This window comes from Haloferax litoreum, assembly GCF_009674605.1.
Lineage (GTDB): Archaea > Halobacteriota > Halobacteria > Halobacteriales > Haloferacaceae > Haloferax > Haloferax litoreum.
On record NZ_WKJO01000003.1, the window covers coordinates 173,015 to 229,384 of the forward strand.

Annotated in this window: 59 protein-coding genes (2 of these 59 only partly in view); 36 read left to right on the forward strand and 23 right to left on the reverse strand. The window is 61.3% G+C overall.

Going from position 1 to position 56,370, the window contains the following annotated elements:
• From GJR96_RS17570 to GJR96_RS17575, 3 genes are all read left to right on the forward strand, one after another.
• Positions 1-416: the 3' portion of a VOC family protein gene (locus GJR96_RS17570; RefSeq protein WP_151164817.1), read on the forward strand. Its footprint begins 4 nt before the window's first position; only the last 416 of its 420 coding nucleotides appear in the window; the start codon falls outside the window, past its left edge; it ends in the stop codon at positions 414-416.
• Between the two features lie 111 nt (positions 417-527).
• Positions 528-794 carry a hypothetical protein gene (locus GJR96_RS18355; protein ID WP_225317800.1) on the forward strand — a complete coding sequence of 89 codons (267 nt, stop codon included), beginning with the start codon at positions 528-530 and terminating at the stop codon, positions 792-794.
• A complete protein-coding gene (locus tag GJR96_RS17575) occupies positions 758-1,132 on the forward strand; it encodes a hypothetical protein (RefSeq protein WP_225317801.1) in 375 nt (124 codons plus the stop codon). The genes GJR96_RS18355 and GJR96_RS17575 overlap by 37 nt, the downstream gene beginning before the upstream one ends.
• Here GJR96_RS17575 and GJR96_RS17580 read toward each other — a convergent pair.
• The 4 genes from GJR96_RS17580 to GJR96_RS17595 all read right to left on the reverse strand — a co-directional run bounded on the left by GJR96_RS17580 (position 1,129) and on the right by GJR96_RS17595 (position 5,725).
• Positions 1,129-2,145 carry a DUF4037 domain-containing protein gene (locus tag GJR96_RS17580; RefSeq protein WP_151164818.1) on the reverse strand — a complete coding sequence of 339 codons (1,017 nt, stop codon included), beginning with the start codon at positions 2,143-2,145 and terminating at the stop codon, positions 1,129-1,131. The genes GJR96_RS17575 and GJR96_RS17580 overlap by 4 nt on opposite strands.
• Before the next feature lie 5 nt (positions 2,146-2,150).
• On the reverse strand, positions 2,151-3,026 hold the full coding sequence (locus GJR96_RS17585; protein WP_151164819.1) for a CPBP family intramembrane glutamic endopeptidase: 876 nt from the start codon (positions 3,024-3,026) through the stop codon (positions 2,151-2,153).
• Positions 3,027-3,108: 82 nt separating this feature from the next.
• Positions 3,109-3,984 (reverse strand): ArsR/SmtB family transcription factor, encoded by an 876-nt coding sequence (locus GJR96_RS17590; RefSeq protein WP_151164820.1) that lies wholly within the window; start codon positions 3,982-3,984, stop codon positions 3,109-3,111.
• An 88-nt stretch (positions 3,985-4,072) separates the two neighbouring features.
• Complete coding sequence (locus GJR96_RS17595; RefSeq protein ID WP_151164821.1) at positions 4,073-5,725, reverse strand: PAS domain S-box protein; 1,653 nt, start codon at positions 5,723-5,725, stop codon at positions 4,073-4,075.
• 168 nt (positions 5,726-5,893) lie between these two features.
• Here GJR96_RS17595 and GJR96_RS17600 point away from each other — a divergent pair, with 168 nt between their 5' ends.
• The 6 genes from GJR96_RS17600 to GJR96_RS17625 all read left to right on the forward strand — a co-directional run bounded on the left by GJR96_RS17600 (position 5,894) and on the right by GJR96_RS17625 (position 12,752).
• Positions 5,894-6,958, forward strand: a complete 1,065-nt coding sequence (locus tag GJR96_RS17600) for a DUF7350 domain-containing protein (RefSeq protein WP_151164822.1) — start codon at positions 5,894-5,896, stop codon at positions 6,956-6,958.
• Between the two features lie 85 nt (positions 6,959-7,043).
• Positions 7,044-7,301, forward strand: coding sequence for a DNA-binding protein (locus tag GJR96_RS17605; protein WP_151164823.1), 258 nt, complete (start codon positions 7,044-7,046; stop codon positions 7,299-7,301).
• Positions 7,298-8,695: a hypothetical protein gene (locus GJR96_RS17610; RefSeq protein WP_151164824.1), complete on the forward strand. Its 1,398-nt coding sequence runs from the start codon at positions 7,298-7,300 to the stop codon at positions 8,693-8,695. Before GJR96_RS17605 ends, GJR96_RS17610 begins: the two co-directional genes overlap by 4 nt.
• Before the next feature lie 98 nt (positions 8,696-8,793).
• Complete coding sequence (locus GJR96_RS17615) at positions 8,794-11,475, forward strand: heavy metal translocating P-type ATPase (protein ID WP_151164825.1); 2,682 nt, start codon at positions 8,794-8,796, stop codon at positions 11,473-11,475.
• Positions 11,476-11,560: 85 nt separating this feature from the next.
• Positions 11,561-12,223: a hypothetical protein gene (locus GJR96_RS17620; RefSeq protein ID WP_151164826.1), complete on the forward strand. Its 663-nt coding sequence runs from the start codon at positions 11,561-11,563 to the stop codon at positions 12,221-12,223.
• 136 nt (positions 12,224-12,359) lie between these two features.
• Positions 12,360-12,752, forward strand: coding sequence for a high-potential iron-sulfur protein (locus tag GJR96_RS17625; RefSeq protein ID WP_151164827.1), 393 nt, complete (start codon positions 12,360-12,362; stop codon positions 12,750-12,752).
• Between the two features lie 33 nt (positions 12,753-12,785).
• Here GJR96_RS17625 and GJR96_RS17630 read toward each other — a convergent pair whose 3' ends face one another.
• Together GJR96_RS17630 and GJR96_RS17635 are read right to left on the reverse strand one after the other, a co-directional pair.
• Positions 12,786-13,244, reverse strand: coding sequence for a hypothetical protein (locus GJR96_RS17630; RefSeq protein ID WP_151164828.1), 459 nt, complete (start codon positions 13,242-13,244; stop codon positions 12,786-12,788).
• Between the two features lie 38 nt (positions 13,245-13,282).
• On the reverse strand, positions 13,283-13,858 hold the full coding sequence (locus GJR96_RS17635; protein WP_151164829.1) for a hypothetical protein: 576 nt from the start codon (positions 13,856-13,858) through the stop codon (positions 13,283-13,285).
• 109 nt (positions 13,859-13,967) lie between these two features.
• Here GJR96_RS17635 and GJR96_RS17640 point away from each other — a divergent pair, with 109 nt between their 5' ends.
• The 11 genes from GJR96_RS17640 (at position 13,968) to GJR96_RS17690 (ending at position 24,667) form a co-directional block, all read left to right on the forward strand.
• Complete coding sequence (locus GJR96_RS17640) at positions 13,968-14,585, forward strand: hypothetical protein (RefSeq protein ID WP_151164830.1); 618 nt, start codon at positions 13,968-13,970, stop codon at positions 14,583-14,585.
• Between the two features lie 2 nt (positions 14,586-14,587).
• Positions 14,588-15,925 carry a hypothetical protein gene (locus GJR96_RS17645; protein ID WP_151164831.1) on the forward strand — a complete coding sequence of 446 codons (1,338 nt, stop codon included), beginning with the start codon at positions 14,588-14,590 and terminating at the stop codon, positions 15,923-15,925.
• A gap of 206 nt (positions 15,926-16,131) precedes the next feature.
• The gene (locus GJR96_RS17650; protein WP_151164832.1) at positions 16,132-17,049 is read left to right on the forward strand and encodes a DMT family transporter; all 918 of its coding nucleotides are present in this window, start codon (positions 16,132-16,134) and stop codon (positions 17,047-17,049) included.
• Positions 17,050-17,146: 97 nt separating this feature from the next.
• Positions 17,147-17,740 carry a TetR/AcrR family transcriptional regulator gene (locus GJR96_RS17655; protein WP_151164833.1) on the forward strand — a complete coding sequence of 198 codons (594 nt, stop codon included), beginning with the start codon at positions 17,147-17,149 and terminating at the stop codon, positions 17,738-17,740.
• A gap of 189 nt (positions 17,741-17,929) precedes the next feature.
• A complete protein-coding gene (locus GJR96_RS17660) occupies positions 17,930-18,604 on the forward strand; it encodes a DUF2306 domain-containing protein (protein WP_151164834.1) in 675 nt (224 codons plus the stop codon).
• A gap of 126 nt (positions 18,605-18,730) precedes the next feature.
• A complete protein-coding gene (locus GJR96_RS17665; RefSeq protein WP_151164835.1) occupies positions 18,731-19,792 on the forward strand; it encodes a metal ABC transporter substrate-binding protein in 1,062 nt (353 codons plus the stop codon).
• Positions 19,789-20,580: a metal ABC transporter ATP-binding protein gene (locus GJR96_RS17670; RefSeq protein WP_151164836.1), complete on the forward strand. Its 792-nt coding sequence runs from the start codon at positions 19,789-19,791 to the stop codon at positions 20,578-20,580. The genes GJR96_RS17665 and GJR96_RS17670 overlap by 4 nt, the downstream gene beginning before the upstream one ends.
• Positions 20,577-21,548, forward strand: coding sequence for a metal ABC transporter permease (locus tag GJR96_RS17675; protein ID WP_151164837.1), 972 nt, complete (start codon positions 20,577-20,579; stop codon positions 21,546-21,548). The genes GJR96_RS17670 and GJR96_RS17675 overlap by 4 nt, the downstream gene beginning before the upstream one ends.
• A 266-nt stretch (positions 21,549-21,814) precedes the next feature.
• Entirely contained in the window at positions 21,815-22,861 is a 1,047-nt protein-coding gene (locus GJR96_RS17680) for a methyl-accepting chemotaxis protein (RefSeq protein WP_151164838.1), read from the forward strand.
• The gene (locus GJR96_RS17685) at positions 22,862-23,311 is read left to right on the forward strand and encodes a chemotaxis protein CheW (protein WP_151164839.1); all 450 of its coding nucleotides are present in this window, start codon (positions 22,862-22,864) and stop codon (positions 23,309-23,311) included. It abuts the gene before it with no gap.
• 45 nt (positions 23,312-23,356) lie between these two features.
• Positions 23,357-24,667, forward strand: coding sequence for an MFS transporter (locus tag GJR96_RS17690; RefSeq protein ID WP_151164840.1), 1,311 nt, complete (start codon positions 23,357-23,359; stop codon positions 24,665-24,667).
• Between the two features lie 4 nt (positions 24,668-24,671).
• Here GJR96_RS17690 and GJR96_RS17695 read toward each other — a convergent pair whose 3' ends face one another.
• Positions 24,672-25,244 (reverse strand): hypothetical protein, encoded by a 573-nt coding sequence (locus tag GJR96_RS17695; RefSeq protein WP_225317802.1) that lies wholly within the window; start codon positions 25,242-25,244, stop codon positions 24,672-24,674.
• A 319-nt stretch (positions 25,245-25,563) separates the two neighbouring features.
• Between GJR96_RS17695 and GJR96_RS17700 the strand changes: the two genes are divergently transcribed.
• The 4 genes from GJR96_RS17700 to GJR96_RS17715 all read left to right on the forward strand — a co-directional run bounded on the left by GJR96_RS17700 (position 25,564) and on the right by GJR96_RS17715 (position 28,874).
• Complete coding sequence (locus GJR96_RS17700) at positions 25,564-26,202, forward strand: NADPH-dependent F420 reductase (RefSeq protein WP_151164842.1); 639 nt, start codon at positions 25,564-25,566, stop codon at positions 26,200-26,202.
• 159 nt (positions 26,203-26,361) lie between these two features.
• On the forward strand, positions 26,362-26,676 hold the full coding sequence (locus GJR96_RS17705; protein ID WP_151164843.1) for a HalOD1 output domain-containing protein: 315 nt from the start codon (positions 26,362-26,364) through the stop codon (positions 26,674-26,676).
• A gap of 133 nt (positions 26,677-26,809) precedes the next feature.
• Positions 26,810-28,153 (forward strand): phosphoglucosamine mutase, encoded by a 1,344-nt coding sequence (gene glmM / locus GJR96_RS17710; RefSeq protein WP_151164844.1) that lies wholly within the window; start codon positions 26,810-26,812, stop codon positions 28,151-28,153.
• Positions 28,154-28,268: 115 nt separating this feature from the next.
• Positions 28,269-28,874 (forward strand): nitrous oxide reductase accessory protein NosL, encoded by a 606-nt coding sequence (locus GJR96_RS17715; RefSeq protein WP_151164845.1) that lies wholly within the window; start codon positions 28,269-28,271, stop codon positions 28,872-28,874.
• Positions 28,875-29,041: 167 nt separating this feature from the next.
• Here GJR96_RS17715 and GJR96_RS17720 read toward each other — a convergent pair whose 3' ends face one another.
• Positions 29,042-29,464, reverse strand: coding sequence for a hypothetical protein (locus tag GJR96_RS17720; RefSeq protein ID WP_151164846.1), 423 nt, complete (start codon positions 29,462-29,464; stop codon positions 29,042-29,044).
• 900 nt (positions 29,465-30,364) lie between these two features.
• A complete protein-coding gene (locus GJR96_RS17725) occupies positions 30,365-30,640 on the reverse strand; it encodes a PadR family transcriptional regulator (RefSeq protein ID WP_151164847.1) in 276 nt (91 codons plus the stop codon).
• Between the two features lie 346 nt (positions 30,641-30,986).
• Here GJR96_RS17725 and GJR96_RS17730 point away from each other — a divergent pair, with 346 nt between their 5' ends.
• From GJR96_RS17730 to GJR96_RS17750, 5 genes are all read left to right on the forward strand, one after another.
• Positions 30,987-31,520: a DUF7344 domain-containing protein gene (locus GJR96_RS17730; RefSeq protein WP_151164848.1), complete on the forward strand. Its 534-nt coding sequence runs from the start codon at positions 30,987-30,989 to the stop codon at positions 31,518-31,520.
• A gap of 522 nt (positions 31,521-32,042) precedes the next feature.
• A complete protein-coding gene (locus GJR96_RS17735; protein WP_151164849.1) occupies positions 32,043-32,681 on the forward strand; it encodes a DUF7344 domain-containing protein in 639 nt (212 codons plus the stop codon).
• A 411-nt stretch (positions 32,682-33,092) separates the two neighbouring features.
• Positions 33,093-34,262 (forward strand): sugar phosphate nucleotidyltransferase, encoded by a 1,170-nt coding sequence (locus GJR96_RS17740; protein ID WP_151164850.1) that lies wholly within the window; start codon positions 33,093-33,095, stop codon positions 34,260-34,262.
• Positions 34,262-36,079 (forward strand): glutamine--fructose-6-phosphate transaminase (isomerizing), encoded by a 1,818-nt coding sequence (glmS, locus tag GJR96_RS17745; RefSeq protein WP_151164851.1) that lies wholly within the window; start codon positions 34,262-34,264, stop codon positions 36,077-36,079. The genes GJR96_RS17740 and glmS overlap by 1 nt, the downstream gene beginning before the upstream one ends.
• A gap of 237 nt (positions 36,080-36,316) precedes the next feature.
• On the forward strand, positions 36,317-36,877 hold the full coding sequence (locus GJR96_RS17750; protein ID WP_151164852.1) for an ArsR/SmtB family transcription factor: 561 nt from the start codon (positions 36,317-36,319) through the stop codon (positions 36,875-36,877).
• 66 nt (positions 36,878-36,943) lie between these two features.
• Here the strand turns inward: GJR96_RS17750 and GJR96_RS17755 are convergent, their stop codons facing one another.
• Positions 36,944-37,165, reverse strand: coding sequence for a harpin-binding protein (locus tag GJR96_RS17755; protein WP_151164853.1), 222 nt, complete (start codon positions 37,163-37,165; stop codon positions 36,944-36,946).
• 164 nt (positions 37,166-37,329) lie between these two features.
• Between GJR96_RS17755 and GJR96_RS17760 the strand changes: the two genes are divergently transcribed.
• Together GJR96_RS17760 and GJR96_RS17765 are read left to right on the forward strand one after the other, a co-directional pair.
• A complete protein-coding gene (locus tag GJR96_RS17760) occupies positions 37,330-38,094 on the forward strand; it encodes a DICT sensory domain-containing protein (RefSeq protein ID WP_151164854.1) in 765 nt (254 codons plus the stop codon).
• 137 nt (positions 38,095-38,231) lie between these two features.
• Entirely contained in the window at positions 38,232-38,588 is a 357-nt protein-coding gene (locus tag GJR96_RS17765) for a hypothetical protein (RefSeq protein ID WP_151164855.1), read from the forward strand.
• A 70-nt stretch (positions 38,589-38,658) separates the two neighbouring features.
• Here GJR96_RS17765 and GJR96_RS17770 read toward each other — a convergent pair whose 3' ends face one another.
• The gene (locus GJR96_RS17770; protein WP_151164856.1) at positions 38,659-39,081 is read right to left on the reverse strand and encodes a hypothetical protein; all 423 of its coding nucleotides are present in this window, start codon (positions 39,079-39,081) and stop codon (positions 38,659-38,661) included.
• A gap of 75 nt (positions 39,082-39,156) precedes the next feature.
• Positions 39,157-40,098, reverse strand: a complete 942-nt coding sequence (locus GJR96_RS17775; RefSeq protein WP_151164905.1) for a ring-cleaving dioxygenase — start codon at positions 40,096-40,098, stop codon at positions 39,157-39,159.
• A gap of 265 nt (positions 40,099-40,363) precedes the next feature.
• On the opposite strand from GJR96_RS17775, the gene GJR96_RS17780 reads away from it, so the two are divergent.
• Positions 40,364-40,723, forward strand: coding sequence for a winged helix-turn-helix transcriptional regulator (locus GJR96_RS17780; protein WP_151164857.1), 360 nt, complete (start codon positions 40,364-40,366; stop codon positions 40,721-40,723).
• Positions 40,724-40,728: 5 nt separating this feature from the next.
• Here GJR96_RS17780 and GJR96_RS17785 read toward each other — a convergent pair whose 3' ends face one another.
• Positions 40,729-41,172, reverse strand: coding sequence for an Rrf2 family transcriptional regulator (locus tag GJR96_RS17785; RefSeq protein ID WP_058572311.1), 444 nt, complete (start codon positions 41,170-41,172; stop codon positions 40,729-40,731).
• Positions 41,173-41,413: 241 nt separating this feature from the next.
• Complete coding sequence (gene glmU / locus GJR96_RS17790; RefSeq protein ID WP_151164858.1) at positions 41,414-42,634, reverse strand: bifunctional sugar-1-phosphate nucleotidylyltransferase/acetyltransferase; 1,221 nt, start codon at positions 42,632-42,634, stop codon at positions 41,414-41,416.
• 432 nt (positions 42,635-43,066) lie between these two features.
• Between glmU and GJR96_RS17795 the strand changes: the two genes are divergently transcribed.
• Entirely contained in the window at positions 43,067-44,161 is a 1,095-nt protein-coding gene (locus tag GJR96_RS17795) for a guanosine monophosphate reductase (RefSeq protein WP_151164859.1), read from the forward strand.
• A 650-nt stretch (positions 44,162-44,811) separates the two neighbouring features.
• Here the strand turns inward: GJR96_RS17795 and GJR96_RS17800 are convergent.
• From GJR96_RS17800 to GJR96_RS17835, 8 genes are all read right to left on the reverse strand, one after another.
• Positions 44,812-45,582 (reverse strand): IclR family transcriptional regulator, encoded by a 771-nt coding sequence (locus GJR96_RS17800; protein ID WP_151164860.1) that lies wholly within the window; start codon positions 45,580-45,582, stop codon positions 44,812-44,814.
• A gap of 70 nt (positions 45,583-45,652) precedes the next feature.
• Positions 45,653-47,023 carry an MmgE/PrpD family protein gene (locus tag GJR96_RS17805; protein WP_151164861.1) on the reverse strand — a complete coding sequence of 457 codons (1,371 nt, stop codon included), beginning with the start codon at positions 47,021-47,023 and terminating at the stop codon, positions 45,653-45,655.
• Positions 47,024-47,051: 28 nt separating this feature from the next.
• Positions 47,052-48,380 (reverse strand): MmgE/PrpD family protein, encoded by a 1,329-nt coding sequence (locus tag GJR96_RS17810; RefSeq protein WP_151164862.1) that lies wholly within the window; start codon positions 48,378-48,380, stop codon positions 47,052-47,054.
• A 1-nt stretch (position 48,381) separates the two neighbouring features.
• Positions 48,382-49,086: an ABC transporter ATP-binding protein gene (locus GJR96_RS17815; protein WP_151164863.1), complete on the reverse strand. Its 705-nt coding sequence runs from the start codon at positions 49,084-49,086 to the stop codon at positions 48,382-48,384.
• Positions 49,079-49,843 (reverse strand): ABC transporter ATP-binding protein, encoded by a 765-nt coding sequence (locus GJR96_RS17820; protein ID WP_151164864.1) that lies wholly within the window; start codon positions 49,841-49,843, stop codon positions 49,079-49,081. The genes GJR96_RS17815 and GJR96_RS17820 overlap by 8 nt, the downstream gene beginning before the upstream one ends.
• Positions 49,840-50,919 carry a branched-chain amino acid ABC transporter permease gene (locus GJR96_RS17825; RefSeq protein WP_151164865.1) on the reverse strand — a complete coding sequence of 360 codons (1,080 nt, stop codon included), beginning with the start codon at positions 50,917-50,919 and terminating at the stop codon, positions 49,840-49,842. The genes GJR96_RS17820 and GJR96_RS17825 overlap by 4 nt, the downstream gene beginning before the upstream one ends.
• On the reverse strand, positions 50,916-51,881 hold the full coding sequence (locus GJR96_RS17830) for a branched-chain amino acid ABC transporter permease (protein ID WP_151164866.1): 966 nt from the start codon (positions 51,879-51,881) through the stop codon (positions 50,916-50,918). Before GJR96_RS17830 ends, GJR96_RS17825 begins: the two co-directional genes overlap by 4 nt.
• Positions 51,882-51,966: 85 nt before the next feature.
• A complete protein-coding gene (locus GJR96_RS17835; RefSeq protein ID WP_151164867.1) occupies positions 51,967-53,289 on the reverse strand; it encodes an ABC transporter substrate-binding protein in 1,323 nt (440 codons plus the stop codon).
• A gap of 200 nt (positions 53,290-53,489) precedes the next feature.
• Here GJR96_RS17835 and GJR96_RS17840 point away from each other — a divergent pair, with 200 nt between their 5' ends.
• Positions 53,490-54,272, forward strand: a complete 783-nt coding sequence (locus GJR96_RS17840) for an SDR family NAD(P)-dependent oxidoreductase (RefSeq protein ID WP_151164868.1) — start codon at positions 53,490-53,492, stop codon at positions 54,270-54,272.
• 26 nt (positions 54,273-54,298) lie between these two features.
• Here GJR96_RS17840 and GJR96_RS17845 read toward each other — a convergent pair whose 3' ends face one another.
• Entirely contained in the window at positions 54,299-55,732 is a 1,434-nt protein-coding gene (locus tag GJR96_RS17845; RefSeq protein ID WP_151164869.1) for an FAD-dependent oxidoreductase, read from the reverse strand.
• A gap of 140 nt (positions 55,733-55,872) precedes the next feature.
• On the opposite strand from GJR96_RS17845, the gene GJR96_RS17850 reads away from it, so the two are divergent.
• Both GJR96_RS17850 and GJR96_RS17855 read left to right on the forward strand, forming a co-directional pair.
• Positions 55,873-56,295 carry a nuclear transport factor 2 family protein gene (locus GJR96_RS17850; RefSeq protein WP_151164870.1) on the forward strand — a complete coding sequence of 141 codons (423 nt, stop codon included), beginning with the start codon at positions 55,873-55,875 and terminating at the stop codon, positions 56,293-56,295.
• Positions 56,292-56,370, forward strand: partial view of an LLM class flavin-dependent oxidoreductase gene (locus GJR96_RS17855; protein WP_151164871.1) — the 5' portion only. 899 nt of this gene lie beyond the right edge of the window; only the first 79 of its 978 coding nucleotides appear in the window; the start codon lies at positions 56,292-56,294; the stop codon falls past the right edge of the window. The genes GJR96_RS17850 and GJR96_RS17855 overlap by 4 nt, the downstream gene beginning before the upstream one ends.

A 56,370-nucleotide genomic window follows, 5' to 3' on the forward strand; every position in this document is an offset into this window, starting at 1 on the left:
CGACGCCTACTGCACACCACGTCGGTCTCACCGTCGGTGACCTCGACTCGGCAGTGACGTTCTACCGGGACGTTCTCGGCTTGTCGGTCCTCGACCGCTTCGAGGTGGGTGGCGAGGCGTTTTCGACTGCCGTCGGCGTCGAGAACGCTACCGGTCGGTTCGCACATCTCGACGGCGGTGACGCCCGTATCGAACTCGTCGAGTACGACCCGGAGGGTGACTCCCGTGACGACGCGACTCTCGACCAACCCGGTGCGACGCACCTCGGACTCTCTGTCGACGACGTCGACGCCGTCGTCGAGGGCCTGCCTTCGCACGTCGAGACACTTAGCGACCCCCAGACGACCGAAAGTGGCACGCGAATCGTCTTCCTCCGCGACCCCGAGGGGAACCTCGTCGAACTGCTCGACGTCTGACCCACCGAGACGGCACCCGTCTCGTACGGTCTCCAGAGAGGAAGCCACAAGTCCCCGACAGTCGAACTGTGACTCAGATGATGGCACGACGACGCGACGGAGGTCCGGTTCGTGGGCCGTAGAGACACGCTCGAAGCTGACGTGTTCCAACCGCTGTGGGCCGCCGGGTGGCAGTGGGTGTGGATTGTCGCCGGTGGTCTGTTCCTCGGTGGGTACCTCATCCTCGAATTCGGTGACGTACTTCAGGGCGGTGGGATTATCGCCGGGGGTCTGCCCTCGCAGCACTCGGCATCTGGTACGTCAACACCAACGCCGACTCGGTTCTCCAGTCGGGTATCGAGATGGGACAGTCCGCCGTCCTCGACATCGCCGGTGTGAGCAACGGCGACGCAGTCTCGTCGATACCCACAGAAGGACGCGGACTCGCGTTGGTCGACCCAGCGCGGGAGTATCATCTGACGACGCTCGTCGTCGGCGACGAAGCGTTCGTCGTCCACGACGACACGACGGTCAGTCTCGCACACCGATACTACGCTGTCGGCGACGACACCCGAGTGTACGAGTACGAGACGCTCGACTCGGTCGCGTTCGACGACGGTGAACTCACCCTCGCACTCCGCGACGGTTCGACCGACTCCTACACGCTCGAACGCGAACCAACGGACGTGCTGTCCGCCCTTCGAACGCGACTACCGGCAGTCGAACACAGAGGTTAATCTCGCTGTCTCACTGCGTCGACGACCTGATAGTGCCAGTCGTACATCTCGTCGGCGGTCAGGTCGGCCAGTGCGTCCGCGTTCAGCGAGACGGCGTCGTCTTCGACCTGAGCGACTGCCGCAAACGGGTCCATCGCGAGTAATCGAGCGCCGAACGTCTCGTCCCACTCGTCGTACGGAACACGCTGTTCGTCGACGAGACGAGCGAGTGCCCGATAGAACGTCCGTTGCATCATCCGGACCGGAACGTCTTCGTCTGCTTTCCCGTGCGCGTACCGGTCGATATCGTCCCACAGCGACTCGATGACGGCACGGCGGTCGGTGACCGCATCCATCGACCCGGTACCGGACGCGAGCGCCGACTGTAGCCGTGTCTCCCACGCGTCTGGGTGCCACTCGAGCGAGCGACTGAGGTTGACCAGCCACTTGTCGTGCGGGAGGTACGCGTCGTTGACCGCGAACAGCGCCTTGATGAGCGGTTCGACTGCGGCGTCGAGAACGTAGTGCGCTTGCACCGCGTCGCCTCGGTGTATCCAACACCCTGCCGTGAGTTCGAAGTGCCACCAGCAGTCGAAGAGCAGTCCCTCGGCACGGTCTAGACCGGGTGGAGAACCGAGGTGCTGCTCGAAAGCATCGGCCAGTCTCTCGTCGGGGTCGAAGAGAACCTCCGCGTACGACCGGTCCCACCGTTCTGTCTCTGACCAGTCGCCAGATTCGAACGCTTCGATTCGCTCGATAGCGATGTCGTACAGATGTCCGTCGACGACGGTGATGCCGGTGGCGATGGGTGCGCGCCCGGCCATCCACGCATCGTGGTGGTCGTCGGTGAGATAGAGCGTCACGTCGATTTCCGACAGGTCGTCACCGTACCCGCGCGCGAGGCCACCGTTGAGCGTCACGCCAACGACGCCCGGTAGTGATTCGAACTGTGGAAGCGTGGTTTCGAGGTGGTCACGGAGGGCGTCGACCTGATTCGGACGGTCGATTGTCGGGGTTGGGCGGGCGTTCTTCACTGGCGTTAGTCCTCGAATTGGCCAGATGTGTGTTTGGGTTCGACTCGCCCCGAAGAGAGGTGGATTCCGACGACGGCGACGACGATGGCGACGACGGCCCACGTGATGACTGCGTGTGAGACGTACATCGACACGAGTGACTCCCAATTGACCACGTCGCCGACGATGACCAGGTCGACGTCGAGGGGAACGCGGCCCTGCGTCGAGTTGTCCGTCCCGTGCATGAGCATCGCGAGGAACGCACTCCCGCCCGAACCGTTGTATATCCACGCGAGGAGGATGGAGAACGCGACGATACCGACGAAGTACGAGACAGTCAACGCGAGGGGCCAGTCGGCGCGCATCCCTCCGGGGAAGACGAACTGCGGGAGGTGCCACCCGCCCCACAGGATGCCGAGTACGACCGCTGCTCGGAACGCACCGTAACGTTCCTGTAACTCCGGTTGTGCGAACCCACGCCACCCGAGTTCTTCTTGTCCGCCGCCGATGAGCGTACCGAGCACGATGCCGATGACGATAGAGATGGGGTCGAACTCGAACGACGCCCAGTCGACGGGTCCACCGAGTGCCCACGAGGCGATACCGGAGGCGTAGGTGATGACGAACGGGATGCCGATGGCAAGGGCGTACCACTTCGGATGGACGCGGAATTTCAGGATATCGCGCAGCCATCCCCGGACAGATTCGCCACTCGCGGAGAGGACGAGTGCGGCGGCGACGACGGGTGACAGCGGACTCAAGAACCCCTCGAAGAACCACGTCGTCCACGAGGGTTCCATCCCGGCGAGTTTCACTGCACCTTCGATACTCCACGAGATGGCGTAGGCGAGGAGGAAGAACGCGGCGATGCGGTGTCGCCGAATCCAGTCAGCGGAGACCATGCACGACGGTTCGCGCCCGGAGGTGAAATAACTTATCTAAATAATTACATTTTGTCAGAGGTATAACTCAAAATAGTTTGAGCTACGTCTCTGTCATCGTCTCGGCGTCGATGGCGAGTGCACCCTCCGTGACGGTCACGGTAAACACGTCGTCTCCCACGTCAGTCTCGACGGTGGCCTCGAACGGTTCTTCCGACACCACTTCGAGGTTCCACTCGCGCGTGTGGGTGTACACCTCCCACGGGCGGACCTGCGTCGCATCTCGCCCCCGTTCCCAGTACGCCGCGACGAGAGCAGGGTGATAGAACACGCAGAGTTCGACGGGGGCGTACACCTGATTGAAACACCGACGACAGGAGGCGACGACGGCGTACTCGTCCGAACGCGGTTCGTCTCTTGAGCGTGTCGAGGCGTCCATCACGCCGCCACACGTCGGGCACGTCCCTTCGAGCGCCATCCCGAGTTCGTGAAAGACGCGGCGGTCACAGGACCGGAGGATTTCGTGTGGCGACCGGTCCGCCGCCTGCGCAGGTGGGAGGTCGTATCGGGCGACGACCCCGTCGCACGCTCGACACGTGAGGGCCAAGAACGGGTCTTCGAACGCAGCGACCAACTCGGTGTCGTCGCAGTGTGGACACACACCGTCTACCCGCGTTGCCTCGAACGACGGACGGTCGGTGTACGTCCCTGCGTAGACGGTTCGGACGACACGTTCTCCCGTCTGTGTCAACCTGTAAGACCCGTCGAACTTGCGGACGAACGCGCCGTCGAGTTGCCCGAGGTGGTACGACAGTTGCGACGTGCTCTCGACGTCGATACGGTCGTAGAGTTCCGAAAATGTGAGTCCTCGCTCCGCCTCTCGTGCTTCGAGTTCCAGTGTCTGAAGGATCCTGAGACGGAGTTCACTCCCGAGTGCGCCGAACGCCACTTCGGGTTTTTGGTCCCGATTGCCGGTCATTCGTCTGGGGAATCGTCGGTAGTCACCCTAAGCGTTCGTTCTCGGTCCGCCGGGTGGTCCAGACACGTTCCTCACCCGCTGGTGGGTGTCAGGACTCGACGTGTAGTTCTGTGTCGTCGTCGGACTCCTCGCCTGACCCGTCGTCGATTGGCAGTTTGAGTGTCACTGCCGCACCTCCAAGCGGTGTCGTGTCCAGTTGTGTACTTCCACCGGCCTTCGTCACGACCCAGTGGACTAACCACAGTCCCATCCCTGTCCCGTGTTCGAGTGGTGTCTCTCCACCTCGTTCGATTGCGTCCCACTCGCCTCGTGGGAGGCCCGGTCCGTCGTCACTCACTCGGATAAGGAGTCTGGCGTCGTCGACGGGACTCCGGTACACGTCGACTTGAACCGTCTCACCACCGTGTTCGAGGGCGTTCGTCACGAGTTCGTCGACAGCGACGCCGACACGGTTGTCGACGAGGTGTGCGACGTCCGGTTCGATATCGACTCCGACCGTCGCCTCCGGGTGACACGAACGAGCGCGGTCGGCCACTTCGTCGACGAGGTCGGTGACGCATCGCGTCTTTCCGTCGGACTCGAGTAGGTCGGCGACCGTCTGTGCTTTCTCTGCGAGTGCGACGAGTTCGTTCGCGGCCGTGACGATGTTGTTCGCTCTGTGGAAGTTGTCCTCGTCTTCGGCGTCGTTCCGAATCATCTCGGCGTACCCGTCGATGACGTTCATCCGATTGCGGAGGTTGTGCCGGAACATCCGGTTCAGGACACCGAGTCGCTGTTGCGCCAGTTCGGCATCGGTGATGTCCGACTGGATGGCGACGTACCCGACGATTTCGTCGTCTCGTTGGATGGGTGCGATGGTCTGGACCGCCGTGTAGAGTTCACCACTCTTTCGTTGGTCGATGATGCGTTCTTGCCACGTCTCGCCGGACTCGATGGTGGCCCACAACTCGTCGTAGTACGAGTCGTCCATCTCACCGGATTTCAGGATGTGAGGCGTCTCGCCGACTGCCTCGCAGCGAGTGAATCCCGTGATGTCTTCGAACGCCGGGTTGACGTAGGTAATCGTCCCATCTGGGTCGGTGAGATATATCGCGTGGCCCGCCTGTTCGACGGCCATCTCGAACTCTCTCAGCCGACGCTCTCTGTGTTTTTGCTCTGTGGTGTCGACCAGGACGCCGACCAGTTCGACCACGTCCCCGTCCCGGTTGCGAATCAGTGCCGTCGAGAGCAGGAACTCACCGACCGTCCCATCGCGGCGCTCCAACTCGATTTCGACGTTCGAGAGACCGTCTTCTCGCGTCGTCTGTTCGAGAATCTCCTCGACGCCCACCTGACGGTCGCTCGCCACACTCGGGAGTTGTGCACCCAGAACCTCGTCTCGCGTCCAGCCGAACGTCTCGGTGGCCGCCTCGTTCCACCGAGTCACCCGCCTGTCGGGCGTGACCGAGACAATCGGAATCGGCGACGCTGACACGATGTTCTCCAACTTCTCTAACGACGTCCGGACAGACGCCTGTTGCTGTGCAATCCGCTCGTTCTTCCGGTTCACGAGGAACCCGACGAACAGACTGGAGACGACGACGAACAACAGTCCCTTTCCAATCGCCGACGGCGACGCCATCTGTGTCCCGAAGAGCGTCGAGAGGACGAGTTCACCACCCAATATTCCGATTGCACCGAACCCCAAGTACGCGGTTGCAATCGCACGCGCGTCGTATGTGTCGAGTGGGGTATCGTCCATTCACTAAGTGGTATACAACTGGATATTTAAAGTGAGGCGTGCGATGCCACCGATTGATAATCTGCATTCACGCCTCGAACGTCGGCGCTGAAGCGCAACCGACATTGCTGTCGGACCGTTACGAACGATGAATCGCTTCGTCACGACACCGACGAGGCAGTACACTACATGAGACGACGCGACGCCCTCAAGGCCCTCGGAATCGGTGCACTCACCGCGACGGCAGGTTGTCTCGGCGGGTTCGAACGGCAGTCTGCGTGGCGTGACCCGCCACTCGTGGAGAACCGCCCTGACGCAGTGTACCTCCCCGCCATCACGGAGGGCATGAAGATGTACGGGATGACGAAGACGGGGCCGTACGGGGTCGCACTCTCGTACTCCTACCCGCACCGCTTCTGGTCTGTCGCCGGGTCGGAACTACAGAAGACCGTCGTCGAGGCCGACGACTCACTTCACCTCATGGCGTCGGTGTGGGACCACGAGACGGGGGCGGTTCTCCCGTTCGACGCCGGCGTCTCGATAGAACTCCTCCGCGACGGAACCCTCGTGAGCGAAGAAGTCGCCTACCCCATGTTGTCCCAACAGATGGGGATGCACTACGGGTCGAACTACGTTCTCGACGGCGAGGGTGACTACGAGGCGCGCGTGAACGTCGGCGGCACGTCGCTCCACCGGACCGGTTCTTTCGCCGGTCGATTCGAGACGGCGGAGACGGCGACGTTCGAGTTCACCTTCGACACGGACGAACTCTACGACGTCGAACTCGAACGCCTTGGCGACGAGGCGGGCACTCCCGGTGCCGTCCCAGCGATGAAGATGATGAACATGCCCATGGGTGCCGCGCCCGGAATCGGCTCACTCCCCGGAACGCACCTCGGCCGACAGACGAGTGGCGACGCGTTCTTCGACGCCTTCGTCGTCGAGGATGGGACACAGTTCGACGCTGACGGGGCGTACCTCTACGTCTCCGCGCGGACGCCGTACAACGAGTTTATCCTCCCGATGATGGGCGTCCGTGGAACCGTCGAACGAGACGGGGCGGCCATCGCCGATGGCGAACGACTCCGCCGCACGCTCGACCCCGAACTTGGCTATCACTACGGCCTCCCAGTCGATTCGGTCGAGTCCGGCGACACGGTGACGCTCACCGTCGACGTTCCACCGCAAGTCGCCCGCCACGACGGATACGAGACGGCGTTCCTCTCGTTCGACTCGATGCAGTTCGAGGCGTGACACGTCGGTTCGAGAGGCCCGCATCCCCGACGCGTCCAACAGAAACGTTCAGAACCCGCCACCCCGACCTTCGAGTGACCAACGGATGACCACGGACATCGACGCGACACGTGACCGCCACGTCTGCGAGACGTGCGGTGAGGCGTATCCGGCCGAGCGACTGCTGGTCCTCCACCGAGGTGCGCGGCATCCCGATATCCTCGATGCCAGCGAAGTCGAAGCGTACCGTGAGGCGTACTACGAGGAAGAACGGCAACTGAAGTCGTTCCGTATTCGAGCCCTCGGCGTCCTCGTCGCACTGTACTTCGGATTCCTCATTCTCTTCATCCTCTTCGCGTCATGATACGACCGACACGCTTCAGGCGGATTGGCCTCGGCATCTTCCTCACGAGTCTCGCTGCGCTCCTTTCAGACCCAGTCGCCGCGAGCAACGCCGCCGTCGGCCTCGCGGGTGCGTCACAGGACAACCTCGCCGTTCCCCGATGGCTCTACCTCGCCACCGGCGGTGCGACAGTCGGCGCCTCCGCACTCCTCGCGAGTTTCGTGACCGACCGCCGATTCATCGAACAGGTCCATCGGTGGCGGCGGTCGGTCGCCGTGACCGATGGTCTTCGTCGTGGACTCGGTGTGCTTGGTCGCCTCCTCGGACTCGCACTCCTCGCGTTGCTCGTCTCTCTCGGTTACACGGGTCCGCAGGTTCCGACCGTCAGTTTCGCCGTCATCGTCGTCTTCGCTGGCCTCCGCGCGGGATACACGATGTTCACCTACCTCGTCACGGACACGTGGCGAGTGCTCAACCCGTGGCGTACGCTCTCGAGTGTGCTTCCCAGTGGCTTCGTCGAGTATCCCGACCGACTCGGCCGGTGGCCTGCGGTCGCCGGAATTCTCGCCCTCGTCTGGATAGAGACGGCCGCGGGTGTCACGCGTGACCCAGCACTCCTCGCTACCGCACTCGTCGGGTACTCGGTCGTCACGCTCGTCGGTGCATTCGCAGTCGGAACAGACACGTGGTTCGACCGGGCGGACCCCGTCTCTGTGTTCCTCCACTTCTACGGTCGGGTCGCCCCGATTCGCGTCGACGACGACGGCATCTCGCTTCGCCTTCCGGGCATGCGCCTCGTCACAGACGACGAGGTAACCGATATCGCCGCCGTCGCCGTCGCCGTCGTCCTCGTCTGGGAACTCACCTTCAGCGGGTTCGTCACGACGGAACAGGGTGCGTCGGTTATCCGTGCCATCGTCGACGTGGGGGTACCACCACTCCTCGTCTACGCACTCGTCTACCTCGGTGGGTATGCCGTCTTCCTCGGCCTCTACCTGCTCGCGGCGCGGGCGACAGTCCGCCGAATCGAGACGTTCGAGACGCCGCGAGCACTGGCCGTCAGATTCGCGCCTTCACTGCTCGCTATCGCCGCAGGGTACCACCTCGCGCACTACTTCGGGTTCTTCGTGTCGCTGTCGCCGATGCTCGTCGGCGCGCTCTCGTCACCGTTGTCGCCACCAGCGAACCCGGTCGTTCTCACGCTTCCTGCGTGGTTTGGCGGACTGAACGTCGCGTTCGTCCTGCTCGGGCACTTGCTCGCCGTCTGGGTGGCACACTCACAGGCGTACCGGACGTTCCCGAGTCGGATGCAAGCGGTCCGAAGTCAGTTCCCCTTCGTCGCCGTGATGATTCTCTACACGATACTCAGTTTGTGGCTCATCTCGTTGCCGACGGAAGCACCGCCGTTCCTCTGAGTGTTAATAACCACTCTCGATTTTATTGTTAAGATAGATTATTTTTGGGGCGTTTGATAACAGGTGGATTATTAACTGGTGGCTGGCTAGTGGCGGATATGAGCGAACACGACGGACGTGTCACGGACGACTCGGGCACGTCCACGAACCCACCGGACGACTGCGGGTGTGACGACGCCTGCGACGTCGACATCGAGGAGGGTCCGCAGTCGGTGGGTGCGACAGACCCAGACGCCGCTCGAAGTCGGGCGGAGTTCGGCGTCCCCGACATGGACTGTCCCTCCTGTGCCGGCAAAGTCGAGTCGAGCGTCCGTCGACTCGACGGTATCGGAGACATCGACCCGCAGGTGACGACGGGCCGACTCGTCGTGGATTACGACCCCGACCGGACGAGCATCGGCGACATCCGAACCAGCATCGAGGGCGCGGGGTACGCCGTCGAAGACGAACCAGCGGTACGAACGGTCACTCTCACGATTCCGGATATGGATTGTCCGTCCTGTGCGGGAAAAGTCAGAAACGCCCTCGGAACTGTCTCTGGCGTCCTCGAATACGACACACGCCCGACGACGGGCACCGCAATCGTCACCATCTCGGCCGACACGGACCCTGCAGACGTCGTCGAAGCGGTCGAAAACGCCGGGTACGAGGTCACCGGAACCGACGCCGACGAACTCGAAGACGCAGAGACAAACGCCGGGCCGCAGAGCGTCTGGCGGAGTACGCGCGCGGTGAAAACGTGGATTAGCGGCGGGTTCCTCGCGGCGGGTATCGCCGTGGAGTACCTCCTCGGCTTGGAACTCGTCGTGGCGTCGCTCCTCGGTGTCTCGTTCACGCTCGCAGAAGTCCTCTACATCGTCGGTGCCGGTGTCGGTGGGCAGGCTATCCTCCGAAACGGCTACTACTCCGCTCGGAACCGCAGTCTCGACATCGACTTCCTGATGTCGGCGGCGATTATCAGCGCCGTGACGGCGAGTCTCATCTCGCCGCCCACGAGTCTCTACTTCGAAGCGGCGACGCTCGCGTTCCTCTTTAGCGTCTCGGAACTCCTCGAACGGTACTCGATGGACCAAACGCGGAACTCGCTGCGCGAACTGATGGACCTCTCGCCGGACGAGGCGACAGTTCGACGCGACGGCGTCGAGACAGTCGTCCCAGTCGAAGACGTCGTCGTCGGTGACACCGTCGTCGTCAAACCCGGCGAGAAGATACCAGTCGATGGAACCGTCCTCGCTGGCGACACTGCCGTCAACCAAGCGCCAATCACCGGGGAATCGGTCCCCGTCGACAAGACCAGCGGCGACGAGGTGTACGCCGGCACCGTCAACGAGACGGGGTATCTGGAGGTCCGCGTCGACTCTGCCGCCGGCGACGACACACTCTCGCGTATCGTCTCGATGGTGGAAGACGCACAGGCGAACAAGACCGAACGCGAGCAGTTCGTCGAGCGTTTCTCGTCGTACTACACGCCGTTCATGGTCGTCGTCGCACTCTCTGTCGCCGCGATTCCACCGCTCGTGTTCGGCCTCGACTGGGTGACGTGGTTCGTCTACGGTATCACGATGCTCGTCCTCGCGTGCCCGTGTGCGTTCGTCATCTCGACGCCCGTCTCGGTCGTCTCCGGCATCACCTCGGCGGCACGAAACGGCGTCCTCATCAAAGGCGGGACGCACCTCGAAGCGATGGGGGCAGTCGAAGCCATCGCCATCGACAAGACGGGAACACTCACCAAGGGTGAACTCACCGTCACCGACGTGGTGCCGCTGAATGGGAACACCGAATCTGACGTGCTTCGGTGCGCCCGCGGCCTCGAATCGCGGAGCGAACACCCCATCGGTCAGGCAATCGTCTCGCACGCAGACGGGAACGACATCGACGGCAGGGACGTCTCCGGATTCGAGAGCATTACCGGGAAAGGCGTCCGCGCCGAACTCGACGGGGTCCCGCACTTCGCCGGCAAACCCGGTCTCTTCGAGGAACTCGACTTCCACCTCGACCACGTCCACGTCACCGACCCGGACGACACGCTCTCGGACGACGTTCGCGCACTCTGCGACAGACAGGGATGTCTCAACCTCGTCGAAGATACGATTCCCCGTCTGCAGGCGCAAGGGAAGACTGTCGTCCTCGTCGGCAGAGTCGGGCAAAGCCCGACAGGCAGCCGGACGCAGTCCGGCGATACCGAATACGAACTCGAAGGTATCGTCGCCGTCGCCGACGAAGTCCGCCCGGACGCGAAAGCGACTGTCGCCAAACTCCGCGAGTTCGGTCTCTCCGTGATTATGCTCACCGGTGACAACGAGGGGACGGCACGCGCCATCGCAGAACAGGTGGGCGTCGACGACTTCCGCGCTGGCCTCCTTCCGGAGGACAAGGTTGCCGCCGTAGAAGGACTCCTCGACGAGTACGACTCGGTTGCCATGGTCGGTGACGGCATCAACGACGCCCCCGCGTTGGCAACGTCGACGGTCGGTATCGCGATGGGTGCTGCGGGGACTGACACTGCACTGGAGACGGCAGATATCGCGCTCATGGCCGACGACCTGTCCAAACTCCCGTACCTCTACGAACTGTCGCATCAGGCGAACCACGTCATCCGCCAGAACATCTGGGCGTCGCTGGCTATCAAGGCCGTCCTCGCCGTCGGCGTTCCGTTCGGGTACGTCAGCGTCGCTCTCGCCGTCCTCGCCGGCGACGCCGGGATGACGCTCGGTGTGACGGGCAACGCGATGCGACTGGCGCGGATTCGTCCGGCCGACGGCAGCGAATCGGTCGAATAGCTGAGAGACTCGTCCACTCTCGGTCTGAACCGTGGGCGCTGTTTTGGGTATCAAACTACGTGTTCGCGTCGCGTGAGGTCTTCACATGGGACGGACAGACGAGACGAACTCGCTGGAGGTTCGATGGTTCGGCACTGGGTCACCACCGCAGGCCCTCAGTGAGTGGGTTTCTGGATTCGGGGACGTAGAACCGTCACAGCGGACTGACGTGTACCTCTCGCCACTCGACTCGGGGTTGAACCTCAAACTGCGCGGAGGGGGTGCCGACGCTGTCGAACTGAAGTATCGACTCGGAAGTGGGACGCACCACGTGTTCTCTCCCGAGGTGACAGGAACCGTCGAACAGTGGTACAAGTGGAGTTTCCCGCTGGAGTACACGCCGAGTCTCTGGAGTGCCGACCCGACTGGGTTGTGGGTGTCGGTGGAGAAGACACGGATGCTCTCCGCGTTCGAGACGGCTGAACTCCGGTCGTTCGACGACAGCATCTCGGCTACCGATGCGACTGCACACGTCGAGGTGACGGAGGTGACGGCACTGTCGAATACGGGGTGGACCTGTGGTGTCGAGGCCACTGGACCGCCTGACGCCCTCGAAGACGTACTCGTTGCGGTCGGAGCGCGGGTATTCGGTGAGTCGTTCCCAGTCGAACTCACCGCGACGCAGTCTCTCGGATACGCAGCGTGGTTACGAGGGGTTTCGGCTGACTCCACTCCGACCTCGTCGGTTCTCGTCCCTTCGAACCGATGAGGTGGTCTCGTCGTGCCAGTGCCTCTCACTCCGCGAAGTCAGAGACTAAGGTTCCGAGACAATATCAAACGAGTGGCAATTCTTGCCTCACGAGAAACGGCAACTTTCACTTATCTTTTCCCGACCCAGTCCGAGTATGGCAGACGGACAGCAGACGCGACGGCGATTCATCTGGCTGACCGGGACGGCGACCATGGCCGGCCTCGCCGGGTGTTCCGGCGGTAACGGGGGTAATGGCGGGGCAGAGACCGAGACGACGACTGAGAGCGGCGGGTCCGGTTCGACAGGTGGCGTCCCCGAAGAGTACGCGACTGCGACGTCCATCGGCGGGACGCAACGGAACCCGGACAGTCTCTCTTCGCAGGAGGCAGTGTCGTATCAAGAGGAACCGCGGGAAGGACAGCAGTGCTCGAACTGCCAGTTTTACATCGAAGACATAAACGGCGACGGCATCGGGGCGTGTGCAATCGTCGAAGGTGAAATCGCTCCTGAAGCATACTGCGTCTCGTACGTCGAGTACGAAGGATAGCGGGGCCGGTGGGACTCGGATTGGTGGCCGCGTTCAGGTGTCTGTCGCGGTTGGTTCGATGGCGCTTTGAATCCGACACCGGACCTTCTCTTCTTGCCCGTCTCGTTCGACCGGAATCACCCACTGTTCTCCGCACCCGAGGACGGTCACCATCTCACCGTCCTGTCGGTGTTTCACGGAGACGAACACTTCGGCACGGTCTCTGTCGTAGTCTACGAGTTCGACGAGAACGTCCTCGCCGGCGATGAGGAGGTTCTTCGAACCGTCTAGCTCGGTGACGTACGACTCCGTGTTTCCATCCGGGTCGGTGACGAACAGTTCGACGACAGGGATGCTCTCACCGTCCGGGTAACTCGCGTCGACTTCCAGTGCACCGTCTTCGATTCGTATCCCCTCGATGTCGACGAGTGACGCCGCCACACCGAGGGAGTCAGCGACCTGTTGTCGGAGGTCTCCGAGCGGGATTCGAACCGACTTCCGAGTCGTTCCCATGGGCACCACTAGGACCGGGGGGTGTATGAGCGTGTCCGCTAGATGGACGCTTTGTCCAGTGCGGCGGCGAGGCGAGAGTCCTCGGGGACAGCGTCGTCGAAATCCGCAGAACCGAGGGGAACCTTGCCGTTCACAGAGAGGAAGCCGAGTTCACCGTACTCCGCGTCTTCGAGGTTGGTCAGGAAGGCGACTTTCCGTGACGCGGGAACGTCCTCGACGACAGCGTCGGGGGCTACCGACTCGTAGAGCGCGTGGTGTTCGTGGACGTGTTCGACACATCGCTGTGTCGGTGCGAACAGTAACAGGACGTGGACGCCGGGGCCGTCACGGGCGAGTTTCGGCCGGATGTCGTGTTCGTCGTCTTTGTAGAAGTAGCGCTCCATGCGGCGGTACTGACGCAGAATCTCGTTCGCCCCTGTGGCGTGCCGAATCGCCGCGTCGGCTTTGAGTTCGATGAGGTAATCGACCGGTTCGGGCGTTCGAACGCGAACGTACACGTCGGCGACGCCACGGTTCCCGTAGTGGTCGTACGGTTCTTCGAGGTGGATGTCCACGTCGTCGAAAGCCTCCCGGAAGTGTTCGACGACCCGGGTCGCCAACTCGTCCTCACGCATTCGTTGGCCGAACTGACGTGACCATCGGGGAAAGGTTGCGCGATTCGACCGGCACACACCGACCGACCACAAGGGACTTCACCTCCCGAAAAAGTTGGTCGAACGACACATGTCTCCGCGAACCCGCAGACGGTTCCTCCACGGGTGCGGCGCGGCCCTCCTCATCGGTCTCGCCGGGTGTACTGGCAGCGACTCCAGCACTCGAGGGTCGCCGACGGCACACGGTCCCCGACGAGAGGACCTTGTCACCGACTACGACTACCTCGAACTCAGACACGAGTCTCCCGAGGCAATCTTCGGGGATGCAGACCGAGAGGACGAGTCGGCGCTCCCGTCCTTCCTCCTCGGGTCAGAAGACGAGCTACGGGACGTCGAATTCACAGCGATACCGGACGGAATCGAAGACGCTCGACGGTTCATCGACTCGACGAACTTCGACGAACAAGCACTCGTCATCATCCAGCATCGAACCGACGCATGTCACGGCGTCGACCTGTTGTACGTCGCGTCGCCCCCCGACCACTCCGTCGACGTGGATTTCTGTCGGACGCTCCGCGACGCCGACGTTGAATGTTCGACCGACGAGCGTCACGTCCTCGCCTCTCTCATCCGACTGCCGTACGCGTTGTCGGACCGGTCTGAGCACGGGTGGAGTCACGGCGGCGGGACGAGTTGCCGCCTTCCACCGTCGCTTCGAACCGAGACGATGGACGAGGAGGACGCGTGACGATGCGCGAGACGCGGCGGAGGTTCCTCGCGGCACTCGGTGTCGTGGGAGCGACGAGTCTCACGGGGTGTCTCGGCGAACTCGACCTGCAGAACGACGAACGGCCGGCCCTCGACGTGGCGACGCTCCGCGAAGTCGAAGCACTCGGGTCGCCGACGTTTCCAGCCACGACGCCCGCACCAATCGCTCCGACGTTCCTCGAAGAGAGTGAGGCGCGCGCGAGAGAACTACTCGACTCGGTCCCGGCGACGATGGACAGTTCAGCGGTCCCGAACGAGGCGGTTCGCCACATCTACGCGGAGGCGTACGAGGATGCGACCCGCAGACTCGACCGGCCGTCGTCGGAGACCACACCCTTCGAGACGCTTCGTTCACTTCGCTCCGCGCGTGGCCGTGCGGCGATGGCCAAGGGAACCTACGAGGCGGCAGTCGGTGAGTTGACCGAAGACGACGTTCGTGCGATGGCCGATTCGCTTCGCTCGGATATCGAGTCGTTCAGGCTGGCACACCGGTACCTCGGTGACGACGTGGGGACAGCACTCGTCCTCCACGCGGAAGTCGAAGACTTCGTCGCAGCGGCGGCACGGTTTCTCAACAACGCCGGCGAGAGAGGGCGATATGGGGGGAGTGCGCCCCGTGTCGGGGAGATGGCTGATGCAGTCGAATGGGCGCGGGCGTCGCTAGAAGGCGCTCGCCACCTCGCTGACCGCTACCGAGGCACGCTCTCGAATCCGCGACACTTTGGCGACCTGTTCCGAGAGAGCGCATCTTCTCTCACGGCTATCGTCGCGGACCGCAGAGGTGAGTATCCTGACACCTACAGGCCACTCCTCGACGACTTCGACAGCGACCTCGACGACACCCCTGCGGAAAACCTCCTGATGGAGACGTTCGTCCACATGCATTTCGGCGTCGAGCAGGCACGAGACGAATTACGGGCAGGCCGTCCAGCGAATTCGCTACTCGGGGCACACGCCGCGGAGCGACATCGGCGTGCCTCCGAGGCGGCACAAGCAGCGGTTCGGAACGACGAGTACCTGTCCCTCGACGCTGCGACACAGGTCCACGAAGAGAAACTCTCGGCACTCGAAGCGCTCGAAACTGCCCGCTCGACTCGCTCGCCGTCGGTCCTGACGAGACGCGCACTCACTGACGTCGCATCCCGAATCGACCAGGGTGATAGCTATCTCGAACGCTCACTCGAAGCCGACACCTACCGGTCGGCACGGAATGCACTGGGACAGTACGCGTTCGTGGCGTTCACCGCCCGGGAGACACCGGGAGTAAGCGCGTGGGTCCTCGGGGCCATTCGAGCGAGACCCGCAGACGACGACGCGTGACGCGTCTGGAGACAGGGGTCATCGCTCGGGCACTCCCCGACTCGACTGTCGGCCACTCACTCAAAATCAGTTCGAACAAAACGACTAATATCGATTGTGAGATATCGACTGACTCACGTGCTGGACAGAAATCCAATAAAACGAAAAATCACCGAATCGGTTCTCACGACCAGTGAGTTCGCGTTCGGACACGAGGTGACGAGTCAGTGAACGGCCGGGTTGCGGCGGGTCTGTTCGTCCTCCTCGGACTGCTGTGGGGAAGTTCGTTCGTCGCCATCGAGGTCGGGTTGGAGTTCTTCCCACCACTCCACTTCGCCGCGATTCGGTACTACCTCGCGGGTCTTATCGTCCTCGGATACGCCGTGTACTCGACCGACTACTGGCGACCACGGACGCGAACCGACCTGACACTCGTCGGCATCGCCGGCGGGTTGATGATTGGCGGCCACCACGCGTTTCTCTACCTCGGCCAAGAGTACGTGTCGGGTGCTGTCGCGGCCATCGTCATCAGTCTCGGCCCGATTCTCACGACGTTGTTCGCCACCGGCTTCCTCGGTGACAGACTCACTGCACTCGGCGTCCTCGGCCTCGTCCTCGGATTCGTCGGCGTCGGACTCGTCGCTCAACCAGACACGAGTGCGCTCCTCTCGAGCGACGTCGTCGGTGTGGGTATCGTCTTCGTCGCCGCCGCGTGCTTCGCCCTCGGTGCCGTCTTGACTCGCCCGTTCACGTCGGATATCCCCGCGCGGACCCTCCAGGCGTGGGCGATGCTCCTCGGCGCGGGACTCCTTCATCTCAGCGGCGTCGCCACCAACGAATCGCTCGCGTCTATCGAGTGGACGGCGACAGCGTTCGGGTCACTCGTGTACCTCGCCGTCGTCAGCGGTGCGGCGGCCTTCCTCATCTACTTCGAACTCCTCTCGCGATTCGGGCCGACCCAAATCAACCTCATCGGCTACCTCGAACCCGTCTCGGCGACGCTCCTCAGTTGGGCGTTTCTGGGCCAACTCATCGACTCGCTCACGGCCCTCGGATTCGTCGCTATCTTCGCTGGGTTCGCCCTCATCAAACGCCGCGCACTCGCAGAGTTGGTCGGGTCTGTCCGCGGAGCGTCTGCCCGCTGAGGGTGTGCCCCTCCGTTCGTGTTCGCCGCCACTCGTTTGACCGACCGTCCAGAGCAACGCACACAAGTATTCGACGAGTGAACACTTACCTAGTCAGATGCCCGCCGATTCCGTCCCGCCCGAGCAGAAAGAAGAAGTTGCACAGGCCGTTCGAACGGCACTCGCCAAACACGGCTACGCCCGGTTGACGACCAAGAAAGTGGCCGCAGAGAGCGAAAAGAGCGAGGCAGGTCTGTACTATTACTACGACTCGAAAGACGAGATGATCGTCGCCTTCCTCGAATCGTCTGTCGATTACCTCGCGCGCAGTCTCGACCAAATCGACGCCGACGGGCCGGAGGCGCGCCTCCGCGCCGTCTGTGATATCCTCCTCGTAGACGAAGCCGACGAGGCCGCACGCGGCGTCAACGTCGCCGTCATGGAACTTCTCTCCCACGCACCGCACAACGAGACGCTCCGTGGACCACTGCTCCAGATGGAACAGCACACGCTCGATGTCATCGCCGATATCGTCCGCGACGGTGTCGAACAGGGTGTCTTCCGCGACGTCGACCCCGACGGAACGGCGGCGTTCATCCTCTCGGCGACGGACGGATACACCGGGTTTGCGCTCGCACTCGGGATGGACGGTGTCGGGGACAAACTCCGGGGGGCGCTCTCGACGTATCTCGACTCACTCGTCGTCGACTAACCGACTCTGTGTCGTTCAGTGTGTCCCACGAGTGGTCTGGACTACACTAAGTAAGTGCTTACTCAGTAGTTTTATTACGATACTCGCCTGACTCGTATCCATGCCGCCTCACCAAGTCCTCCTGACGGTGCACAGAACGAGACCCGCTGTCGGTTTCCACAACTCGGACCTGCTGGAGGTGAGAGAGCGATGAGCGTCTTCGAAGACGCCACACTCGGAATACACGTCGTCGCCGGATTCGCCGCGTTGTTCGCCGGCCTCGGGGCTATCGTCACGACGAAAGGTGGACGCCGCCACCGCCGTGCCGGCCGAATCTTCGTGGCAGGAATGACAATCGTCGCTGTCACGTCGCTCGTGCTCTTCGTCCTCGACCCGTCGCCGGGTCGTACCTTCCTCGCACTCGTCGCCGTCTTCAGTTACTACTTCGTCTTCTCTGGAGACCGCGTCCTGTCGAGGAAGCGACCCACGGACCGCCCGGAGACGGTCGATTGGGTCGCCGTCGGATTGCTCACCGTCGCGGGGAGTGGTCTGCTCGTCATGGGGGTGTACTTACTCCTCGCGGGAGACGGGTTTGCGACGGTGATGCTGGTCTTCGGCGCTGCCGGGGCGGGATTCGGTCTCCGTGATATTCGGGCGTTCCGCCGTGCCCGCGCCGAGTCACGCGAGTGGTTCTTCGAGCACATCGGCAGGATGGGCGGTGGCTACATCGCGACGGTGACGGCGTTCTCGTCTGTCAACTTCGAGTTCCTCCCGATGGTCGTGGCGTGGCTTTGGCCGACTGTCGTCGGGACGCCGCTCATCTTTCTCACCATCCGGAAGTACAAACGTGGAACGTCGGGCAGAATGGTAGTGTCGGCGGACTGACTCCCGAACGGGACGTCTCTGCGGGGCAACTCACTCTCGCCGTGACGGTGTAGGCCCGTCCCGCTGATAATAAAATAGAGAAATTATATAATAGCACTTATTATCCTAAGACGATTTCCTATTAACATGCGACGACAGAACCGCCGCGACTTCCTCGCCGCCGTCTCTGGAGCGACGACGGCGGCACTCGCCGGATGTCTCGGTTCCGGTACGTCTGGTCAATCGGCTGCCCCAGACGAGACGCAGGCGACTGCATCGTTCTTCGTCTTCGGCGACGTGACGAGTCACGTGGCCGGTGAGGCGGCGTCTGCCGAGACACTGGTTCCACTCGGACAACACGGCCACGGGTGGGAACCCGGACCCGACGTACAGGGACGTATCCTCGAATCGACTGTCTTCGTCCACGGGATGAGAGACTTCCAACCGTGGGCCGACGACATCGTGGCCTCACTCGAAGCGGATGGGTCGGACGTGGTCTCCGTCGATATCTCCGCCGACGTATCCCTCCACGAAGTCGGCGACGACGGACACGCTCACGACGATGATGACGAAGATGCCCATCACGACGAAGACAACCACGAAGACGACAGCAGTGGAGACGACCACCACGACGACACGGTGACAGACTCCCACGAAGAACACGACACCGGTTCGGTCGACCCGCACTTCTGGATGGACCCCCAGCGCGTCGCCACTGCGACGGGGACGGTCCGAGATGCGCTCCAAGCGGTCGATGCCGAGAACACCGACGCCTACGCCGACAACGCCGAGCGCTACCTGACTGCGCTGGCAGACCTCGACGCGGCCTTCGAGGAGGGGCTCGAATCCCGCGAGCGAGACGTAATTCTCGTGGCAGGTCACGACGCCTACGGCTACCTCGCCGACCGCTACGACTTCGACGTCGTCGCGCTCACTGGACTCTCACCAGACGACGAACCGTCGCCGCGAGATATCGAACGCGCCCAGGCGACTATCGAGGAACACGGCATCCGGCACGTTCTCGCCGACCCACTGGAATCCGACCGTGCCGCGACCCAACTCGTGGCCGAGACGGACGCCGAGGCAGTCCTTCCACTCACCTCGATTCCCGGCCTGACACAGGAGTGGGTCGAACAGGACTGGGGCTACGTCGACATCGTCCGAGAAATCAACCTCCCGTCGTTGCGTACGGCATTGGACGCCCGATGACCGCTGTCTCGCTCAGCGACGTGGTGTTCTCGTATGGCGATGTCCCCGTCGTCGACGGTGTCTCCCTCGACGTTCCGGAAGGCGACTTCCTCGGACTCGTCGGCCCGAACGGGTCGGGAAAGAGTACGCTGTTGACGTTGATGCTCGGACTCCAACGCCCCGACAGCGGCGAAATTCGTCTGTTCGGCGAACCGGCCCACGAGTTCGCCGACGGCGAGCGTGTCGCGTACGTCGCACAGGACGTGACGAAGACGGCCAGAGACATGCCAATCACCGTCCGTGAAGTCGTTCGAATGGGTCGGTATCCCCGCAATCTGTTCGGTCGGTTCTCGGCCGCTGACCACGCCGCGGTGGACGATGCACTCGAACGTGTCGATATCCTCGACCTCGCAGACAGGCGGGTCGGGTCGCTCTCCGGCGGCCAACGACAACGCGTGTTCGTCGCGCGCGCACTCGCCGCGGAGACCGAGTTACTCGCACTCGACGAACCCACAGTCGCCCTCGACGCCGAATCTCGCGAGTCGTTCTACACGCTTCTCGGCGAACTCAACGACCAGGGGATGACTATCGTGCTGGTCGAACACGACATCGGCGTCGTCACTGCTCGCGCCTCCCGAATCGCGTGTCTGAATAAACGGCTGTTCTTCCACGGCCCGTCGGACGAATTCGCCGACAGCGACGCACTCGCTGCGGCCTACGGCACGAACCAGCGTGTGTTGGACCACACGCACACGCACCACGGCGGAGGCTCTCTGAGCGACGAGAAAGCGGAGGGGGACGAGTCGTGACCGGACTCCTCGCGTACACTGCTGTCGCCGCCTCACCGAGTGACGTGCTCACTCCACTCCTCGTGTTGAATGCGCTTTCGGGCCTCTTCGATTGGTTCCTCACTATCGTCGTCGCGGGGGCGTTCTCGTGGCTTGCAGACGTGGCGGGCCTCGAATTCCTGACGTACCCGTACATGCAACGGGCGTATCTGTCGGTCCTGTGTATCGGCGTGGTCGGGCCGCTTGTCGGGTCGTTCTTGGTGTATCGTGACTTGTCGATGGTCGGCGACACCCTCGCGCACACCGCCTTCGCCGGCGTCGCAGTCGCCCTGTTTCTCGATGCGACGCTCGCCCTCTCCGTCCCACCTCTCGTGGGCGCACTCGTCGTGGCGACGATTGCAGCACTCGTCGTGCAAGTCCTCGTCGAGTACACTGACGCCCGGAGCGACGCCGCACTCGCGATGGTCCTGACCGGTGGGTTCGCACTGGGGAGCGTCCTCATCTCGCTCACCGACGGCGGGATTTCGGTGGGTATCAATCAGTATCTCTTCGGGTCGCTCGCAACCGTCTCACGCGCCGACGTCGGACTCCTCGTCTCGATGACGCTGGTGGTTGCTGTCGCGGTGACTGCGGCGTACCGTCCGTTGTTGTACGTGACGTTCGACGAGACGGCGGCCCGAGCGTCGCGAGTCCACGTGAGAGCCATGAATACACTCCTCTCCATCCTCACTGCGTTCGTCGTCGTCAGTGCCATGCAAATAATGGGTGTCATCCTCGTCGCGGCACTCCTCGTGATTCCTGTCGTCACTGCGGCACCACTCGGTCGAAGTTTCAAGGGTTCGCTGCTGTACGGCGTAGTCGCAGCGGAGGTAGCCGGGGTTGCCGGTGTCACACTCGCCTACCTCTATGGAATCACCGCCGGAGGGTCTATCGTTCTCGTCGCAATCGGTGGGTTCGTCGTGGCCCAGGGTAGTCGTCGAATCTGGTAACCGAGTGTAAACAGATGTTTACATTCGGTTTCGGATGTCCCCGTGGAGAGACGAACACGGCGGTGTGAACGGACAAGGCCATTTATATTCAAAATCTGGGTCACGACCGGTTTCGGGGAGGAAAATGCCTTTTGGTAATAATTTACAAATGGGTGATAAATCCGACAAAGACAGTATTCTGTGAATCTAACCATGAGGATTATGTTATTATTGTTTATGATACGCGGACGCGAGGTTCTATACCTACTGTAGTGCTCGATTTTCTCATGACGATTGACAACCCTCTGACTGTTGACGACGAGGCTCCCGATACCGACGGTGGTGTCGACACGGCGGTCGGACACCGCACCGGCGGGGCGGCGGCGGACACGACGGATGTCCTCGACGACGTGGACGACGTCGACGACGCGACTGACGAGATAGAAGCAGCAGTCGCAGAACTCTCGGAGGCCTCCGAGACGGTGGCAATCAGCGCTCAAGAGATTAGCGAGTTGGCCACCGTCCAGTCCGAGAACATGCGCGAAGTCGCTGGAGAAGTCTCGAACCTGAGTGCCAGCGTCGAAGAGATTGCATCGAGTGCCGAACAGACGAAGTCGATGAGCGACCAGGCCCGCGAACTCGCCTCAGAGGGACGTGAGTCTGCCGACAGTGCGGCGTCTGCGATGGAGACGGTGGACGAGGCAACTTCCGACGTTCACGAGGAAATTCTCGAACTCCGTGAGAAGGTCGACCAAATCGACAGCGTCGTCGAAGTCATCAACGAGATTGCGGACCAGACCAACCTCCTCGCACTAAACGCCTCCATCGAGGCCGCACGGGCGGGAGAGGCCGGGTCCGGGTTCGCCGTGGTCGCAGACGAGGTTAAGAGTCTCGCAGAGCAATCGCGTGAGAGCGTCTCTGAAATCGAGGAAGTTGTCGACGACATCCAGTCGACGACCAAGACCACCGTCGGGAACATCCAGGAGGCGAACGAGGAGGTCAACGAGGGTATCACGGAAGTCGATTCTGCCGTGTCTGCTCTCCGGAGCATCGACGTGGCCGTCGAAGAGGCCGCCGAGGGTGCCGAGGAAGTTGCCCGCGCGACCGACCAGCAAGCAGCGAGTACCGAGGAAGTCGCCAGTCTGGTCGACGAGACGTCCCGCGGTGCAGAGGAAGTCGCGAGCGAAATCAATCAGGTCGCGGCCGCCTCCGAAGAGCAAACTGCGAAAATCGCAGAGGTCGGACTCCTCGTCGAACACGTCGACGACGAAGTCGAGACGATAGACGACGACCTCGGCGACGCAAATGACCAACTCGAACAGCGGGGGGCGTAGATGGCCGTTGGCGACCACCCGGATGCAACCCTCGACGAACCGACCCAAGTTCTCGAGTTCACGGTCGGAGACGAACGGTACTGTGTCGTCCTCGACTCGGTCGCAGAGATTATCGACCGTCAGTTATCACGGTCACTTCCCGACGCACCGCCGCACGTCGTCGGTGTGATGGACTACCGCGGCGTGACGACCACACTCGTCGACACCGCCCGACTACTCGGCGTCGGGTCGAATCCTGAGGCGTCGCGCGTCATCGTCTTCGACACAGGCAAAGAGGACGACGACGTCTACGGCTGGCTCGTCGACGAAGTCTATCGTGTCACCGACCTCGACCCCTCCGACGTGGACGATTCCCCGTTCGGCGACGACCGTACGCGCGGTATCGTTCGAACTGACGATGGCCTCGTCGTCTGGGTCGACCCCCCGACCGAATCCCCGTCCAACCCCTAACCGCGTCGCTTACTTTCTTGCCCACACAGCCGAATTGACCGACCGATGGAAGCACGCCGGGACTCCGTAGACGCGTTCGACTCCTTTCGGCAGTTCGTCGGACTCGAACGCGACGTCCTCGTCCTCTCGCTGGCGATGCTCGCGTTCAGTCTCTCGTTTCAGATGACTGGCCGGTACATCCCTGAGTACCTTCGCGTCCTCGGCACCGGCGCGACTGTCGTCGGTCTCTACGGGAGCGTCGGAAACCTCATCGGCGCACTCTACCCGTACCCCGGCGGTGCACTCTCGGACCGCCTCGGGTCTCGGGTCTCGCTCACGCTCTTCGGGACAATCTCGTCTGCCGGGTTCCTCGTCTGGTTCGTCGCACCGTCGGTTCCGCCAGTGACAGTCGGTGGTCTCTCGCTCGAACCGTGGATTTGGGTGTTCGTCGGCCTGTTTCTCACGCAGGCGTGGAAGTCGTTCGGCCTCGGTGCGACGTTCGCCATCGTCAAGCAGAGTGTCCCGCCGTCGCGTCTCGCGATGGGATTCGCCAGTACCGAGATATTCCGCCGCGTCGGATTCCTACTCGGCCCACTCATCGCTGCCGCGTTGTTGGCCGCGACGGCGTCGTTCGTCGTCGGATTCAAGTACGTCCTCGTCGTCGCCGCAGCGTTCGGTATCGTCGCCACGGTTGCACAGCACTTCCTCTACGATGCCAGCGAAGACTCGCTCGGAAAGACGTTCGAGGGCCTCTCGCAACTTCGAACGGACCTGCGGTCGCTTCCTGAGACGCTCCGTCCACTCCTCGTCGCCGACACACTCGTGCGGTTCGGAAACGGGATGGTGTACGTCTTTTTCGTCATCGTCGTCACCGACTTCCTCGCTGTCGGTTTCTCCGGGTACGGTGTCTCGCTCCGACCCGACGCGTTCTTCGGTATCCTGCTCGGCGTCGAGATGGTCGTCGCTATCGTGACGAAACTCCCCGTCTCGAAACTCGCCGAGCGAACGGGACTCAAACCGGTCGTCGCGCTCGGATTCTCGGTCTACGCCGTCTTCCCCGTCCTGCTCATCCTCGCGCCCAGTAACCAGTGGGTGCTCGTCGCACTCTTCGCGTTCTCGGGACTCCGGTTTGCTGGCCTGCCCGCGCACAAAGCACTCATCGTCGGCCCCGCGGAGAAGAACGCTGGGGGACGAGTCACTGGCGCGTACTACCTCATTCGGAATACAATCGTCATCCCGAGTGCCGCACTCGGTGGATGGCTCTACGCGTCCAGTCCGACACTCGCGTTCGGTGTCGCATCGGTAATTGGACTCGTCGGTGTCGCGTATTTTGCGATTCGCGGGAAAGAGTTCGACGCGTACGCGGGAGGGGCGTAACTCGCTATTTGGGTGTCTCCAGGGCGACTTCGAAGTAGTACATCTTCTCGACGTCGCCGTCGAACACGAGGTGGATGAGGGCCTTCTCGCCACCGGGGATGTTGTTGCTCACGTCAGTGTCTGCGCTGACCCGTGCGCCCGACTCGTCGAACACCGTCCCGACGACGCTCAGGCGTCCAATCGACGATTGGGTCGTCACCGAGAGGCCGACGCTGTAGGTGCCGGTCTCCTCGTCGACTTTGGCGTAGTTCTGCCACGCCGTGGCGAACGGGAGGTCGGAGGAGACGACGACACCCGGAATCGGTCCCTTCGTCAGTAACGTCCCGACGACGTCCGGGTCGGAAGGGTCACGCGTGAAGTCGATTCTGTCTTCGGGCGAGGACTCTGGAACTGGTTCGGGTGTCGCCTCTGCTGTCGGTTCGGGCGTCGGTTCGGGTGTCGATTCTGGTGTACTGCGATTGTCTGGCGACTCCGTCGCAGTCTGTTGGTCGCCACTCGACACGTCGGCTTGGTTCGATGCTGGGTCCAGCGTGGTCGGACCGCTTCCCCCACCGAGACACCCTGAGACGAGTGCCATACCTACCCCGACCCCACCCAGAAAGTTGCGTCTGTGCATGATGATACGTACGACGACATGTATATTAGTTTATGACTGTCCTGATATACAGAACATAATCGAAGGCTGAACGTCCGTCGCCGTTATTCTATTACTAATCGTTCCAATAACTGAACTGATATGTGTGGGTGGAATCCTCCCGCTTCACCCCCGAACAGAGTTACTGTATGGCTATCGAACCGGAATAGTCGCCTGTGGGCGCTACACGGGCTGAATTCGTCTCTGTGCGTCGGGCGAAAATGGGCACAAGATTCAACTTGTCAAACCATCATCTTAGTTCATGGACATTGGGATACTCGGTGCAGGTCGACTCGGTGGGACGGTGGCCCAGTTGTTCGTCGAGGTAGGGCACCACGTCGCCATCGCGAACACGAGCGGTCCCGACTCCCTGGAAGACCTCTCAGAGACGTTTGGCTCCAACCTCGACGCCGTCGAGCCAGAACAGGCCGTGGTGTTCGGCGAGGTTGTCTTCCTCGCGCTTCCCTTCAGGAGACGCGCGTCGCTCCCGGACGCCGACGCCTTCGCGGACAAAGTCGTCGTCGACGCGATGAACCCGTACACGGAGAACTTCCACGTCATCGACCTCGGCGACCGAACGTCTTCGGAAGTCGTCGCGTCGCAACTGCCCGACGCGCGCGTAGTGAAGGCGTTCAACACGATATACTGGGAGACACTCCGTGATTTCGGCCACCCGGAACTCGACGAACCGGAACGATTCGCCATCTTCCTCGCGGGAGACGACGCCGAGGCGAAGGCCGTCGTCGCCGAGTTGATACGTGACATCGGCTTTGGTCCGGTCGATGTGGGCTCCCTCGCGTCGGGTGGGTCGTTGTTGGAACCGGGTGCAGCCTTGTACAATCGCGAAATATCGACAGCGGAAGCACGCGAGAAGACGCAGGAACTGTTCGCACGTCGCTGAGAAATTCGGCGAGACTGGATTTAACACGATTATTTATAATGTGTTCTCTATTCAACACTCCCCAAACGTATCTTACTTCGTGACCTTCACGAATCACTACTGTTCACAAATAGCACGGTTTTAAGACCCGTGAAATCAGAAACACGGGTGTCAAGCACCATGATGGCACAGACGATGCAATGGAAGGAATCACGGGTAACGTACGAAGAAGAGACTGGGGTGTACCGAATCGACAGAGATACATCCGAGCCTCTGAGTACGAACGTGGTACTGAGTATTGCGGCAATCGAGGACACCCGTCCGACGCGACTACCGCCACTCGCTCAGACCATCGACCCTGATGCCCTCAACACTGTTTTCGACTGTTCCGAGGACGCGATTCTCTCCTTTTCGTACGCCGGATATCGAGTGACGGTAGACGCACTCGGCTCCCTCGAAATCGTGTCTCTCGACGACGCACAGCCCCTCCACTAACGACAGACCTCCCAGTATCCGGGCACTCTCTGGGCCGGTCTCTTTTCTGCAACACTGAGTAGGTGTTGCCTGAAAACCTGACACCGAGAGTAGGTGATGTATACCAAAACGTTCTGTTCGCGTCAGAATCGATATGTTCGGAACGAGTGGAATCCGTGGTCCGGTCGGCCGAACCGTGACCGCAGACCTCGCCCTCCGTATCGGCCGCGCAGTCGGGTGTGATGCCCGGACTGTCGTCATCGGACAAGACGCTCGACTGAGTGGCGACGTCCTCGCGGACGCCGTCAGCGCAGGTGTCCGTGAGTGTGGTGCTGACGTCGTTCGCCTCGGCGTCGTCTCGACGCCAACTGTCGCCCGTTCCGTCGGATGGCTCGGCGCAGACGCAGGTATCGGAATCACCGCCTCGCACAACCCCGCGTCGGACAACGGCCTGAAACTCTGGACGACGAGTGGCCGCGCCTTCGACAAAAGCCAGACCCGCGACATCGTCCATCGGCTCAACCGAAACGAAGTCTCGCTCGCCGAGTGGGACGAGCTCGGTGAAGAACGCGAGTGGCCCGACGGCCCAACCCGTCACGTCAACCACCTCGTCAACTCCTTCGACTCCTTCGACTCCTTCGACTCCTTCGACGACGTCGCTATCGCCTTCGACCTCGGCAACGGGACCGGTCGCGTCTCGGTCGATGCACTCTACGAACTCGGAGCGACGGTCAACACCATCGACGGGCAACGAGACGGTCGCTTCCCTGCTCGAAAGAGTGAACCCAACGCCGAGACGCTCACTGCACTCAGGAAGGTTGTTCCCGCTCTCGACGCAGACGTTGGACTCGCCCACGATGGAGACGCTGACCGTCTGGTCGCCGTCGACGAGAACGGTGAGTACGTGACCGGCGACTACCTCCTCGCACTCTTCGCCCGCGATGCAGTCTCACCGGGACAGGCCGTCGCCGTCCCAATCGACACGAGTCTGCTCGTTCAGGACGTCGTCGAGGACGCCGGTGGCTGTGTCACCTACACCCCGGTCGGCGACGTACACATCGCTGAGACAGTCGCCAACTCGGGGTACTCCTTCGGCGGTGAACCCTCTGGCGCGTGGATTTGGCCCGACGAGACGCTTGCCCCGGACGGACACTACGCCGCGTTGAAACTCACTGAACTCGTCGCCCGCGAAGGCCCACTCTCTGAACAGGTCGAATCGCTCGGCGGAGACGCCTACACGACGCGCCGGACCAGTCTCTCGTTCGAGAACAAGACCCAGGCGATGGACCGAATCGCCCGTGAAATCCACGCCCAGTACGAAAACGTCGATACCATCGACGGAATTCGCGTCGACACCGACGATGGCTGGTTCCTCGTTCGCGCCAGTGGGACCGAACCACTCGTCCGTATCACGGCAGAAGCCCGGGATTCGTCCGAGGCGGACCGCCTCTTCGAGGAAGCACGCTCTCTCGTCGAGGGTGCACGGGTCGTCGCCTGAGCGCTGTCCCAATCGACTCCCGACCCGTTCCTTCGAACCTTGCGCTCCTGCGGCGGGTGCCCCACACTTCTCACAGTTTAAATACGATGACGCAGGAGTCAGAACCAACGAACCGATGAACGACGTACCTCCACATGCCGCGGCGACACCGAACGAAGTCACTCGACGGACCGCCCTGAAGGCGCTTGCTGGAGGTGCAACCGTCGGCCTCGCTGGGTGTCTCGGTGACGATGCCGCGTCGAAACCGGCACCAATCGACCTCTCTGGCGGCAAAGAAGACGACCAGGGTGGCATGGTCATCGGCCTCCATGCCGGGCCGAACGGACAAATCTTCTACCGTGACAATGCGCCAGACGGACACGAAAACCCGGCGTGGTTCCACACGCTGAGTATGGGACTGTTTCCCTACTACTTCGAACACGAGCAGATGGGCTGGAACGAGACGGCAATCTACGTCACAGACTACTCTGCCGTGGACTATTCGCTTACCAGCGACGGGGGAGACACGTTCATCTCGACGCACACGGGTGCGGACACCTTTGGTGACGCCACTCAGATGACCTACGTCGTCGGAAGTGCGGTCCTCGGCGGCATGGGGAGGGACCTGATACCTTTCTCGTCGGCGGACGATGCCGACGTCTTCGTCGAGGAACACGACGGGTCGACGGTCGGATTCACCGACATCACGGCTGAATGGCTGCGTGGCTACATGCGCTCGTAGGCCTCACGAGAGGCCGATTGCTGCGCTCGTAGCCAAGGGGTACTCGAAAAAGTCGCGACTGGAGGGACTCGCACACGCCTGCCACCGGTTCGTGACCGGTGGCGATGCACAGACGTTCGTCTCTCGTACAGTGGGTGGTGACCGGAAAACGGCGCTCTGGACGGCTCTCAGAACGAGTTGGTCGGCACACGGACGCCGTCGACGTACACCGACACGGAATCGGTCGAGCGGAAGTTCGTGATGTCTCCGTCGAACCGGTAACTTCGTGAGTCGTCGCCGACGGTTCCTTCGGCCGCCGGTCCGACTGCTCCCGTGGTGCTGAGTGCACCATTCGAGTTCAGTGGTGAGATTGCTCCGCTGACGGTCACCTCGAACGACGAGAGTGAACCAGTACCTGCGACGACGAGCGTGTGGTTGCCATCGTTCGGAGATGATTCGTCGGACTGTTCTGTCGCCGAGCCGAGCCCAGAGACGCCTGCGAGCGTACCCGCAGCAGTTACTGAACCGAACAGCGCGAGGTATCTCCGCCTGCCGACAGCATTTTCAGTCTTGTTCTCGGGGCCCTGCCCGGTGGACCGTTCGCTTACCATGTTTCTGGAGTTGCGTATGAGGTCCATAAATGTTGCGATAATTACATTAGTAAGAAGACATGAATATCTAATCTCAATACTATTCAGATATTGACAGTCATGAACTATTATATGATGGATTCTCGTTTTGAACGATAAAATCGGCAGACAACGGTATATTATAGGTGTATTAATCACTTTCTTATGACCGCATTAATGAGCATTTTGTCCCTCGAGTATACACAGTAAAAATTCTGAAATATTTGGTGGAATTCTAATGTCTTACATTGTGATATCTTTCTTCTGGTCCTCCGAACTGTTTCGGGAAACCCTCTCCCAAATCAGGGGCCAGCGGTACGAGAGGGACGCACGTAGGAACGTGGATAGTCACACTGTGGTCCGGATCAGTTGGACTTTGACGAACCGCACAGTCGACGATGCGAACCCGGTGTGCTAGGAGTTCGAACTGCCCGTCTGACAACGACCTCACACACAGACGACCTCTAAGTCCTCGGCGTCGTACACGTCGCAACTGTTCCGATGGTGCCTCGCACACGGAAACGGCCATTCGTCTGAACTCCTGTCGGAATTCAACTCGGTGACCGGTACTGTCCAGCGAGTGGAAGCGTGTTGGAACGTCGCTTCCGTGACGCCGGAGCGCGAGTGCTATCGGTACCTGTACGTTACCGAAAAGAGAGACAGCGGGATTCTCTCGCCGTTTTCGTCGAGGACAGTTCTACTCTCGTCGTCGAAGACGGTTCGACGAGTGAACGCGAACCGCGGCAAATCTTTCCCGCCCGTGTGTTACCTTAGACCGGTACATCGGTGTATTCTCTGGCACGAACACTCCAGTCCGGTCGCTGTTCGAAGTGACGGTTTCACGACCCACTCGCGCGTCGGAAACTCACTGTTTGTGGCGTACTAGAGGAAGTTGACGTGTTGGTCTTCCCACTCTCGCCGTGCGAGAATCGACTCTCGACCCTTCTCCGACATCTCGTAGAAGTTTGTCCGCCGGTCGTGTTGACCCTTGTTGACGTAGCCTTGTTCGACGAGTGCGTCGAGGTTCGGGTAGAGGCGTCCGTGATTCACTTCGCCCACGTCCTTGCTGATCATCTCTTTTATCTCTTGGCCGGAGGGTCGCTCCGCACCGGCAATGACGTACAGTAGGTCGCGCTGGAAGCCAGTCAATTCGAACATGTAGTCTCAACTCATATTATCGCCGTACTCTGGTATTGTTAGCCACCTCTATACTGGATAATTGGTCTCATTACCGCTGGGAACGCGCGAGAACACATCTATTGCACATTTGACTTTTCTCAACACCCCTCCCCTCCGGTAATCATCTCGATTTACGAGATAAAACCAGGGTACTGACCGTCTACGTGTGCCAGACTTTCTGATGAAGATGAACTTAATTCTCGTCCAATATTGGTCCAGTGCCTCGCAGAAATGTCACGATAACAAAGGTCACATGTGGTGTACATTGGTCAACCGGAGTTATGGTCCTCTCGCGCGTCGTGCGCGGGACCACCCGCACACACCGATGACATCCCTATCAAAAGACGAGCTGTTCCGCATCCTCAGCAACTCGCGTCGGAGGCAAATCCTGTATTTCCTCCACCGAGCAGACGAGGCTATCTCGTTAAAACAACTTGCCGCGATGGTCGCCGCCAGAGAGAACGAAACGGCGGTCGAAGACGTGACCGACGAAGAACGACAACGTGTGTACATCTCGTTGTACCAGACGCACCTCCCGAAACTCGAGTCGGCCGGTCTCGTCCAGTACGACGAAGAAGAACGAGACGTCGCTCTCGTCTCGGACGTCGCCAGTCGCGGGTTCTTCTGGATGCAGCCCGAAACTGGTCGTTCGTGGACGAGGTACTACGGTTCGCTCGGTGTTCTCGGGTGGGTGATGATCGTCGGACTCTGGGCTGGACTCCCCGTCTTTACCCTTCTCTCGTGGGCGGCCGTCGCCATCTTCGTCTCGACTGCACTCGTCGCCTTGGTACTTGCACAGTACTTCCTCGAAGAACAAGGGGGTGCACCGCCCGACGCGTTCGAAGCACTCGTCGAGTAGGGGAGGGGTGACTCGGTGATAGTCGATAGTTTCTCGACTCGATAGGGGCCAATGAGAGGACCCACTGTGGTGTGTTGACATATGTAATTGGTATTCTCACTTTTTGATACCACCGAATTTTCAAATTGACTATAGAAGTAATCAGCTAACAGGAATGTTAAGGAAATCTGATTGGTGTACAGTACATAATCGACTCACTGGACCGCTATCGAAATTCTATACATCGTATCGGCATAATTGAAAATCTGAGTTAATATAGATTGTTACAACCAATTTACTCGCACATTTTGAGACCCTAACGGTCGGACAAATCAATGTCTGGGATTGTCAGGCAGGTATATATCCTCATCTGTCGTATAGTCCCGGTAACCCTCGTGTGCTGGGTCGCGCCTGGTGGAGTGACCCGCGCTGTGGTCTGTGCCTGAGTGGTGACCGACTGTCGGAACACCACACTATGTGCCAGCTTCGGTCGTGGTGACGACCGACGTCACGCGAATACGCGAGTGGGGGAGGAAGGAAAAAATGGTAACCGATTCGCTCCAAACGAACACTGACGCTGTCGAACAGACAGCACCGGAACAGATAGCCGAAACGACCGGAGGAAGCTGTGAGGTCTCCGAACAAGAACCCGAGTCTCTCTCGAAGGACGTCGTCTTCGAGATTCTGAAGAACCAACGCCGCCGCGACGCCCTTCGCTACTTGAAAGAAAACGATGGCGAAGCGAAACTCGGCGACATGGCCGAATTCATCGCGGCGAAAGAAAACGACATCGACATCAAGGCTCTCTCTTCGAGTCAACGCAAGCGCGTGTACATTGGATTGTACCAGTGCCACCTCCCGAAGATGGACTCGGCGGGTATCGTCGACTTCGACAAGAACAGAGGTGATATCACGCTTCTCGACGCCGCAGAGCAACTCGAGACGTACCTCAACGGTCACGTCTCGAACGACTCGGACGCTGCCGAGGAATCGGAGCGTCTCGTCTCGTCACCGAAGCGGAATCTGACGATTGCCGCGGGTGTGGCAGCCACTGTCTCTGCCGGACTGCTCGGTGTCCCCGGCCTCGAACAGATTCCTGCTGCGGGATGGGCCGTCCTGAGCACCGCGACGCTCATGGCTATCACCGCGATGGAGTCGTACAAAGACCGTCTCGCCGCGTAATTCCCGGTTCGCAACTACTTACACTTCATTTTCACGAGTGACTCAGGGCGGTTCCCGAGTCTATCCTCTTCGCCCGCGAGTCACGTCGCTCAGTCTCGGGCGTCGCCTTCGGTGGTGCCCTTCTCCGGGTTGGGTATCACGAGGCGTTCACGAATACAGAACAGTCGTCGTTCGTTTTGATTCTGTATCCTTTCGACGTCACCGACCCGACGATTAGGAGTATCCATACCGCTAATCGTCCAGATTTCACTCGTCTCTGACCGTGACACCAATTATCATATGAGGCCCTAACTAGCCCCCCGATTCGAGAATTGGCTGTATAACAATCTCTGTCGCTCCCCCAAACACTGGTATGATTTGTGCCCAGTCACGGATACGTTCTGAAGGTACGCCCGTCGTGGGTGGTGACGCATGAACCACCGCATCACGGAGGCGGTCGTGCTCGCTGCTGGTGAAGGAAGGCGACTCCGACCACTCACCACGTTCCAGCCCAAACCGATGCTTCCGGTAGCGAACCGGCCGGTCATCGAGTACGTCCTCGACTCACTGTTCGAGTGCGGCATCGAACACGTCGTCGTCGTCGTGGGGCACCGGTCGGAGCGCATCCAGACACACCTCTCTGCTCGATACCCCGGTGCCGACGTCGAGTTCGTTCGTCAGGACTCGCGACTCGGCAGTGGTCACGCCCTCCTGCAAGCCGAGGGGCACGTCTCCGACTCGTTCGTCGTCTGCAACGGTGACAACGTCATCGACGCGGACATCGTCTCGAGCGTGTTGGAACGCTTCTCGATGACCGACTCCGTCGCGACTCTCGCTGTGGCGTCGTCGGAGACACCCGAAGAGTACGGCGTCGTCGTCGAACATGATGGCCGCATCTCAGACATCGACGAACACGCGGACGATGGAGACGGCTACCTCGTCAACGCGGGCGTCTACGCGTTCAACGAGTCTGTCTTCGACGCACTCCGCCGGACGCCGTCGTACGAAGGCGAGACCAGACTCCCGGATGTCATCCACCGCCTCGATGGATACGTCTCGTCGGTCACGGTCAACGGTGGCTGGTTGGACCCCTCTCACCCGTGGGGTCTCCTCTCTGTGACCGAGAGACTCCTCGCGCGTCTCGAGACGTCTTCGATTTCGACGTCCGCACGCATCCACGAACAGGCAATCGTCGAGGACCCAGTCGTCATCGGTGACGACTGCGACGTGGGTCCGGGTGCCGTCGTCGGCCCCGGGACCTGCCTCCAGAACAACGTCGTCGTCGGCGCGAACAGCGTCGTCGAACGGTCCATCCTCTCGACCGACGCTCGCGTCGACGCCGGCGCGATACTCCGAGATTCCGTCGTCGGCCCTGGTGGACACATCGGTGATGGCGTCGTCTCGCCCGGTGGGCAGGCAGACGTCATCCTCGAAGGGCGTCTGTACACGGACCGCCAACTCGGCAGTATCGTCGGTGACCGTGCGACAGTCGGTGCGAACGTGACGCTCTCTCCGGGGAGTCGGGTCGGTGCCGAAGCTATCGTCGGAGCGGGGACGGTCCTCCATGGTGACGTCCGCGAACGCGTGGAGGTGACGCACTGATGTGCGGAATCACTGCCTGCATCGGCGCAGACGACTCGGTCGATTCCATCATGGACGGCCTCCAGCGATTGGAGTACCGTGGCTACGACTCTGCTGGCATCGCAGTCAAAGACCAGAGTGGTATCTCGCTGACGAAGCGTGTCGGCGAAGTGTCCGAACTCGTCGCGGCAGTCGAACAGAATCCCATCTCCGGGAACTACGGCATTGGCCACACCCGGTGGGCGACGCACGGTGGCGTCACCGACGGCAACGCGCACCCGCACACTGACGAGTCCGGCAACGTCGCCGTCGTCCACAACGGTATCATCTCGAACTACCAGTCGCTTCGGTCCGAACTCGAATCGAAGGGCCACACCTTCAGCAGCGAGACGGACACCGAAGTCGTCCCGCACCTCATCGAAGAGAACCTCCGAAACGGCGCGACGCCCGACGAGGCCTTCCGCGCCGCTATCGGCAGTCTCTCGGGGAGTTACGCTATCGCAGCGATAATCGGTGACGAACAGGCTATCTACGCGACTCGCTCTGGGTCGCCACTCGTCCTCGGCGTGGGCGACGGCGAGTTCTTCCTCGCCAGCGACGTGCCGGCGTTCATCCAGCACACCCAACGCGTCGTCTACCTGCACGACGGCGACTTCGTCGTGACTCGCCCGGATGGCTACACGATTACGGACTCCGCTGGCCGGTCGGTCGACAGGCCGGTCGAGTACATCGAGTGGGACCCCGAGACGGCGACGAAGGGTGGCTACGAACACTACATGTACAAGGAGATTAACGAGCAACCCGGCGCGCTTCGCCGGACCACACAGGGACGACTGAACACCCACACCGGCGGCGTCGAGTTAGACGAGTTCCCACCGGGAATGTTCAGTGACGTGGAGCAAGTTCACCTCATCGCCATGGGAACGTCGCACCACGCGGGGATGTACGCGGCGTCGCTGCTCAACGCACGCGGTATCCCCGCGTACGCGTTCATGTCCGGTGAATACTCGGTGGTCAATCCGCCGGTGACGGAGAACACCCTCGTCGTCGCGGTCAGTCAATCCGGCGAGACGGCCGACACGCTCGATGCCGTCCGCCGCGCCCGCGCTTCGGGAGCACGGACCCTCGCCATGACCAACGTCGTCGGGTCGTCGATTACCCGCGAGTGTGACGACGAGATGCTCCTCCGCGCCGGCCCTGAGATTGGAGTCGCGGCGACCAAGACGTTCTCGTCACAGGTGACGGCGCTCGCACTCCTGTCGGAACGCATCGCCGAGGACATCAAGGGGACGAGATCTCCAGACGCCCGGACCCTGATGGAGGCGCTGGCGCGCCTCCCCGGCGACGTACAAGAGATTCTCGACACCTCCATGGCGCGCGAAATCGCAATCGAGTACCAAGACAGCGACGCGTACTTCTTCATCGGCAGGGGGCCGGCCCACCCTGTCGCCCTCGAAGGTGCGCTCAAGTTCAAGGAGATATCGTACGAACACGCCGAAGGGTTCGCCGCGTCGGAACTCAAGCACGGTCCACTCGCGCTCGTCACCCCGGTTACCCCGGTGTTCGCCATCTTCACCGGTCACGAGGACGAGGCGACGCTGAGCAACATGAAGGAAGTCCAAGCGCGAGGTGCGCCGGTCATCGCCGTCACGAACGAACGGTCGAGCGAAGTCGTCGAGTTCGCCGACCACGTCCTCACGATTCCCGAGACGCACCCAGAGGTCGCGGGCATCCTCGCGAACGTCCAACTACAACTGGTCGCGTACCACGCGGCGAAGTTGCTCGAACGACCAATCGACAAGCCGCGGAACCTCGCGAAGTGCGTCACCGTCGAGTAAGCGCGCGCACCCCACACCAGCCAGTGGACCCACACCGTCGTGTCCGCTGTTCTGGCTGACTGACACGGAACACTGTCTCGTTTTTCAGCTGTTTTACGCCATCTAACAGACGCAGTCTGCTGTTTTCATCGCTCACTCCCACGCCGACTTGCACGCCAAACGTATCAGACTAAATGAAATAATAAGAATACTGTAGGCGCCGATTACATATTCCTTGCCAACGTCTGGTAGCACACGATGACACGACGAGAACTTGTGGACGACGTCCTCTCGTCGTCAGACGACCCCGATGGACCGCTAACGGGTGACGCAGACGAGGTTCCACCCCCATCGAGTACAGACGTCCCTCCGGAGTCTACTGACGACGAACTCCTCGACGCCCTCGGAGATAGCGTTTCACGTGAGGTCTTGTTGGCCTGCAAACGCGCCCCGATGACCGCAGAAGAACTCGCAGAGAACTGTAGCGTCTCCGAATCGACTATCTACCGCCGCTTGGAGACACTCTCGTCGCTCGGACTCGTCGAACGGAGTCAACGGGTCGAGACACCGAACAAGACGTGTTACGAGACGGTCGTCGACGGTCTGTCAATCCACCTCGGCGACGACCTCCGCGTCGAGGCAGGTGCGAGCAACTACGTGGTGGACTCGATGCGGACGTTGCTCGCGGCAATCGACGTGAAACAACTCTCGTACGATAACGACGAAAACAGCGTCGACGTGCGGTTCGAGTTAGCACCACACCTTCTAGATGCGCTGGTCGAACTGTACATCCGGGATACCACGTCGCGCAACGGGTGACCTGACCCGCCACACTGTTGTTGCGAGGCTCTTTCCCACCATCCAAACGACCCCCCGGTCAGTGCACTATCGCCACGACTCGTCGACTTCTTCGAGGACGAGTTCGACCGCTTCGGCAGGGTGTCCAGCGGCGATGAGGTCCCACGCGGTGGCGGCAGTGACGGGGCCGATGTACTGCGACGCTTCGAGACCAGCGACGATGCTCGGGGCCTCGCGCGCGAACCAGTCGTGGACTCCCGTCCCGGTGGTGTCGGCGCTGGGAGTCGACTGCTCGGACCCAGAAATCATACTGAGTGTACGACCCCGACACCCATAGTTAAGAATCCACGACACGACGTAATGCGACCCGTTATCTCTCGAAGAAACTCAGTTTCGAGTAAGATCAGGGCTCATACATCTTATTAATTTTATGCAAAGAATCATATGTGGGTACTACATCTTCACCACTCAGTATGTCTCTCAGCGAATTGATTGCCGGTGTCGCCGCCGCTGAGCGGACGCTCACCGTATTCAATCCGCGCGAGGGGGTCGTCGACCGCCTCGCCGAACACTTCGAGGACCGCAACGTCTCGGTCGAAGCGGCGACGGCCGACAGTGGGCCATCAAACTACGCTGTCCTCGGGACGGGAGAGAAGTTTCACACCGCGGTCAACGTCGCGAACGTCCTCAAAGACGCCGAGGATGTCGAACCCGGGTTCGAACGGGAACCGTACGCCCCTATCTTGGACCATCTCGACGAGACGCTCTTTACGTCGTACGACCGGCAGAAGATGCTCAATGCGACGCGCGAGATAGAAGACCGGGCATGGCGCGTCGGTGCTGGCCAACTCCACTCAGGTTTTCAGACGGGCGACAACCTCGAGGCTCAACTCGAATCGTACAACCGATTAGGTGGCCGAAACGACCTGTTCGTCCACGCGTACATCTACCCGTCTGAGGACGTTCCGAAGGTGGACGACTTTCAACTCCATCTCGCTCGCTCTGAGGAAGTCCGTCGCTCGTGGTTCGTCGTCTACGACGGAAACGGAGTCGACGACTACAAGTGTGGCCTCGTCGCCGAGGAACAAGCCAACGGACAGGGATTCCGAGGATTCTGGACGTACGACCCGTCTACCGTCGACTACGTCCTCGGCCATCTGACGACGACGTACTCTATCATCGAGTCCGACGGGACGGGCGACGACGAGATGGCGTCGCCGTCTACTCACCCGACGTGAATCTGAGTTGGCGTGACGCACCGGCCCGCCACGATTCTCCACTCCCGAATTGACTCTCGCAGCCACCGCTGTCTGCGAAAATCAACACCGAGAACTGGGCGGGAATACTTACGACTGAGTGGTCGGAAGTGGTCCGTATGGTAGACGGTATCCTCCTCGAATCCTCGCAACTGAAGGGGAAAGTAAAGGGTGGCCGCGCCGGCGCAGAGATTACCGGAATGAGTTACATCGGGTACGAAATCGGCGTCACAGAACACAGCCTCCACATCTTCGGCGACCACTGTAACGCCGACATCAAAGACGAAGACTTTCGGTATCTCATCGTTCCGCTCGACTCGATTCAGGGTCTCGAACTGAAAGATACGACCGACCGTGGACGAGCCATCGAGGTTCACGCACTCGACGACGAAGTCGTCCTCTTCTCTGAAAACCAGACTCGTCTCTCAGAGAACCTCAAACGCGTCTTCTTACTCCTCTCTCGGCTGCTCGCGTGAGGTGTCCACGCGGGTTGGATACTGCTCACTGACGGTGTCGTGGAACGGTCGTTGGCCCATCAGTCTCCACTCACGTACTCGTCGGTCGGACGAACGTGACGACGCGTTCGTCTCCCCCGGTGTGTCTCTCGTGAGGTCCAGTGAACGCTAATTCGTCACGCGTCCAGAACTCGACGGTCGGTTCTGTGACGAACGTCTCGGCGCTCCATCTGTATTCGATTTCGACTTCGATAGGGCGAGTTGGGTCTGGTGACGCGGAAGCACTCGTCTCGACGATTCGGGCGATGCTCCCAGTCGTCGGTGTCGTCACGAGGACGTACTGCCCCCGCTGAATGCCCCCTTCGGCGTCGGCGACGAAGTGGTCGTCTCCTACCCAGACGTTGAGGGTGTCCCCACGGAGCAACACGACAGACGCTTCGAACTCGAAGACGCCACCACCTGTGTCACCACTCTTACCGACGACTGTCAGTGAGACCGGTTGAAACTCGTGCATGAGACGGATACGCGCTGTGACGACAGAACGACTTCGCCTCCGTAGACCATCTCTTTCGAGACTGTGTATCCGGCTTCAGTCGTCTGCCTCGGCGACGGCGTCGAGTGGCGGCAGTCGGTCTTCGATGGCGTCTCTGTCTGCTTCCAACCACGGGGGGAGTTTGAGTTCCGTACCCAGGTCGTTGGGGTCTTCGTCCCGAGTAAACCCGGGGCCGTCGGTGGCTATCTCGAAGAGGACTCCTCCCGGTTCACGGAAGTATATCGACCGGAAGTAGCGTCTGTCCTTCTGTTTCGTGACGTACATTCCGGCGTCGGTGAGTCGTTCGCGCCACGCCGATTGCTCGTCGTCGTCGGCCGTTCGGAACGCGACGTGGTGGACGGTTCCGACCCCCGGTCGTCCGCGAGGGCCGTCGCTGGTCAGGACGTCGATAACCGACGCTCGGTCGCCGTTCGTGGCGTACCGGAGGCGTTCTGCCGTCGATGCAGTCTGCTCGTAACCGAGAACCCTGAGGATACTTCCTGTCACCTCGGGGTCGGTCGAGTGGAGCGTCACACCGTGAAACCCACGGATTGCGTGGTCAGTTGGGACTGGACCATCGGCCCACGGGTCGACTGGCGAGTCACCCGTGACGAGTTCGAGTGGTTGCCCATCGTGGTCACGGAATGAGACGACAGTCTCACCGAAGCGTGTGGTCTGGTCGTCGACTTCCACGTCGTGGCCGCGGAGGCGGTCTACCCAGTAGTCTATCGACCCGTCTGGGATGGTGAACGCGATGGCAGTCGCTTGGCCTCGTCCGGGTCGGCCGGGGTGTTCGCCGGCGAACGGGAAGAACGTGAGTATCGTTCCCGGCGTTCCGGTCTCGTCTCCGTAGTAGAGGTGGTAGGTGTGCGTGTCGTCGAAGTTGACCGTTTGCTTGACGAGGCGTAAGCCAAGCACGTCGGTGTAGAACGCGACGTTTGCTGTGGGGGTACCCGCGATAGCGGTCACGTGGTGAATTCCGTTCGTCTGCATGATGATGGTGGGTGTCGTGTTTCGGTCGGTCCACCGGCACGTTGACCCGGTTGGACGAACCTGCCGAGATACGATTCGAACCTGACGCACTGTAGGAGTCGCCCGAACATATAGTTGCTCTGACAGTGGTGAAACCAGGTTACTCGCACGTCACCATACTTCGTCTGTCAGGGTGCGTTCGTTCCCGTGGACGTTCAGACGAACCAAGTAACGTTCTGAAAGTAGGTGAACTAACCGAACCACTAAAGGCGGTGTGAACCCAGAGGTGGGTATGGCCTCAGAAATCTCCGCGGACGACGCGCCGTGTCCCATCATCGACTCGCTGAAACAGATTGGGTCACAGTGGCGTCTCATCGTCCTCCACGACTTGCAGGACGGCGAGAAGCGGTTCAACGAGCTCAAGCGCTCGACGGGCGCGAGTTCCCGGACGCTATCGCGCGTCCTCGACGACCTCCAGGAGACGGGCTTCGTCAACCGCCGTCTCGAAGAAGACGCGCCTGTCGCGACGTACTACTCGCTGACCGACAAGGGTGTCTCGCTGTGCCCGGTGTTCACCGAGATAGAAGAGTGGGCGAACGAGTGGCTCGAAGAGTCACCCGTCGAAGTCGAAGCCGCCGAGTCGACCGCCTGACCCCGTTAGATTTCCAGTGGGTCGACGTCCGCGGCGTCGAACACTGTCTCGTGGACGTCGGCGACGGTGACAGCGTCCAATTCGTCGAGCATCGCTTGAATTGCGGGTTCGAATAGTTCGTCGAGCACTGGCTGGATGTGTTCACCAACCGTGCACTCGTCGTTCGGTTCGTTCGCGTGGAAACAGAATGGTTCACCGTCTTCCACCGCCTCGTAGATGTCTCGAAGTGAGATGGCCCCCGGTTCACGCGCGAGTGTGAACCCACCAGTTGGCCCGCGCTTGGAGTCCACGAGGCCTGCTTCCCGAAGTGAGCAGAGCAGTTGCCGGATGACGACCGGATTCGTGTTGACGCTCCAGGCGAGACGGTCGGAAGACAGCCGTTCGTCGCGCCGCACGGCCAAGTTCGTGAGCACGTGAGTCGCGACGACGAATCGGCTGCTGTTCGACATACACTCTGATTCGTTCTACTGCCATTTTAGATTTCACGGTGGCTCGCTCGTCCTCCTCGACGCTCTCAAAATTCTGCCTTTGGTCGTTTGTACCCGATTAACTCTCCCGACTCAGAATACACCTTCACGAAAACTGTACAGACATCTCTAATTGGGCGGAAAATTCGAACGTAATGAACCAACAGAAGTTAAACTCACACGACAATCTGTCGACGGCGACGGCCGTCGAGACTGTGACAACTCAGTTGCCGTCTGCGTCTGGAGCGTCGTCGACCCTGTCGTAGAGAACGGACTCACCCGGCTTGACGGTTCCACCGGTCGGAAGTCGGACCCCAGCGTTTAGCGAGGCGTTGATTCCCGTCTTGACACCGTCTCCGAGAATCACGCCGTACTTCCGTCGTCCGGACGAGACGAGTTCGCCTTTGAGCATCTGCCGGACGGGTTCTCCGTCGTGGCGGAGGTTGGCGACTTTCGTTCCCGCCCCGAAGTTCACGTCGCGTCCGAGAAGACTGTCGCCCACGTACGAGAGGTGGCCGACCGTCGCGCCTTCCATCAGTACACTGTTTTTCACCTCGACGGCGTGGCCGACTTTTGCGTCTTCGCCGACAACCGTGTGGCCGCGGATGTAGGCGTTCGGGCCGACAGAGGCCCCACGACGCACTAGCACGGGTCCGTCGATGACGACGCCCGACCGGACCGTCGCCCCTTCTTCGACGACGACTGTCCCGTCGAGTTCGGCGCGTTCGGAGACGTCGCCGTCGACTCGTCCCTCGAGTTCACCGAGTTTCCACTCGTTCGCTTCGAGGAGTTCCCACGGCCGGCCCACGTCCAACCATCGGTCGAACGCGACGCCGCGAACGTCGAACTCGTCACAGGTCCGCGCGAGTACGTCGGTCAGTTCGAGTTCGCCGCGGTCACTCTCGGCGACGTTGAGCCACGTCTGTGCCTCTGCCGGGAAGACGTACGCGCCGGCGTTGATGAGGTCCGACGGTGGGTTCTCGGGCTTTTCGATAACTCCACTGACGAACCCGTCGCTGTCGGTCTCTAAGACGCCGTAGGACCTCGGGTCGTCGACTCGGTACGACCCGACTGCTGCACCGCCGTCGTACAACGTCGTCAACGACGGTACGTCGTACAAGGCGTCACCGTTGAGGACGACGAATGGTTCCTCGGGGTCGAGCGATGACGCCGCTGCCCGGACCGCGTCTGCGGTTCCGCGCTGTTTCTCTTGGACCGCAAATTCGACTGGGACTCCCCCTCGCTCCGTGCCAAAGTACGACCGGACGTCGTCTGCCTCGTATCCGACGACCAGGGTGAGACTCGACGCTCCGGCATCGATAGCCGCATCTGCAGTGTGTGCGACCAACGGTTTGTCGACGACCGGAAGCATCGGTTTCGGTCGTCGGTCGGTGAGTGGACGCATTCTGGTCCCGCGCCCGGCAGCGAGGATGACGGTTTGCATGCCTAATGGACGCTCCGCGGGAAGGAAATTTTCTTCGGCCTGATACAGTTCGAGAGAGGAGAAGTGGGGCCCACTGAGCGGCGAGGATAGTGGGGTGTGCCTCTGTTCCACCTACCGTTTCCGACGCGTAGGTGACCGGCCCGGCAACTGGTTGTCAGATTCAACAGAAAATAATGGTTCCGAATAGTGCGCGTCCCCCACTATCGTGGTGCGCGTACTCCAAACAGCGCTTCCGCTCGACAGAATACGAACCACACGGCCCGCGAGCGGCGAATACGTTGGGGTTACGATTGGGTTGGAGATTCGCACGGGCGCGGCGCCGTGTGTTATTAGACAGACGAACTCGGTGAGGTAATAGTTTCGTTCCGCGGCGACGTGGGCCGTCTCCGTCGGAACTATACTGTCACACCCCATCGGCTGTGGAGGGTTACGATGGAGATTCGCACAGGACTCTCGTATGGAGACGTATTGCTGGTTCCACAGCGCTCACCGGTCGATAGCCGGAGCGACGTGGACCTCTCGACCAACGTGACGCCGAACCTGCAGTTGGAGACGCCACTCGTCAGTGCGGCGATGGACACTGTCACCGAAGCAGACCTCGCAGCCACGCTCTCGCACCTCGGCGGTCTCGGTGTCGTCCACCGCTTCCTCGACGCCGACGAGCAGGCCGAACAGGTGCGAGCAGTCGCAGACGACGGCGGAACCGTCGCTGGCGCAGTCGGAATCGACGAGGCGTACCTCGACCGGACCGAAGCGCTCCTCGACGCCGGTGCCGACGCCATCGTTGTGGACATCGCACACGGCCACATGGAACGGTGTCTGGATGCAGTCGCACACATCCGCGACGAGTTCGACCCCGAAATCGTCGCTGGTAACGTCGTCACGCCGGAGGCTGTCGAAGACCTCTGGGAGGCGGGCACAGGATGTGTGAAGGTCGGCGTCGGTCCCGGGTCTCACTGTACGACGCGCGAAGTTGCCGGTGCTGGGTACCCGCAACTCACGGCTGTCTCGAACTGCGCCGAACGCGCCCACGACCTGGGAATCCACGTCATGGCCGACGGCGGCATCCGTACGTCGGGTGACGCGGCGAAGGCGCTCATGGCGGGTGCCGACACCGTGATGATGGGGAGTTTCTTCGCCGGCACGGACGAGGCTCCGGGGCACGTCGTCGAAGTCGACGGCGACACGTACAAGCGCTCCCGCGGGATGGCATCGACCGAGGCCGCATCTGCCCGCGACGATAAGCAGAGCGACATCGATGCAGGCGAGGGCGTCGAAGCGCTTACCCCGTACAAAGGACTCGTCACACCGCTCGTAGAGGAGTTCCTCGCGGGCATCCGGTCGGGTGTGAGTTACTCCGGTGGCCATACGATTCTCGCTGCCCGGGAGAAAGCGGCGTTCGTCCGCGTGGCTGGAAGCGCGAAAGAACGGGAAGGTGCGCACGGAGTCGTTTTCGCCGACCGGACTGTCGACGGCGACGACGCCGCCGAGAGAGACCACGAACAACAGGCACCGCTCGCAGACTGACGGCGTCGATTCGTCGGGTCTGCACGTCGTCGCGTTCCAATCGCACTTTCCCTGCGTTGCACTACGGCCAATAGACGCATCTCCCCGTCTACCGCCTCGTCTTCGAACACATCTATGTAATACTATAATATCTGATATATCTCTGTTCATATCTACACATCGATAACTATCGGCAGAGTATCGTTGGCATCACCAAGTACCCATCTATTCTTGCAATATCTCTAGAGCTGGCAGGTGATACTCGTACGACCGATTCTGTGGTCGTCTATCACCCGGCCGGTTCTCTCTCCCACCCGCACTCGCACTTCCAACCCCTCAAAGTGACGAATACTGCACTGTAACCTACGAAACTCCCGGGCGTACGTTGTGAGAAATTATCTGAAATCTGTCTATGACTGGAAGATGATTGTACGGGCAGTAACCGGCGACTCGAGAGGCACTGCCCAACACCGCCACTGCAGACCGGAGTTGTCGTTCTCGAAACTGGAATCAATTACGGACGTACAAGTGTAATGGGTTGTCTGATCCCGGGATGTCGAGTGCTAACAACAGTACCAGTGTAATGGGCTACGAGGAGTTCGTGGGGTTCGCGGCCGAGTCGTCACTCCGAGCGAAATATCGATGGTGAACGAGTGTTCGGCAGAGTAGAACTACGAGTACGTCGCGCGGATACCGATGACGCGGGCGGCCTGTTTGACCATCTCTGGGACCTCGCTGTGGTACCATTCACCTTTCATACGGGTCGTCGGGCCGGAGACACTGATAGAACCGAGGATGGTCTCGTCGTCCGAAAGAATCGGCGCACCGACGGCGCGCATCCCAGTGATTCGCTCCTCGTCGTTGAACGCGTGACCGCGTTCACGAATCGCATCCAAGTCCGCGTCGAGTTCCGTCCGGTCGTCTATCGTCTTCGACGTGAGTTGTGGCAAGTCGTCGTCGAGAATCTCGTTTCGGTGTTCCTCGTCACAGAAGGCGAGATACGACTTACCGACAGCGGTCGTGTGCAGGTCGACAGTCGTCCCGATGTGGGAGTCGGTCTGGAGTCCCTGTTCGGACTTCACCTGGTAGATGTAGACGCCGCGGCCGTTCTCTTCGACCATCACCTGACCGCGTTCGCCGACGGCGTCCACAAGGTCGTCCATCTCTCCAATCGAGGCGTGGTAGAGTGCGTGCCGTGTTCGTGCGTGGTCACCGAGGTCGAGGAATTTGAGACCCAAGGCGTATCCGCCATCTACCTGAACGACGTATCCCAGTTGCAAGAGCGTCTGGAGATGGTTGTGTGCGGTACTCTTCGAAATTCCGAGCGCTGTGGCCACGTCGGAGACGCCGCTGGCCCCCTCGTCACGCAAGTGTTCGACGATGCCGAACGACGTTTTCGTAGCGCCGATAGACCCGCTTGCACGGTCCTCGTTCGTGTTCATGGGTACCAATTGGGGAGGTTCGCAATAATTGTTCGTATTAAGTTCGGCAGTGCCGAACAAGTGTTCGTTCTCACTCACTTAGTGCGGTGACGACGACCGAGACTGGGGCTGAATCGACTGCGTCGAGCGCTTCGATTGCCTCGTCGGCGCTCTCCGAACCGAGGCCGTACGTGAGCAAGGTCCGGTTTCGGTCCGTAAGTTCCGTCTCGTCGAGTGGGTCGCGATAGTCTCCACGAGGTACGTCACGTTCGCCGACGTATCGTGTTCCGTCGTGGGCGACGAGTTCCACGCGAGCACCCCACTTGTCGGGGAACGCTTCTTCGTACGACTCCTCAGCGTGGAGGTGGACGCGTTCTGTGAGTGCCTGCACCGCTTCGTCTTCGAGGGCGTCGGCGAGGAAGTGGTCGAGAGAGATGGCACCGTCGGCGACCCACCGCGCGAGGACGTACGGCGTGGAGAACTTCGCTGCTGTCAGGGTGGTTGGTCGGGTGTGACTCATGTCGACACCGTTTCGGTAGGTGTACACGTCGATGCGCTCTACGTCATCGGGTTCGATGCCGTCTGCTTCGGCGTCTCGAAGCGCATCCAGTGGGGCGTGCGTGTACCGACAGGAGGGGTACGGTTTGTGATACGCCTCTGTGACCCACCACTCCTCGCCGAGTGAGTCGAACAGGTGGTCGAACGCACCGTCTTCGAGGATGGACTCGAAGGGGTCGTACACCGCTTCCATCGCCGCCGCTGACCCGCGAAGACCGGCCCCTGCGAGTGTCGCGGCACTCACCCCTGCCTGTGCGGAGAACCCCGCCGTGAAGTTCCGTGACGGTGCACCCTCGGCGAAGGGGTCGTGCATCGAGACGACAGCGAGGTTCAGCGCCGTTCGCACCGTCTCACGTATCTCGTCGTCCGAGTGGCCCATACAGACGGCCGCCGTCAACGCCGGCCCGAGCGTCGTCCACGTCGAGTGCGGGTCTCGGATAAGCCACGGAACTGCGTCGTTGAGTCGCGCCTTCATCGCGAAGATGGCGTACTCGAACCGGGTACAGAGTTCGTACGAGCGAACGCACGCATCGACGAACGTCTGGCCGTCGACGTCGTGAGCCTCGGCGACACCGATGGCACCTGCCACGATGCTTGCACCGACGTGTCCGCCTCGGTTGTGGCCTTCTTCTATCTCCTGTGTTATCGCGGCAGTCGTGTTCAAGAGGGCCGCCTGTGCGGGGTCGGTTCGCCTGTCTGTCCCGAGGACCGACGCTGACCCGTCTGCGAGTGTCATCTCTTGGAAGACTGCAGTGTTCTGCGGTGCTGCGGCACCCGCGACAGTGGCCGCGAGTACGTCCGCGACGACGCGCGTACCGGCCGCCCGGACGTGAGGTGGCACCTCGGTGTTCAGAAAGTCGTACACGTGTCGTTCCCAGTCTCGAACCGGTGTCTGTGGAATCATAGGTCTTCGATGAATGAGGAGGGGAGTCTCAGGCCCGAGTCAGGGCACAGAGGACGCGGGGGGCCGCGGGTTCACGGGCGGCGGTCCAGAGGCCGTCGATACTCTCGTCCCCGATGACGGGTGTGACGAGGTGTTCGAACTTGGTCTGAAGGGTGTCATCCGAGAACGGTTCGTGTTCACCACCCCGTGCGGCGCGAACAGCGTGGGTGTACGTGTCTCCGTCGACTGTCTTGATGGTCACGCGTGCCCCACGTTCGTCGGGGGCACGTGAGGCGAACTCTTCGGTGGCGGTGACTTCGACTCGCTTCGCCAGTGCGAGTGTCTCTTCTGTCAGTGCTTCGTCGGTGAACGCCAGTTTCCCGGTGTCTCCAGTAACCAGCGACGACGCGACGGCGAACGGAATCGAGAACTTCGCCTGTAACGCGTTCTTCGGGCGGGTGTTCGAGAGCGACGCGGCGGCCGGGTACGTCTCGACGCCAACCGTCTCGACGTCTGCAGCGTCGAGTTCCTCTGTCTCGGTGAGTGTCTCGACGGCGTCGAGGACGGCGTGGGTGTATCGACACGCGGCGTGGACTTTGAAGTAGCCTCGCTCTATCTCCCAGCGTACGCCCAGTTCGTCGGCGAGGGCGTCTCGGTTCGGTTCGCCAGACGCGACCGACGCGAGGTGCAGTGCGATACCGTCTTCGAGGCCGGTGAACCCCGCTTCGGCCTGCTCGACGGCGACGAGGCCCGAGAGATTGCTCATACCTGCGTAGCTATTTCGGACCGTCGCACCCTCGGTTGCCGCCTCGAACCGCGTGTGCTGTGCGTAGTTCGCTGCGATGCGCATCGCGTCGAGCGTCGTCTCGGCGTCGAGTTCACGGAGGCGAGCGACTGCTGCTGCCGTCCCGACACCGCCCCACACGCCGTGCGGGTGGACGCCGTCTGCCAGCGGCACGACCATCTCGGCGACCCGGACGGCGACTTCGTACCCGGCGACGAACGCGGTCAAGAGTTCGTCACCGCTCCGGTACGACGACTCGCCGTCGGCTAAGAGCGCCGGCAAGACGTGAATCGCTGGGTGGCCCGCCGCGAATCGGTGGCCTTCGTCCAGTTCGAGGACGGTCCCTGCAGTCGCGTTGACGAACGCCGCACGGTACGCAGACGTTCGCTCGCCGGCGGTTCCGAGGATGGTCGCCTGCCCACCGTTTTGGGCTGCCCACCTTCGCGTGAGCGACGACACTGCGGGGTCGGACGCGCCACCGAGGATGACGCCAATCGTATCCGCGATGACGAGGGAACCTCTGGCAGCGACGCCGTCCGGGATATCTCCCCGGTCGAGCGTCGAGACGAACGATGCGAGCGTCGCTTCGTTCATCTCACACCCCGAGGTACGCCTCGACGACGCTGTCGTCTTCGAGGAGTTCGGAACCGCTCGCAGTCATGCTGATTCGGCCGTTCTCCATCACGTACCCGCGGTCGGCCACTTGGAGCGTCTGTTGGACGTTCTGTTCGACCATGAGGACGGTCACGCCTTGTTCGTGAATCTCTTCGACCACGTCGAACACTTCTTGGACGAGTTGTGGTGCGAGTCCAATCGACGGTTCGTCGAGGATGAGGAGGTCCGGTTCGCCCATCAGGGCGCGTGCGAGCGTCAGCATCTGCTGTTCGCCACCGGACATCGTCCCGGCGCGTTGCTTCTTGCGCTCTTCGAGTCGCGGGAACAGGTCGAGCATCTCCGCGAGGTTCTCCTCGCGGTTCGCGATTGCCTCGTCGGTCTGTGCACCGAGGAGGAGGTTGTCTATCACGCTCATGTTGGTGAACAGGTCCCGGTTCTCGGGGACCTGCACGATACCTCGCTCGACGATTTCGTGCGATGGTTTGGTGTGAATCTCCTCACCGCGGTAGGTGATACGTCCGTGACTCGGCGAGAGGATGCCACATATCGTCCGCATCGTCGTGGTCTTCCCCGCGCCGTTCGACCCGATGAGCGCGACGATTTCTCCCTCGTCGACGTGCATGTCCACGCCGTGGAGCACTTCTATCTCGTCGTACCCCGCGCGGACGCCTTCGAGTTCAAGCATCGGCGTCGAACCCTCCGATGTACGCCTCGATGACGCGGTCGTCTTCGACGACTTCGCTTGGTTTGCCGAAGGCGATTCCTTGGCCCTGGTCGAGGACCTTCACGTAGTCTGAGATGTTCATGATGGCTTTCATGTCGTGTTCGATGATGAGGAGGCTCGTCCCCCGTTCCCGTAACTGCCGAAAGAGGTCGAGCATCTGATTCGACTCCTGTGGCGTCAATCCCGCCATAATCTCGTCGAGGAGCAAAATCTTCGGCCGCGTCGAGATAGCGCGCGCGAGTTCGAGGCGCTTCTGGGCCCCGACCGTGAGTTCGCCCGCTTCTTCTTCGACACGGTCGGCGAGGCCGACGAATTCGAGGTTTTCGAGCGCGATTTCGCGTGCTTCGCGCCGCCGTCGGGTGTGGATGTGCGCGCCGACCATCGCGTTTTCGACGACGGTGAGTTCCTCCAGTGGCCGCGTAATCTGGAACGTCCGCGCGAGTCCCGCCCGTGCAACCTTGTGTGCGGGAAGGCCGGAGATGACGTTGCCTTCTAACCTGACCGTCCCCGACGTCGGCGGGAACGCTCCGCTGATACAGTTGAACAGCGTCGTCTTACCGGCACCGTTGGGGCCGATGAGCCCGATAATCTCGCCACTGTTGACCGTCATGTCTACGTCTTGGAGTGCTTGCAGACCCGCGAAGCGCTTTCCGACGCCTTCGACGGTCAAGAGAGTCTCGCCGTCTCGTTCGGTCGATTGGTGGTCCATATTCGTCATTGTTCGCTCACCTCCGTGTCACCGCGAACGCGGTTCCAGAGGGCGCGGGCCCGACTCGGCCAACTCACTACACCGCGTGGGGAGTAGATGACGATAGCGACGAGGAACGCACCGTAGATGATGCGGTCGAGTCCGTTGATGTCGGTGAACGTCGTCCGTGCAATCTCACTGACTGGCGTGACGATGAACGACCCGACGATGGGTCCGATGAGCGTCCCCGGTCCACCGACGACGGCGGGGAGGAGTATCTCGACGTTCTTGAACAGCGCAAACACGGTGTCTGGTCGGATGGTGTTGAAGTACATCGACCAGTACGCGCCACCGAGCGCGGTGAAGAACGCACTCACTGCGACGCCGATGAGTTTGTACCTGAACGACGGCACGCCGACGCTCGCGGCGGCCCGTTCGTCCTCGCGGATGGCGAAGAAGTACAGACCGACCCAGGAGTTCTTGATGGCCCACGAGATGACCGTCACGACGAGGAGGAACCCCACGATGACGTAGTAGTACGGGAGGTCGCTCTGGAACTGGAACGCAGCGAGGCCGTACTCGGCACCGTAGTCACGGGGGAACGGTTTGAAGTAGCCGTTAGCCCCGCGCAGTTCCGACATGTTCGTGACGACGAACCGCAGCAGTTCGGCGAACGCGAGCGTCGCCAGCGCGAAGTAGTGTCCCTTGAGATTGAAGCGGAACGTGAGGGCACCGATGAGGAGGCCGTACAGTCCGGCGATGATGCCCGCGACGAGCATCCCAATCCAGGGATTGATGGCGAAGTCGACGAGGAGTTTCTGCGTCGCGTACGCGCCGATTCCGAAGAACGCCGCGTGACCGAACGAGAACTGCCCAGTGTACCCGGACATGATGTTCCACGACTGGGCGGTGTAGGCGTAGATGACGGTCAAGATGAGCACTTTCAGGCTCAAGGTGGCCGCGAGTTCCATCCCGGCCACGTCGATTTCGATGATGAACGGGAGCGCGGCGAGGAGCGCGAAGAGAACGACTCCCTTCACGAGTGGTGCGAACCGCTGGTCGTCGAACGTCTGGTAACTCTCACGAACGGAGTCGAGGGTGCTCATGCGTTCGCACCTCCGAAGAGACCCTCAGGTTTCACCAGCAGTGTTCCGATGAACAAGAGGAAGATGAGCACCTGTGAGGTCGTTCCCGGGAGGTAGTACCCTCCGAACACCTGAATCATGCCGACGATGAGTCCACCGACGAACGCCCCGGGGAACGACCCGAGACCGCCGAGGATGACGATGACGAAGGCGTTGATGAGGTACGTCTCACCGGTGAACGGGTCGAACCGCTGGAAGAGTGCGATGGACCCGCCGGCCACACCCGCGAGTGCTGCGCCGATACCGAAGGTGAGGTAGTTGATTTGCGGGACGTTGATGCCGACGTAGCGGGCACCGTCGCGGTTGTCCGCCGTGCCGCGAATCTTGCGACCGAGGTCGGTCCGGTTCAAGAACGCGCGGACGCCGAGCATCGTGCCCAGGGCGATGAGGAGGGCGTAGAACTGGCCGAGCGGGATGAACACGCCACCGACCTGCACGGACCCGAGCGAGAGTTCGACTTGCTGTGGGTCCGGCGTGAAGATAATCTCGATGGCGGATTGGATTATCAGCAACACGCCGAGGGTGGCGATGAGTTGGTTCTGTTGGGGTGCCTCGATGATTGGTTCGACCGTCAAGACGTGGACGCCGATACCCAAGACGAACAAGACGAGTGCCGCGATGGGGATGCCGACGAACGGGCTGATTCCGACTGTGGTCGAGACCAACCAGACCGTGTACATCCCGACGACGAGGAACACGCCGTGGGCGAAGTTGATGACGTCCATGACGCCGAATATCATCGTCAGACCCAGTGCCGTGAGTGCGTACACGCCTCCGAGGAGGAGGCCGAACGCGAGCAACTGGAGGAGAACCGGCTCCATGTTGGCGACGTCGGTCAGGAACTGTGCAAACGGATCGGTGAATCGGCCGAGACCACCACCTTGCAGTGGGAGTGGTGCGACCGATGTGACTAGGTGTCGCATGCGGTGTCTACGCTCGGGGATTGTTGGCAACTGCCATAAAAGGTAACCATCTTTTTTGCGGCGATTCGTTGACGTGTACGCGAAATTAGACCTGTGGGTCGGCCTCCGCGTACTCGTCGGGGTAGACGACCTTGACCGAGAGGTCCTGGACCTGATTGACCGGTCCGAGGGCGTTGACGTTCTCACCCTCCTCGTCGAACTCGATGGTGCCCATCGCGGAGATGTGGTCGTCGTACTGGAGGTTCTTCAACGCCTCGTTGATGTCGTCGGGGTCGTCGCTACCCGCTTCTTCGACCGCTTGGATGATGACCTCTGCCGAAGTGTAGGCCATCCCGACGGACGCGGAGAACTCCTGGTCGTAGTTATCGGTGAACTGCGACCGAACTTCTGCGGTCTTGTCGATGGTCGGGTTCAGCGCGTAGTTGTTGTCCATGACGCCGTTGGCGAACTCGCCGATGTCGGCGATAGCATCGTCGTCGGTGAACGTCGCCGACGCGGAGGCAGTCAGGTGCGGTGGACGGTAGTCCTGGTCTTGCAGGGCCTGTGCGAGGAGCACACCGCCGGCGACGTACGTCGTGGCGATGATGGTGTCGGGGTCGGCGCTGCGGAGTTTCGAGACTTGCGTGTTGGCGTTCGACGCGCCGAACTCGATAGCCGTCTCCTCGACGATTTCGACGTTCTGCTGCGGGAGGAACTCCCGGAGACTGTCGCGAATCGCCTGCCCGTAACTGTTGTTGATGTAGAACAGACCCGCCGTGTCGATGGTGCCGCCACCGTCACGGATGACCTGTGGAACGAGGTCCGCGTAGTCGCTCGCCAGACGGCGCGCCGGTGGTTGTGGGCGGTAGACGTAGTTGAACCCACGACCCTGAATGATGTTGTCCGCCGCCGCGATGGAGACGACGAACGGAACACCCTGTCGCTCGGCGACCTGTGTCGCCGCCGTCGTCACCGGCGAGGAGTAACACCCGGTGAGGACGTGTGCCCCGTCGCTGAGCAGTTCTTCGCTCACTTGACCGCCGAGTTCCTGTTTCCCTTGGTTGTCGCCCTCGATGACTTTCACCTGTGCGCCACCGAGTGACTCGATGCCACCTTCCTCGTTCTTCCGCATCGCGGCGAGTTTGATGGCGTTGCTCATCCCGACGCCCGTGGCGGCGAGGCCACCGGACAACGGGTGGTTCGAACCGATGATAATCTCCTCGACCGATTGTTCGGGAGTTCCGGTCGTCGTCCCTTGGTCTCCTCCGGACCCACCGGAGTCGCCGCCGGAGTCACCGCCCGAACCGCCGCCGCTGCCGCCAGCGTCGTCGCTCGTACATCCAGCTAGTGTCAGTGCCGCGACGCTCGCGCCCGTTGCTTTGAGGAAGCGTCGCCTGTTGCTCGTCGAAGACTTGAGAGTCTTACCCATGGCAATCGTTCTCGGGGTTAGAGGGTATAAGTAATAAATACTAGCGTACTCGTTCTGTCACGTTCCGGTGACGTTCGTGTTCTGGATGTGGTCTATACTCGGCTCTCTGGCTCTCTCTGCTTAGAATAGCAGGATTCACCTCCTGCTCAGTGTGTGGGGGGCTAACACACGTTCATTACACTCCACGCTGTACGCGTTTCATGGTCACATCCAGTCCGGACCAGTCGGTGCCGAACGAACACACGTTCGAGAACCAAACTGTGGTCGTCACGGGAACGGCGAGTGGAATCGGGCAGGCGTGCGCGCAGACGTTCGTCGACGCCGGTGCGACAGTCGTCGGTGGCGATAGGACAGACCAGAACGAGACAGCAGAGGTGTGTGCGGGTGGGTCGGGGTCGTTTCGGGCCGTCACCGTAGACGTCACCGACGAGACGGACGTCGCTCGACTCGTGGACACCGCAGTCGAGACGGGTGGAATCGACGTGGTGGTCAACGTGGCAGGCATCATCCGACGAGGGCCCGTGGCAGAGTTGTCGGATTCCGACTGGACGGACTCACTCGACGTGAACCTCACTGGGCCGTTTCGTCTCTGCCGAGCGGCGGCACCTCATCTGAAAACAGACGGTGGGGCCGTCGTGAACGTCTCGTCTATCTACGGACAAGTTGGTGCGGCCGGTCGGGCTAGTTACGTCACGTCGAAAGCAGGGGTGGAGGGACTCACTCGGACGCTCGCGGCGGAGTGGGGCCCCGATGGCGTCCGCGTCAACGCCGTCGCCCCCGGGTACATTCGGACGCCGATGACCGAACCGTTCGAAGACGACGCCGATGCACTCGACAGGTTCCGGTCGCTGTCGGCGCTCGAACGAGTCGGCGACCCGGAAGAAGTGGCGTCTGTCGTCGCATTTCTCGCGGGGGATAGGGCGAGCTTCGTCACTGGTGAGACGATACTCGTAGACGGTGGAAGAGCGACAGTCGAAACGTAGTGGCGGTGGCTGTGGTCCGCAGACGCCTATTCGAACGACTCTCTCGCGTGGATGCCGGCGAGACGGCCGTACCCGAGCGCAGTCGTCAACCCGTTCCCAGAGAGATAGCCGCCTGCACCATGTCCGCTGATGCCGCAGGCCGTGCCGCCACCGGCGTAGAGATTTGAGACCACACTTCCGTCGGTTCGGAGGACACGCGCGTGTTTGTCGACGACGAGGCCACCCTGCGTGTGGAAGAGTGACCCGGTGACTTTGGTCCCGTAGAACGGCGCTTCGAGCGGGTGGGTTCCGTCGACGCGGCCGACTTCGTCGGGTTCGCCTGCCGACGCGGCCTCGTTGTACGCGGCGATGGTCTCTGCGGCACGCTCCCCGTCGGCCCCGAGTCTGTCTGCGAGTTCCGCGACGGAGTCTGCGCTGTGGTAGGTGCCGTGTTCGACTGCTTCGTCGAAGTCGTCGAACTCGCCCTGTAACTTCTCGAAGATGCGTTCGTCGAACAGTTGGACCGCCTGTCCGCCGGGTTGCTTCAGCACGTCGATGGCGAACTCGCTGTAGCCCGACGACTCGTCGCCGAAGCGTTCGCCGTCTTCGTTGACGAGGACGCCGCCGTTCATCGTGACAGCGTAGGTAGAGAGCATCCCCGTCTGACTCGCGACAGTCGCGTGTCCCTGATAGGCGTCCATGCACGCGAGTTCGCCGCCGAGTTCCGCGCCGAAGCGGACGCCGTCGCCGGTGTTTCCATCGGACCCGAAGTACAGCGCTCGTTCGACGTCTTCCTCACAGTACTCGGTAATCATCTCGTGGTTCCCCGCGAACCCGTCCGTCGCGAGGATGACCTTCTCTGCCTCGATTGCCTCGTCGTGGGTGAGGCCAGCGACGACGCCGCGGACAGCACCGTCTTCGGCGACGAGTTTCGTGACGGGTGCGTTCGTCAGCAGTTCGATGTTCGGTGCGTCTTCGACCCGTTCGACGAGTTCTGCGACCAGATTCTCACCGTTTCTCCCGTCGGGGGCGTGCATCCGAAACTCGGAGTGTTTGGGATATTTGAAGTCGTCGACGAGGTGAAGCGTGACGTCCCAGTCGTCGACCAGCCAGTGGATGAGGTTCGCGCTCTCCTCGCAGAGGTACGTGACGCGTTCTTCGTCGGCTTGATAGTCGTTCTTCTCCAGAATATCCCGTGCCATGTCGGCGGGCGTCTCTTCGATACCCGCCTCCCGCTGGAGTCGCGTCCCCGCCGCGGGAATCATCCCCGTCGAAAGCGAGGTATTGCCACCGCAGTGTGGTGCCTTCTCTAAGACCGTTACGCGAATCTCCGGATTCTCGCTGGCCGCCAGCGCGGCGACTAACCCTGTTCCACCGCCGCCAGCGACGAGAACGTCAGTGTCGATGTCCCACTCGATGTCCGACACCGAGACAACTTCCGCGACGCTATCGCTGGGTGTACGCGCTGCTTGCTCGTCCATGGACCCTGCTAGTCAGACTCTCTCGTAAAACTACCGCCAGCGGTTGGACTTCGCTCGCGTACGCGACTGAAACACGTGGCGAGCAGCGTGTCTGTCGAAATGAGGTGAAAAACTATGGTGGTTGGGAACACGCTGAAACTATGGACTCACCACGGGTCATCGTCGAAGAGTTCTTCGACCGGATGGAAGACGACAGGCGAAAGACCGTCGGCGACCTGTTCGCCGAGGACGCGGTCATCACACTCCCCGGCGCGACGTTCGAGGGACCGACCGCGGCGTACGATTTCCTCGACTTCCTCGCGCCACGATACGAGTGGGCGGCGAAGGAGTTCGACCGCTGGATAGAAGCGGGCGACACCGTCGTCAGTATCGGCCGACTCTACGGCGTCGACAACGACGGTGTCGAGTTCGAAGACGTGCGGTACGTCGACGTGTACGAAGTCCGCCGTGGACTCATCGAACGACTCGACATCTGGAACGACTTGGCAGCAGATGGTGTCGTCCCTATCGAGGCACCCGACCCCACCACGGAAGGGGTAGCGGAACCGCGGGACGCTGAATGAGCGAGCGGATTGGCGTCCTCTTCGCACTCCGAGACGACCCCTCGCTGGTCGTCCGCGCGGAAGAACTGGGGTACG

Coding starts and splice junctions, on each gene's coding strand:
- GJR96_RS17575 (WP_225317801.1), top strand. CDS start 758: ATGGGACAGTCCGCCGTCCTCGACATCGCCGGTGTGAGCAACGGCGAC.
- GJR96_RS17585 (WP_151164819.1), bottom strand. CDS start 3,026: ATGGTCTCCGCTGACTGGATTCGGCGACACCGCATCGCCGCGTTCTTC.
- GJR96_RS17590 (WP_151164820.1), bottom strand. CDS start 3,984: ATGACCGGCAATCGGGACCAAAAACCCGAAGTGGCGTTCGGCGCACTC.
- GJR96_RS17595 (WP_151164821.1), bottom strand. CDS start 5,725: ATGGACGATACCCCACTCGACACATACGACGCGCGTGCGATTGCAACC.
- GJR96_RS17600 (WP_151164822.1), top strand. CDS start 5,894: ATGAGACGACGCGACGCCCTCAAGGCCCTCGGAATCGGTGCACTCACC.
- GJR96_RS17605 (WP_151164823.1), top strand. CDS start 7,044: ATGACCACGGACATCGACGCGACACGTGACCGCCACGTCTGCGAGACG.
- GJR96_RS17610 (WP_151164824.1), top strand. CDS start 7,298: ATGATACGACCGACACGCTTCAGGCGGATTGGCCTCGGCATCTTCCTC.
- GJR96_RS17615 (WP_151164825.1), top strand. CDS start 8,794: ATGAGCGAACACGACGGACGTGTCACGGACGACTCGGGCACGTCCACG.
- GJR96_RS17620 (WP_151164826.1), top strand. CDS start 11,561: ATGGGACGGACAGACGAGACGAACTCGCTGGAGGTTCGATGGTTCGGC.
- GJR96_RS17625 (WP_151164827.1), top strand. CDS start 12,360: ATGGCAGACGGACAGCAGACGCGACGGCGATTCATCTGGCTGACCGGG.
- GJR96_RS17630 (WP_151164828.1), bottom strand. CDS start 13,244: ATGGGAACGACTCGGAAGTCGGTTCGAATCCCGCTCGGAGACCTCCGA.
- GJR96_RS17635 (WP_151164829.1), bottom strand. CDS start 13,858: ATGCGTGAGGACGAGTTGGCGACCCGGGTCGTCGAACACTTCCGGGAG.
- GJR96_RS17640 (WP_151164830.1), top strand. CDS start 13,968: ATGTCTCCGCGAACCCGCAGACGGTTCCTCCACGGGTGCGGCGCGGCC.
- GJR96_RS17645 (WP_151164831.1), top strand. CDS start 14,588: ATGCGCGAGACGCGGCGGAGGTTCCTCGCGGCACTCGGTGTCGTGGGA.
- GJR96_RS17655 (WP_151164833.1), top strand. CDS start 17,147: ATGCCCGCCGATTCCGTCCCGCCCGAGCAGAAAGAAGAAGTTGCACAG.
- GJR96_RS17660 (WP_151164834.1), top strand. CDS start 17,930: ATGAGCGTCTTCGAAGACGCCACACTCGGAATACACGTCGTCGCCGGA.
- GJR96_RS17665 (WP_151164835.1), top strand. CDS start 18,731: ATGCGACGACAGAACCGCCGCGACTTCCTCGCCGCCGTCTCTGGAGCG.
- GJR96_RS17670 (WP_151164836.1), top strand. CDS start 19,789: ATGACCGCTGTCTCGCTCAGCGACGTGGTGTTCTCGTATGGCGATGTC.
- GJR96_RS17680 (WP_151164838.1), top strand. CDS start 21,815: ATGACGATTGACAACCCTCTGACTGTTGACGACGAGGCTCCCGATACC.
- GJR96_RS17685 (WP_151164839.1), top strand. CDS start 22,862: ATGGCCGTTGGCGACCACCCGGATGCAACCCTCGACGAACCGACCCAA.
- GJR96_RS17690 (WP_151164840.1), top strand. CDS start 23,357: ATGGAAGCACGCCGGGACTCCGTAGACGCGTTCGACTCCTTTCGGCAG.
- GJR96_RS17695 (WP_225317802.1), bottom strand. CDS start 25,244: ATGGCACTCGTCTCAGGGTGTCTCGGTGGGGGAAGCGGTCCGACCACG.
- GJR96_RS17700 (WP_151164842.1), top strand. CDS start 25,564: ATGGACATTGGGATACTCGGTGCAGGTCGACTCGGTGGGACGGTGGCC.
- GJR96_RS17705 (WP_151164843.1), top strand. CDS start 26,362: ATGATGGCACAGACGATGCAATGGAAGGAATCACGGGTAACGTACGAA.
- glmM (WP_151164844.1), top strand. CDS start 26,810: ATGTTCGGAACGAGTGGAATCCGTGGTCCGGTCGGCCGAACCGTGACC.
- GJR96_RS17715 (WP_151164845.1), top strand. CDS start 28,269: ATGAACGACGTACCTCCACATGCCGCGGCGACACCGAACGAAGTCACT.
- GJR96_RS17720 (WP_151164846.1), bottom strand. CDS start 29,464: ATGGTAAGCGAACGGTCCACCGGGCAGGGCCCCGAGAACAAGACTGAA.
- GJR96_RS17725 (WP_151164847.1), bottom strand. CDS start 30,640: ATGTTCGAATTGACTGGCTTCCAGCGCGACCTACTGTACGTCATTGCC.
- GJR96_RS17730 (WP_151164848.1), top strand. CDS start 30,987: ATGACATCCCTATCAAAAGACGAGCTGTTCCGCATCCTCAGCAACTCG.
- GJR96_RS17735 (WP_151164849.1), top strand. CDS start 32,043: ATGGTAACCGATTCGCTCCAAACGAACACTGACGCTGTCGAACAGACA.
- GJR96_RS17740 (WP_151164850.1), top strand. CDS start 33,093: ATGAACCACCGCATCACGGAGGCGGTCGTGCTCGCTGCTGGTGAAGGA.
- glmS (WP_151164851.1), top strand. CDS start 34,262: ATGTGCGGAATCACTGCCTGCATCGGCGCAGACGACTCGGTCGATTCC.
- GJR96_RS17750 (WP_151164852.1), top strand. CDS start 36,317: ATGACACGACGAGAACTTGTGGACGACGTCCTCTCGTCGTCAGACGAC.
- GJR96_RS17755 (WP_151164853.1), bottom strand. CDS start 37,165: ATGATTTCTGGGTCCGAGCAGTCGACTCCCAGCGCCGACACCACCGGG.
- GJR96_RS17760 (WP_151164854.1), top strand. CDS start 37,330: ATGTCTCTCAGCGAATTGATTGCCGGTGTCGCCGCCGCTGAGCGGACG.
- GJR96_RS17765 (WP_151164855.1), top strand. CDS start 38,232: ATGGTAGACGGTATCCTCCTCGAATCCTCGCAACTGAAGGGGAAAGTA.
- GJR96_RS17770 (WP_151164856.1), bottom strand. CDS start 39,081: ATGCACGAGTTTCAACCGGTCTCACTGACAGTCGTCGGTAAGAGTGGT.
- GJR96_RS17780 (WP_151164857.1), top strand. CDS start 40,364: ATGGCCTCAGAAATCTCCGCGGACGACGCGCCGTGTCCCATCATCGAC.
- GJR96_RS17785 (WP_058572311.1), bottom strand. CDS start 41,172: ATGTCGAACAGCAGCCGATTCGTCGTCGCGACTCACGTGCTCACGAAC.
- glmU (WP_151164858.1), bottom strand. CDS start 42,634: ATGCAAACCGTCATCCTCGCTGCCGGGCGCGGGACCAGAATGCGTCCA.
- GJR96_RS17795 (WP_151164859.1), top strand. CDS start 43,067: ATGGAGATTCGCACAGGACTCTCGTATGGAGACGTATTGCTGGTTCCA.
- GJR96_RS17800 (WP_151164860.1), bottom strand. CDS start 45,582: ATGAACACGAACGAGGACCGTGCAAGCGGGTCTATCGGCGCTACGAAA.
- GJR96_RS17805 (WP_151164861.1), bottom strand. CDS start 47,023: ATGATTCCACAGACACCGGTTCGAGACTGGGAACGACACGTGTACGAC.
- GJR96_RS17810 (WP_151164862.1), bottom strand. CDS start 48,380: ATGAACGAAGCGACGCTCGCATCGTTCGTCTCGACGCTCGACCGGGGA.
- GJR96_RS17815 (WP_151164863.1), bottom strand. CDS start 49,086: ATGCTTGAACTCGAAGGCGTCCGCGCGGGGTACGACGAGATAGAAGTG.
- GJR96_RS17820 (WP_151164864.1), bottom strand. CDS start 49,843: ATGACGAATATGGACCACCAATCGACCGAACGAGACGGCGAGACTCTC.
- GJR96_RS17825 (WP_151164865.1), bottom strand. CDS start 50,919: ATGAGCACCCTCGACTCCGTTCGTGAGAGTTACCAGACGTTCGACGAC.
- GJR96_RS17830 (WP_151164866.1), bottom strand. CDS start 51,881: ATGCGACACCTAGTCACATCGGTCGCACCACTCCCACTGCAAGGTGGT.
- GJR96_RS17835 (WP_151164867.1), bottom strand. CDS start 53,289: ATGGGTAAGACTCTCAAGTCTTCGACGAGCAACAGGCGACGCTTCCTC.
- GJR96_RS17840 (WP_151164868.1), top strand. CDS start 53,490: ATGGTCACATCCAGTCCGGACCAGTCGGTGCCGAACGAACACACGTTC.
- GJR96_RS17845 (WP_151164869.1), bottom strand. CDS start 55,732: ATGGACGAGCAAGCAGCGCGTACACCCAGCGATAGCGTCGCGGAAGTT.
- GJR96_RS17850 (WP_151164870.1), top strand. CDS start 55,873: ATGGACTCACCACGGGTCATCGTCGAAGAGTTCTTCGACCGGATGGAA.